Source organism: Salegentibacter salarius, from assembly GCF_900168265.1.
GTDB classification, from domain to species: Bacteria; Bacteroidota; Bacteroidia; order Flavobacteriales; family Flavobacteriaceae; genus Salegentibacter; species Salegentibacter salarius.
Map to the genome: position 1 here is coordinate 1 of NZ_FVZF01000006.1, position 57,671 is coordinate 57,671.

At 35.7% G+C, this 57,671-nt stretch carries 58 protein-coding genes (1 of these 58 running past the window's edge); 43 read left to right on the forward strand and 15 right to left on the reverse strand.

Annotated features, from left to right (window positions below):
* Positions 1-257, reverse strand: a 257-nt coding sequence (locus tag B5440_RS04935; protein WP_079711078.1) for an ISAon1 family transposase N-terminal region protein, incomplete at its 3' end; no start/stop codon positions are given.
* Positions 258-479: 222 nt separating this feature from the next.
* Entirely contained in the window at positions 480-1,532 is a 1,053-nt protein-coding gene (locus B5440_RS04940; protein WP_070055112.1) for a flavin-containing monooxygenase, read from the reverse strand.
* A 94-nt stretch (positions 1,533-1,626) separates the two neighbouring features.
* Here B5440_RS04940 and B5440_RS04945 point away from each other — a divergent pair, with 94 nt between their 5' ends.
* From B5440_RS04945 to B5440_RS04955, 3 genes are read left to right on the forward strand one after another with little or no spacing between them, the layout of a single operon-like run.
* On the forward strand, positions 1,627-2,400 hold the full coding sequence (locus B5440_RS04945) for a creatininase family protein (RefSeq protein ID WP_070055111.1): 774 nt from the start codon (positions 1,627-1,629) through the stop codon (positions 2,398-2,400).
* Between the two features lie 14 nt (positions 2,401-2,414).
* The gene (locus tag B5440_RS04950; protein ID WP_070055110.1) at positions 2,415-2,747 is read left to right on the forward strand and encodes a CidA/LrgA family protein; all 333 of its coding nucleotides are present in this window, start codon (positions 2,415-2,417) and stop codon (positions 2,745-2,747) included.
* Positions 2,747-3,451: an LrgB family protein gene (locus tag B5440_RS04955; RefSeq protein WP_070055109.1), complete on the forward strand. Its 705-nt coding sequence runs from the start codon at positions 2,747-2,749 to the stop codon at positions 3,449-3,451. Before B5440_RS04950 ends, B5440_RS04955 begins: the two co-directional genes overlap by 1 nt.
* Here B5440_RS04955 and B5440_RS04960 read toward each other — a convergent pair.
* Complete coding sequence (locus B5440_RS04960) at positions 3,428-4,699, reverse strand: cation:proton antiporter (protein WP_070055108.1); 1,272 nt, start codon at positions 4,697-4,699, stop codon at positions 3,428-3,430. The two genes, B5440_RS04955 and B5440_RS04960, sit on opposite strands and share 24 nt — an antisense overlap.
* Before the next feature lie 167 nt (positions 4,700-4,866).
* Between B5440_RS04960 and B5440_RS04965 the strand changes: the two genes are divergently transcribed.
* From B5440_RS04965 to B5440_RS04985, 5 genes are all read left to right on the forward strand, one after another.
* Complete coding sequence (locus tag B5440_RS04965; protein WP_070055107.1) at positions 4,867-5,253, forward strand: hypothetical protein; 387 nt, start codon at positions 4,867-4,869, stop codon at positions 5,251-5,253.
* An 11-nt stretch (positions 5,254-5,264) separates the two neighbouring features.
* The gene (ppsA, locus tag B5440_RS04970) at positions 5,265-7,631 is read left to right on the forward strand and encodes a phosphoenolpyruvate synthase (protein ID WP_070055106.1); all 2,367 of its coding nucleotides are present in this window, start codon (positions 5,265-5,267) and stop codon (positions 7,629-7,631) included.
* A gap of 105 nt (positions 7,632-7,736) precedes the next feature.
* Positions 7,737-10,364 (forward strand): cation-translocating P-type ATPase, encoded by a 2,628-nt coding sequence (locus tag B5440_RS04975; protein WP_070055105.1) that lies wholly within the window; start codon positions 7,737-7,739, stop codon positions 10,362-10,364.
* 79 nt (positions 10,365-10,443) lie between these two features.
* Entirely contained in the window at positions 10,444-10,884 is a 441-nt protein-coding gene (locus tag B5440_RS04980; RefSeq protein WP_070055104.1) for a hypothetical protein, read from the forward strand.
* 96 nt (positions 10,885-10,980) lie between these two features.
* A complete protein-coding gene (locus B5440_RS04985) occupies positions 10,981-11,280 on the forward strand; it encodes an HPF/RaiA family ribosome-associated protein (protein WP_070055117.1) in 300 nt (99 codons plus the stop codon).
* A gap of 104 nt (positions 11,281-11,384) precedes the next feature.
* Here the strand turns inward: B5440_RS04985 and B5440_RS04990 are convergent, their stop codons facing one another.
* Positions 11,385-11,882 carry a DUF456 domain-containing protein gene (locus B5440_RS04990; RefSeq protein ID WP_070055103.1) on the reverse strand — a complete coding sequence of 166 codons (498 nt, stop codon included), beginning with the start codon at positions 11,880-11,882 and terminating at the stop codon, positions 11,385-11,387.
* A 340-nt stretch (positions 11,883-12,222) separates the two neighbouring features.
* Between B5440_RS04990 and B5440_RS04995 the strand changes: the two genes are divergently transcribed.
* The 5 genes from B5440_RS04995 to B5440_RS05015 all read left to right on the forward strand — a co-directional run bounded on the left by B5440_RS04995 (position 12,223) and on the right by B5440_RS05015 (position 16,383).
* Complete coding sequence (locus B5440_RS04995; protein ID WP_057482135.1) at positions 12,223-12,585, forward strand: BlaI/MecI/CopY family transcriptional regulator; 363 nt, start codon at positions 12,223-12,225, stop codon at positions 12,583-12,585.
* Positions 12,585-14,060, forward strand: coding sequence for a M56 family metallopeptidase (locus B5440_RS05000; RefSeq protein WP_070055102.1), 1,476 nt, complete (start codon positions 12,585-12,587; stop codon positions 14,058-14,060). Before B5440_RS04995 ends, B5440_RS05000 begins: the two co-directional genes overlap by 1 nt.
* Positions 14,061-14,082: 22 nt before the next feature.
* Entirely contained in the window at positions 14,083-15,201 is a 1,119-nt protein-coding gene (locus B5440_RS05005; RefSeq protein ID WP_070055101.1) for a tetratricopeptide repeat protein, read from the forward strand.
* Between the two features lie 145 nt (positions 15,202-15,346).
* On the forward strand, positions 15,347-15,745 hold the full coding sequence (locus B5440_RS05010; protein ID WP_070055100.1) for an ExbD/TolR family protein: 399 nt from the start codon (positions 15,347-15,349) through the stop codon (positions 15,743-15,745).
* Between the two features lie 68 nt (positions 15,746-15,813).
* Positions 15,814-16,383: a hypothetical protein gene (locus tag B5440_RS05015; RefSeq protein ID WP_232756040.1), complete on the forward strand. Its 570-nt coding sequence runs from the start codon at positions 15,814-15,816 to the stop codon at positions 16,381-16,383.
* Position 16,384: 1 nt separating this feature from the next.
* On the opposite strand, the gene B5440_RS05020 is transcribed toward B5440_RS05015, so the two are convergent.
* Entirely contained in the window at positions 16,385-16,660 is a 276-nt protein-coding gene (locus B5440_RS05020; RefSeq protein ID WP_070055099.1) for a YciI-like protein, read from the reverse strand.
* Positions 16,661-16,662: 2 nt separating this feature from the next.
* Positions 16,663-17,811: a glycosyltransferase family 2 protein gene (locus tag B5440_RS05025; protein ID WP_070055098.1), complete on the reverse strand. Its 1,149-nt coding sequence runs from the start codon at positions 17,809-17,811 to the stop codon at positions 16,663-16,665.
* 186 nt (positions 17,812-17,997) lie between these two features.
* Between B5440_RS05025 and ruvC the strand changes: the two genes are divergently transcribed.
* From ruvC to B5440_RS05075, 10 genes are all read left to right on the forward strand, one after another.
* Positions 17,998-18,597: a crossover junction endodeoxyribonuclease RuvC gene (gene ruvC, locus B5440_RS05030; RefSeq protein ID WP_070055097.1), complete on the forward strand. Its 600-nt coding sequence runs from the start codon at positions 17,998-18,000 to the stop codon at positions 18,595-18,597.
* Positions 18,598-18,686: 89 nt separating this feature from the next.
* On the forward strand, positions 18,687-19,832 hold the full coding sequence (gene hemW / locus B5440_RS05035; protein ID WP_070055115.1) for a radical SAM family heme chaperone HemW: 1,146 nt from the start codon (positions 18,687-18,689) through the stop codon (positions 19,830-19,832).
* A 40-nt stretch (positions 19,833-19,872) separates the two neighbouring features.
* The gene (locus B5440_RS05040) at positions 19,873-20,106 is read left to right on the forward strand and encodes a hypothetical protein (RefSeq protein WP_070055096.1); all 234 of its coding nucleotides are present in this window, start codon (positions 19,873-19,875) and stop codon (positions 20,104-20,106) included.
* Entirely contained in the window at positions 20,090-20,395 is a 306-nt protein-coding gene (locus B5440_RS05045; protein WP_070055095.1) for a type II toxin-antitoxin system RelE/ParE family toxin, read from the forward strand. Before B5440_RS05040 ends, B5440_RS05045 begins: the two co-directional genes overlap by 17 nt.
* Before the next feature lie 5 nt (positions 20,396-20,400).
* Positions 20,401-21,147, forward strand: a complete 747-nt coding sequence (locus tag B5440_RS05050) for a cyclase family protein (RefSeq protein WP_070055094.1) — start codon at positions 20,401-20,403, stop codon at positions 21,145-21,147.
* Positions 21,144-21,494, forward strand: a complete 351-nt coding sequence (locus B5440_RS05055) for a DUF4260 domain-containing protein (RefSeq protein WP_070055093.1) — start codon at positions 21,144-21,146, stop codon at positions 21,492-21,494. Before B5440_RS05050 ends, B5440_RS05055 begins: the two co-directional genes overlap by 4 nt.
* 1 nt (position 21,495) lies before the next feature.
* Positions 21,496-22,110, forward strand: a complete 615-nt coding sequence (locus tag B5440_RS05060) for a DUF4230 domain-containing protein (protein ID WP_070055092.1) — start codon at positions 21,496-21,498, stop codon at positions 22,108-22,110.
* A 110-nt stretch (positions 22,111-22,220) separates the two neighbouring features.
* Positions 22,221-22,586 (forward strand): MmcQ/YjbR family DNA-binding protein, encoded by a 366-nt coding sequence (locus B5440_RS05065; protein ID WP_070055091.1) that lies wholly within the window; start codon positions 22,221-22,223, stop codon positions 22,584-22,586.
* Positions 22,579-24,357, forward strand: a complete 1,779-nt coding sequence (locus B5440_RS05070; protein WP_070055090.1) for a MutS-related protein — start codon at positions 22,579-22,581, stop codon at positions 24,355-24,357. The genes B5440_RS05065 and B5440_RS05070 overlap by 8 nt, the downstream gene beginning before the upstream one ends.
* Before the next feature lie 223 nt (positions 24,358-24,580).
* Positions 24,581-25,588 (forward strand): metal-dependent hydrolase, encoded by a 1,008-nt coding sequence (locus B5440_RS05075; protein ID WP_070055089.1) that lies wholly within the window; start codon positions 24,581-24,583, stop codon positions 25,586-25,588.
* Between the two features lie 313 nt (positions 25,589-25,901).
* Here the strand turns inward: B5440_RS05075 and B5440_RS15595 are convergent, their stop codons facing one another.
* Entirely contained in the window at positions 25,902-26,063 is a 162-nt protein-coding gene (locus B5440_RS15595) for a hypothetical protein (RefSeq protein ID WP_176728220.1), read from the reverse strand.
* Between the two features lie 163 nt (positions 26,064-26,226).
* Between B5440_RS15595 and B5440_RS05080 the strand changes: the two genes are divergently transcribed.
* Positions 26,227-27,936 (forward strand): DUF885 domain-containing protein, encoded by a 1,710-nt coding sequence (locus B5440_RS05080; RefSeq protein ID WP_070055088.1) that lies wholly within the window; start codon positions 26,227-26,229, stop codon positions 27,934-27,936.
* Between the two features lie 139 nt (positions 27,937-28,075).
* Here the strand turns inward: B5440_RS05080 and B5440_RS05085 are convergent, their stop codons facing one another.
* Positions 28,076-29,509 carry a M56 family metallopeptidase gene (locus B5440_RS05085; protein ID WP_070055087.1) on the reverse strand — a complete coding sequence of 478 codons (1,434 nt, stop codon included), beginning with the start codon at positions 29,507-29,509 and terminating at the stop codon, positions 28,076-28,078.
* 2 nt (positions 29,510-29,511) lie between these two features.
* Complete coding sequence (locus tag B5440_RS05090) at positions 29,512-29,877, reverse strand: BlaI/MecI/CopY family transcriptional regulator (RefSeq protein ID WP_057482121.1); 366 nt, start codon at positions 29,875-29,877, stop codon at positions 29,512-29,514.
* A 240-nt stretch (positions 29,878-30,117) separates the two neighbouring features.
* Here B5440_RS05090 and B5440_RS05095 point away from each other — a divergent pair, with 240 nt between their 5' ends.
* Positions 30,118-30,699 carry a PhnA domain-containing protein gene (locus tag B5440_RS05095; protein WP_070055086.1) on the forward strand — a complete coding sequence of 194 codons (582 nt, stop codon included), beginning with the start codon at positions 30,118-30,120 and terminating at the stop codon, positions 30,697-30,699.
* Between the two features lie 257 nt (positions 30,700-30,956).
* Here the strand turns inward: B5440_RS05095 and B5440_RS05100 are convergent, their stop codons facing one another.
* From B5440_RS05100 to B5440_RS05120, 5 genes are all read right to left on the reverse strand, one after another.
* A complete protein-coding gene (locus B5440_RS05100) occupies positions 30,957-33,005 on the reverse strand; it encodes a dipeptidyl-peptidase 3 family protein (protein WP_070055085.1) in 2,049 nt (682 codons plus the stop codon).
* Between the two features lie 229 nt (positions 33,006-33,234).
* Complete coding sequence (locus B5440_RS05105) at positions 33,235-33,933, reverse strand: ABC transporter ATP-binding protein (RefSeq protein ID WP_070055084.1); 699 nt, start codon at positions 33,931-33,933, stop codon at positions 33,235-33,237.
* A 45-nt stretch (positions 33,934-33,978) separates the two neighbouring features.
* On the reverse strand, positions 33,979-34,737 hold the full coding sequence (locus B5440_RS05110) for an O-methyltransferase (RefSeq protein ID WP_232756039.1): 759 nt from the start codon (positions 34,735-34,737) through the stop codon (positions 33,979-33,981).
* Positions 34,738-34,862: 125 nt separating this feature from the next.
* Entirely contained in the window at positions 34,863-35,225 is a 363-nt protein-coding gene (locus B5440_RS05115; protein WP_070055082.1) for a four helix bundle protein, read from the reverse strand.
* Positions 35,226-35,284: 59 nt separating this feature from the next.
* Positions 35,285-37,150, reverse strand: a complete 1,866-nt coding sequence (locus tag B5440_RS05120; RefSeq protein WP_070055081.1) for an ABC-F family ATP-binding cassette domain-containing protein — start codon at positions 37,148-37,150, stop codon at positions 35,285-35,287.
* Between the two features lie 165 nt (positions 37,151-37,315).
* On the opposite strand from B5440_RS05120, the gene B5440_RS05125 reads away from it, so the two are divergent.
* The 8 genes from B5440_RS05125 to B5440_RS05160 all read left to right on the forward strand — a co-directional run bounded on the left by B5440_RS05125 (position 37,316) and on the right by B5440_RS05160 (position 46,717).
* Complete coding sequence (locus B5440_RS05125; protein WP_232756038.1) at positions 37,316-38,113, forward strand: polysaccharide biosynthesis/export family protein; 798 nt, start codon at positions 37,316-37,318, stop codon at positions 38,111-38,113.
* A complete protein-coding gene (locus B5440_RS05130; RefSeq protein WP_070055079.1) occupies positions 38,114-40,585 on the forward strand; it encodes a polysaccharide biosynthesis tyrosine autokinase in 2,472 nt (823 codons plus the stop codon). It begins immediately after the preceding gene.
* A 53-nt stretch (positions 40,586-40,638) separates the two neighbouring features.
* Complete coding sequence (locus B5440_RS05135; protein ID WP_070055078.1) at positions 40,639-41,004, forward strand: four helix bundle protein; 366 nt, start codon at positions 40,639-40,641, stop codon at positions 41,002-41,004.
* Between the two features lie 361 nt (positions 41,005-41,365).
* Positions 41,366-42,223: an ABC transporter permease gene (locus B5440_RS05140; RefSeq protein ID WP_100970650.1), complete on the forward strand. Its 858-nt coding sequence runs from the start codon at positions 41,366-41,368 to the stop codon at positions 42,221-42,223.
* A gap of 57 nt (positions 42,224-42,280) precedes the next feature.
* Complete coding sequence (locus B5440_RS05145) at positions 42,281-43,561, forward strand: ABC transporter ATP-binding protein (protein WP_070055076.1); 1,281 nt, start codon at positions 42,281-42,283, stop codon at positions 43,559-43,561.
* Positions 43,561-44,826 (forward strand): glycosyltransferase family protein, encoded by a 1,266-nt coding sequence (locus B5440_RS05150; RefSeq protein WP_070055075.1) that lies wholly within the window; start codon positions 43,561-43,563, stop codon positions 44,824-44,826. Before B5440_RS05145 ends, B5440_RS05150 begins: the two co-directional genes overlap by 1 nt.
* Positions 44,823-45,776 (forward strand): glycosyltransferase family 2 protein, encoded by a 954-nt coding sequence (locus B5440_RS05155; protein WP_079711079.1) that lies wholly within the window; start codon positions 44,823-44,825, stop codon positions 45,774-45,776. Before B5440_RS05150 ends, B5440_RS05155 begins: the two co-directional genes overlap by 4 nt.
* Positions 45,776-46,717 (forward strand): glycosyltransferase family 2 protein, encoded by a 942-nt coding sequence (locus B5440_RS05160; RefSeq protein WP_070055073.1) that lies wholly within the window; start codon positions 45,776-45,778, stop codon positions 46,715-46,717. Before B5440_RS05155 ends, B5440_RS05160 begins: the two co-directional genes overlap by 1 nt.
* Positions 46,718-46,754: 37 nt before the next feature.
* Here B5440_RS05160 and B5440_RS05165 read toward each other — a convergent pair whose 3' ends face one another.
* Positions 46,755-47,702, reverse strand: coding sequence for a beta-1,6-N-acetylglucosaminyltransferase (locus tag B5440_RS05165; protein WP_070055072.1), 948 nt, complete (start codon positions 47,700-47,702; stop codon positions 46,755-46,757).
* A 164-nt stretch (positions 47,703-47,866) separates the two neighbouring features.
* Here B5440_RS05165 and B5440_RS05170 point away from each other — a divergent pair, with 164 nt between their 5' ends.
* The 10 genes from B5440_RS05170 to B5440_RS05215 form a co-directional block, all read left to right on the forward strand.
* Positions 47,867-49,036: a glycosyltransferase family 4 protein gene (locus B5440_RS05170; RefSeq protein ID WP_070055071.1), complete on the forward strand. Its 1,170-nt coding sequence runs from the start codon at positions 47,867-47,869 to the stop codon at positions 49,034-49,036.
* 4 nt (positions 49,037-49,040) lie between these two features.
* Positions 49,041-50,057 carry a glycosyltransferase family 2 protein gene (locus tag B5440_RS05175; RefSeq protein WP_070055070.1) on the forward strand — a complete coding sequence of 339 codons (1,017 nt, stop codon included), beginning with the start codon at positions 49,041-49,043 and terminating at the stop codon, positions 50,055-50,057.
* The gene (locus B5440_RS05180; protein WP_070055069.1) at positions 50,044-51,006 is read left to right on the forward strand and encodes a glycosyltransferase family 2 protein; all 963 of its coding nucleotides are present in this window, start codon (positions 50,044-50,046) and stop codon (positions 51,004-51,006) included. Before B5440_RS05175 ends, B5440_RS05180 begins: the two co-directional genes overlap by 14 nt.
* 9 nt (positions 51,007-51,015) lie before the next feature.
* Complete coding sequence (locus tag B5440_RS05185; protein ID WP_070055068.1) at positions 51,016-51,876, forward strand: FkbM family methyltransferase; 861 nt, start codon at positions 51,016-51,018, stop codon at positions 51,874-51,876.
* Positions 51,873-52,853 (forward strand): glycosyltransferase family A protein, encoded by a 981-nt coding sequence (locus tag B5440_RS05190; protein WP_070055067.1) that lies wholly within the window; start codon positions 51,873-51,875, stop codon positions 52,851-52,853. Before B5440_RS05185 ends, B5440_RS05190 begins: the two co-directional genes overlap by 4 nt.
* A gap of 52 nt (positions 52,854-52,905) precedes the next feature.
* Entirely contained in the window at positions 52,906-54,027 is a 1,122-nt protein-coding gene (gene wecB / locus B5440_RS05195; protein ID WP_317039384.1) for a non-hydrolyzing UDP-N-acetylglucosamine 2-epimerase, read from the forward strand.
* Positions 54,028-54,104: 77 nt separating this feature from the next.
* Complete coding sequence (locus tag B5440_RS05200; protein ID WP_070055065.1) at positions 54,105-55,361, forward strand: glycosyltransferase family protein; 1,257 nt, start codon at positions 54,105-54,107, stop codon at positions 55,359-55,361.
* 2 nt (positions 55,362-55,363) lie between these two features.
* Positions 55,364-56,254: a glycosyltransferase family 2 protein gene (locus tag B5440_RS05205; RefSeq protein ID WP_070055064.1), complete on the forward strand. Its 891-nt coding sequence runs from the start codon at positions 55,364-55,366 to the stop codon at positions 56,252-56,254.
* Between the two features lie 22 nt (positions 56,255-56,276).
* A complete protein-coding gene (locus B5440_RS05210; protein ID WP_070055063.1) occupies positions 56,277-56,942 on the forward strand; it encodes an acylneuraminate cytidylyltransferase family protein in 666 nt (221 codons plus the stop codon).
* A protein-coding gene (locus B5440_RS05215; RefSeq protein ID WP_070055062.1) for an N-acetylneuraminate synthase family protein crosses the window boundary here: on the forward strand, positions 56,942-57,671 show its 5' portion. It continues 329 nt past the right edge of the window; only the first 730 of its 1,059 coding nucleotides appear in the window; the start codon lies at positions 56,942-56,944; its stop codon lies beyond the right edge, outside the window. The genes B5440_RS05210 and B5440_RS05215 overlap by 1 nt, the downstream gene beginning before the upstream one ends.

Below are 57,671 nucleotides of genomic sequence, written 5' to 3' on the forward strand. Positions count from 1 at the left end.
TCTTGTTTTCCCAGCCAGCGACGGCGTTTTATATGTAGGAATACCTTTTTACCACGCACAGGAAAATCCTGAATTGTTATTTCTTTATGGAATCCGTGGGCTATGACCAGCTGAGAGGAGAACTCTTTAGGAATCTCCGGCTTCTCTTCAAAATACAGGTGTAATATATCTCCTTCTGTTTGATGACCGGTAAGATCAAAATGGGTGATTAATAATTCTGGTAATAATATCTTGAGTAGGTCTATATATGGATCCAATGCTTCCGCTTTTAGAAAACAAAAATCAAACTATAATTTCAATTCACACACAACTTTTGAGAATGATCCGTTTATATACTATTTTCTGAAGCGCTGAATAAATATTATATCGGTTCTACACAGGATATTAAGGATCAAACCTAATTGGTGTGTTTAAGCAAAAATCGTAGTCAAACTATCTTAGAAGAAACCTCACAGGTTTTCAAAACCTGTGAGGTTTTGTTAAGCAAGAGTTTTTTCTTCAGCTTCAATATAATTGGCGAGATATTGTGCATCTTTTTTAATTCCGCCTAAAGTTGCTGAGCCTCTTGTATGCAACCAGGGGAGACCAATAAAATAAAGTCCTTCAATATTGCTAATACCTCGATTATGCTTAGGGTAGCCGTCTTTGGTAAGTTCCAAACCTTCAATCCAGCTAAAATTCGGTCGGTATCCGGTGGCCCAGACGATATTCTTTAACTCTTCAATTTTTCGATTTTCAGTAACGATAATTTCACCTTTTGCATTTTTAGTTTTTCCTACAGGTATTACATTCTCTCTTTTCAGGATCCCCTTTACATCTGTTCCAATAATAGGTTGTTTAGACTGACTCAACTTTTTTCCCAACCAGGTTTTTCGGCTAAAATTTAGGAAACCTATTTTGGTGAACCACCACCATAATGTTTTTCCTAAAATTTCCTGCGGAAGCACACGTACATCGGTAGCTCCAGAAAAATAAGTTGTTCTGTTAGTTTGAGAGATTTCATCTAAGATTTGAAAACCCGAATCTCCGGCTCCCACCACCATAGCAGGCCCTTCCTGCAATTGATTGGGATTTTTATAATAGTTGCTATGAATCTGGAAAACATCTGTTGATATTTTCTTTGAAAAAGATGGTGTGTAAGGAATATGAAACGGCCCTGTAGCGATAACTACATTTTTCGACTTAATCTCGCCTTCCTGATGTTTCAGAATAAAGTAATCCTCTTCTTTGCTAACCTGTTCCACCAATGTATTTAGACGAACTTCTATATTGAATTCAGTTACATAGTTTTTAAAGTATTCAGCTACATCTTCTTTAGTAGGATAATAACCTTTTTTCGCCGGAAAATCCATTCCCGGTAAATTATTGAATTCTGAAGGAGTAAAGAGCTTTAGGGAATCCCAGCGATTTAACCAGGAAGCGCCTACTTCTTTCTCCTTATCTACCACAACATAACTTTTGCCAAGTTCATTAAGATAATAAGCCATAGAAAGTCCGGCTTGAGCTCCGCCAACAATTACAAAATCTAACATTTATTCGGGTTTTTTGTAAAGGTAAGTTTTAATTTCTATCCGTTAAATCTGTTGAAAAGCTTCAGATTTGCTAATTTTAAATCAAATTTAGCTTATGGAAAGAAAAATCAGGCCTTATGTTCTGGCTGAAACAAACTGGAAGCACATAAAAGATGAAGATTTTAGCGTAGCGGTTTTGCCCTGGGGTGCAACCGAAGCACACAACTACCATTTGCCGTATGCTACAGATAATATTCTTGCTGAAGAAACTGCAATAAAAGCAGCTGAAAAAGCCTGGGAAAAGAAAGCTAAGGCAGTGGTCTTACCTACAATACCTTTTGGAGTTAATACCGGCCAAATGGACGTGAAGCTATGTATGAATCTTAATCCCAGCACTCAGTATGCTATTTTAAAAGATATAGCGCAGGTATTGCAGAAGCAAGAGATCAATAAGCTGGTGATTTTAAATGCTCACGGCGGAAATAATTTTAAGCAAATGATTAGGGAACTAAGTCTCGAATATCCTAAGCTTTTTGCCTGTTCTGTAAATTGGTGGCAAACTACAGATGCAACTCCTTATTTTGATGAACCCGGCGATCACGCTGGAGAACTGGAAACCGCTGCGGTTATGCATTTGCGCCCCGAATTGGTTTTACCACTTGAAGAAGCCGGAGATGGCAGCGCCAAAACTTTTAAAATAAAGGCTTTAAAAGAAGGTTGGGCAAGTGCACAGCGAGAATGGACCAGCGTAACAAAAGATACAGGGGTAGGGAATCCAAAAGCTGCAACTGCTGAGAAAGGAAAGATCTTTATTGAAAAAACCACCGATATGATCGCCGATTTCTTTGTAGAATTACATTCGACAGACCTTAAAGATATGTATCATTAACTATAGGAAAACCAATGCTTAAGGCCTTAGCGTATATATTTGGATTTTTACTTTTAGGTGAGTTAATTACCTATTTTTTTGAAATTCCAATTGCTGGGAATATCCTCGGAATGTTTTTAATTTTCCTGGCATTACGGCTTAAACTTATAAAGCTTCAGGATGTAAAACCGGCTTCAGATAAACTCATAAAATACCTGGTATTGTTCTTTATTCCGTATGGTGTAGGATTAATGGTTTATTTTGAAATTATCGCCGCTTACTGGATGCCAATTTCAGTAGCAGTAATTGCCAGCACCGTGATCACACTTTATATTTCAGCAATAATTATTGAAAAACTAGAAAAATAATGCAGGAGTTTTTTCAATTGCCGGTTTTTGGAGTTTTCATAAGCATTATTGCTTTTGCGGGCGGTCGCGAACTTCGCAAAAAGTTTAATTATGTTCTGCTGAACCCGGTATTGTTAGCTATTTTATTTATTATTTCATTTTTATTGATCTTCAATATTGATTTTGAAGATTATAATCGCGGCGGTAAGTTTATTAGTTTCTTCCTGGGACCGTCGGTGGTGGCACTCGGGGTTTTCTTTTATGAGAAATATGAAGAAGTAAAACAGAATTTAAAAGTGTTTTTACTTTCTGTGGCGGTTGGTGGAATAAGCGGAATTTTGACCGTGATTATTTTCCTTCTGCTTTTAAAAGTTCCCGATTTTATTATTGAATCGCTGGCTTCAAAATCGGTTACTACACCTATTGCTATTGAAATCACGAAACTTACCGGTGGAATTCCTGAAATTACGGCCGGAATTGTAATTGCAGTTGGGATTTTTGGAAATGCTTTTGGCCCTTTTATCTTGAAGAAATTAGGCATTAAAAGTAAAATTGCCATTGGCACGGCGCTAGGAACCGCGGCTCATGGAATAGGAACTGCCCGCGCTTTTGAGGAAAGCAAACTGGCAGGAGTTTACAGCGGACTTGCAATGTGCGTAAACGGTATCATCACAGCACTTCTTACTCCATATTTGCTTCAGTTATTCCTTGGGAGTTTCACCTGATTCGTTTTCGTTTTGTTCTGTTTTTCGCTTAAAATATTGAATAATTGATGGTGCAGTTAGCCCGTGGAGAACAATAGAAATTAAAATAATATAAGCGGTGATAGCATAGAGTTCATTCTTACGCTCAAAACCTTCAAATTCTACAAAAGCCCAGGAAAGATAGAAAACCGAACCAATTCCCTTGATTCCCAGGAAACTAATTGCAAGCTTATTTTTAAAACTATCTTTTATCCCAATCATACTTATTATTCCGGCAACGGGTCTAATAATTAATACAAAAGCGAAAGCGAAAACAATTCCCTTCCAGTCGGTAAGGCTAAGCATTCCATTCATAATAGAAGCTCCAAAGAGAATAATCCAAACAACCAAAAGCAAACGCTCTACTTCGTGAATAAAATCGTGCATTTTCGTTTTATAATCTCCACTAACTTTCTCGTAGTGTCGCAGGCTTAATCCTGTAAAGAAGACCGCCAGGAAGCCGTAGCCGTGTATAAGCTCTGTGGCTCCATAACTAAATAGCGTAATGGAAAGAGCAAGAAAACCGTCAAAAGTTTTAATGCCGGTGTATTTATGAACTCTATCCAGTAAAAATCCTATAGATTGCCCAATTGCAAAACCGGCTATAGTGCCAATTATAATTTTTAAAAAGAATTTATCCAGCATCCAGTCAGTAAAATCGAATGCGGCCCAACTCCCGGCCTGGGCTACCAAAACCGCCATATAAGTAAAAGGGAAAGCAAGCCCATCATTTAAACCCGCTTCTGCCGTAAGCGCAAATCTTATTTTTCCTTTGTATTCTTTTTCTCGTTCTGGATCGTCAAGTTGAGTTTCAGCAGCCAGAACAGGATCGGTGGGAGCAAGAACGGCGGCAAGTAACAAAGAGGATGGAACACTTAAATATAGAAAATTTTGCCCCAGGAAATATGCCGAAATTATACAAAGCGGCATAGTTAGAAAAACCAGTAAAAAAGGTCTTTTCCAGGCTTTAAAGCTGTAATTATTACCAATTTTTAAACCGGCGCCCATCAGGGAAATAATTACGATCATTTCAGAAAAATACATAAGACCTTTATCGGCCCATAGAGGATCTGGCCAGACAATTGGTAAGCCCAGTGCGAATATTAAAAAACCAATAAGTAGTAAAATTATAGGTCCGCTGATTTTAATTCGCTTTGAAATTGATGGCAGCCAGGCCATAATAAGTGTTGTGAAACCAATTCCCGCTAAGATCCAGTAATGTTCTTTCATATATTTAAAATTAACTTTTTTAATTTATCTTGCTTAAAACACCTGGTTTTTTTACAAAAGTCTAACAGTTTAAATAAGGTAGATTATTAGTTATTCAGCTGATATTTATCATATTAAAATCTTTTTATACAGGTTAACTTTGAGAGAATAACCAAGGCCTGTAAAAGATGGATACTTCCTTATTTCTCGCTAAATTCTGGGGTTGGTATCTCCTTATTTTCTTTTTTGTACTGAGTTTTAATCCCAGGAGAATACAACAGATCTTTGAAGATTTGAAAGATCAAAAGTTCCTGATATTGGCTGCTTTTGCCGCTATAATCATGGGCTTGCTTAATATTCTTTTTCATAATATCTGGGAGCTAAGCTGGAAATTTATAATCACTATCCTGGGATGGGCGTCACTTTTTATAGGTCTCGGCCTCTTTGTTTTCCCTGAATCTACTACGCGCAAACTTGTTGTTCTAAACCTCAAATTTGTACAAACAATTTATGTATTGCTTTTCCTTCTTGGAATTTTCCTGCTAAATATGGGTTATGAACTCGTGTTACAATAAAAATTAAGCTTATGAAATTCATTAAAAAATTTAGAGAGATATCTATAAAAGATGTCACAAAGGTTGGCGGGAAAAATGCTTCTCTGGGCGAAATGTATAACGAATTATCTTCTGAAGGTGTTTTGGTGCCAGATGGTTTCGCTACCGCTTCTGAAGGTTTTTGGGCTTTTTTAAAGTCGAATAATATTGAAGAAGACTTAAAAAGTTTATTGAAAAAACTTGACAGGGAGGATTACGAGAACCTTAGCAATATTGGTTCTGAAGCCAGAAAACTAATTTTAGGAGGAGAATTTTCCAAAGAATTTTCCGAAGAAATTGTTGCGGCATATAGCGATTTGGGAAAAGGAGAAAATATTCAGGTTGCGGTGAGAAGTAGTGCCACGGCCGAAGATTTACCGGGTGCGAGTTTTGCCGGCCAGCATGATACCTTTCTAAATATTAAAGGAAACGAAGCTTTGCTTGAGGCGGTTAAAAAATGTTTTGCTTCTCTTTATACCAATAGGGCCATTAAATACCGGGAAGATCAGGGCTTTTTGCATCACGAAATAGCACTTTCGGTGGGGGTGCAGAAGATGGTGCGGTCTGATATTAGTTGCTCGGGGATTGGTTTTAGTCTTGAACCCGAATCTGGTTTCAGGAATATTATTCATTTATCGGGTGTTTGGGGATTAGGTGAAAATATAGTGCAGGGATTGGTGAACCCAGATGAGTTTGATGTATTTAAACCAACTATTGATAAAGCCGAAAATCCTATTATTCAGAAGAAACTGGGACATAAAGAACTTTCTATGGTTTATGCCGAGTCCAGCGGTCACTCTTCAACCGTAAACATTGAAACGCCGTTGGAGAAACAGGATAGCTTTGTTTTAAATGACGATGAGGTAATTAAACTCTCCCGTTGGATTTTACTAATAGAAAATCATTACAATTGCCCAATGGACGTAGAGTGGGCAAAAGATGGCCTAACCAACGAACTTTTTATTACCCAGGCCCGCCCTGAAACAGTACATAAAGACGAAGATAAACGTTTTTATATCGAATATCACTTAAAGCAAAAAGGCGAAATTTTAACCAGCGGAAGCGCCATTGGTTCCAGCATCGCTACTGGGAAAGCACGATTTTTAATGTCACCTGAAGAAGGACATAAATTAAATCCCGGAGAAATTCTTATTACCAATAACACCAGCCCAGATTGGGATCCTCTTTTAAAGCTGGCAGCTGCAGTTGTAACCGATAGAGGCGGTAGAACCAGCCATGCGGCAATTGTAGCCCGCGAACTTGGTGTACCTGCAATAGTGGGAACAAACGATGCGACCACAAAAATTAAAGATGGCGAAATGATTACTGTTTCCTGTGAAGGAAAAACCGGCTTTGTTTATAAAGGTGCCCTGGAATTTGATACTAAGGAAATTGATTTTGGAAAAATTTCTCTTCCAAAAACCGAAGCTAAATTTATTCTATCAGATCCAGACAGGGCTTTTCAACTCTCTTTTTATCCTAATACGGGAATTGGATTATTACGAATGGAATTTATAATTACCCATAAAATAAAAATCCACCCAATGGCTTTGGTGAAATATGAGGAGGTTAAAGAAAAAGCCGCAAAAAAGGCCATAGAAGAACTTACCTGGCAATATAAAGATAAACGTGATTTTTTTGTTGAAGAATTATCGCGGGGAATAGCCGTAATGGCTTCCGCATTTCACCCAAAAGAGGTAATTGTTAGGCTTAGCGATTTTAAAAGTAACGAATATGCAAACCTAATTGGAGGCCGCCAATTTGAACCTTTAGAAGAAAATCCTATGCTTGGTTTTAGGGGCGCTGCGCGTTATCCTCATCCTAATTACAAAGAGGCTTTTGAACTTGAATGTAAAGCAATAAAAAGAGTTAGGGAAGAGATGGGTCTCGATAATTTAAAAGTGATGATCCCTTTTTGCAGAACGATAAAAGAAGCAAAAACCGTGATCGATCTTATGAAAGAATTCGGATTGGAACGCGGAAAGAATTCTCTGGAAATCTATATGATGGTTGAAATCCCCTCTAATGTAATTCTCCTCGAAGAATTTGCAGAATATTTTGACGGATTTTCCATAGGATCTAACGATCTCACACAACTTACTTTGGGTGTTGATCGCGATTCAGAACTAATGGTAAGTATTTTTGATGAAAATAATGCTGCTGCAAAAGAAATGGTTGCCACAGCGATACAAAAAGCCAGGAAAATCGGGAAAAAAATAGGACTCTGCGGGCAGGCACCAAGTGATTTCCCCGAGTTCGCTTCATTTCTGGTAAAAGAACAAATAAATAGTATTTCGTTTAATCCTGATGCACTTTTAAAAGGAATAGAGAATATTAATAAGGCCGAGGCCGTGCAGTAAACAACTTGGAGTAAGTTCACGAAGCATTGATATTGGAAAATATAATCTGATTTCGAGGCAAGCTCCGGAACATTTAATCTAGATTATCGCGTAAAATACTAAGAAATGTCTAAAGATCTGCACACGCTCTCTGTTGAAAAAATCCTGTCGGAATTTAATGTAGATCCCAATAAAGGATTAACTGGTTCTGAGGTTAAATCAAGATTAGAAAAGCACGGCTATAATCGTTTAAAAAAGAGAAAATCTAAGAATATAGGGCTCATATTTTTAGAGCAATTTCTTGATCCCATAATTTATATTTTGGCTGCTGCCATGGCATTGGCTTATTTCTTTGGCGAATGGTTAGAAGGTACTGCTGTTTTAATAGTTATTCTTATTACCGCCTTAATAGGCTTTTTTATGGAGTGGCAAGCGCTTCGCTCGGTAGAAGCTCTGCAGAAAATGGTAGAAACCCAGGCCAATGTTTTGCGCAGTGGTAAGGAAGAACAAATCAAAGCAGCAGGATTGGTTCCCGGTGATATTGTAATTCTGGAGAGTGGCGATGTTATTCCCGCCGATTGCCGAATGCTGGAAACTGAAAGTTTCGCGGTAAAAGAAGCCATTCTTACGGGTGAGAGCAATCAAATTGAAAAAAGTATAGAAGAACTTTCTGGCCAGGTTGCCCTTGCCGATCGTAAAAATATGCTTTATAAAGGTACTATTGCGGTTAGGGGAAATGCGAAAGCAATTGTTGGGGCAACAGGCCTCAAAACCGAAATAGGGCGCATTAGTGAACTAACCAGTGGTGCAAAAAAAGAAAGTACACCTTTAGAGAAAAAACTTAAAAAATTAAGCAGGTGGCTTATTTGGCTTACCTTAATTCTTGCCCTGCTTATTATTGTTACCGGCTATTTTCAAGGGAAAGATCTAATGTTGATGATAGAAACCGGGATCGCTTTGGCAGTGGCTGCGATTCCAGAGGGTTTGCCTATTGTGGCAACTATCGCATTGGCTAGAGGAATGCTTCGACTTTCCAAAAAGAACGTGGTTATTAAAAAACTGGAAGCGGTTCAAACTTTAGGTGAAACCGGAATAATTTGCACAGATAAGACCGGTACACTTACCGAAAACAAAATGAGCGTTCATCATTTAATGCTTGGTTCTACAGCATTTCCTGCTACCGAAGCTGAAAATTTCAAAAAAGATCCAGCTTTTGAAAGGTTGATAGATATTGGTTGCCTCTGCAATAATTCAAAAATGAAAAATGGCGAAATGGCAGGAGACGCCATAGAGATCGCTCTGGTAGAATTCGCTGCTGAAATGGGTTTTGATTGTAAAGAAATTCAGCAAAAATATCCCAGGATAAAGGAAGTTCCTTTTGATGCTGAAATTAAAAAAATGGCCACGCTTAATCGCGTTGAAGATAATTTCCTGGTATGTGTTAAAGGCGCCCTGGAAGCTTTGCTGGAATCTTGCGATTTAGTTTTAACTAAAGAAGGGCCAAAAGAATTTCAGGATAAAGAAAAATGGGAAAAACAGGCGGAATTAATCGCTGCCGAAGGTATGCGGGTTTTGGCTTTCGCCTATAAAGAAAGTAAAGAAGAGCCAGACAAGGAAAGCTTAATGGAGAATCTAACTTTTGTTGGTATTCTTGGGTTTTTAGATCCACCGCGAAAGGATATTAAACAAGCTATTGAAACCTATAAGAACGCCGGAATTAGAGTGGTAATGATTACCGGAGATCACCCAGATACCGCAAGAAAAATAGGAGAGGAAGTAGCGCTTATTCCTGAAGATGCCCCTGCCGAGATGGTGATAAAAGGCTCTGAGCTGGAAGAAATAAAAACTTTAACAGAAGACCGGCAAAAAACTTTATTGGAAGCTGTAATTTTTGCCAGGATGGTTCCGGGGCAAAAACTGGATTTGGTAGAATTCTATCAAAAAAATAAAGCCATTGTAGGTATGCTTGGCGATGGGGTAAATGACGCACCCGCTCTTAAAAAGGCCGATATTGGGATAGCGATGGGAATTAGAGGAACAGAAGCTGCCAAAGAAGTCGCCGATGTTATTTTAATGGACGATAAGTTTACTTCTACAGAACTTGCCATAAGGCAGGGCCGCACCATTTTTGAAAATATCAGGCAATTTGTAATCTTTTTACTTTCCTGTAATCTCGCAGAGATAATTTCGGTAGCGCTGGCGTCTTTGAGTAATTTACCTATGCCTTTGCTGCCGCTACAAATTCTTTTTCTAAATCTTATTTCCGATGTTTTTCCTGCTTTGGCACTTGGCGTGGGGAAAGGAGATCCAAATATTATGAAAGATCCTCCCCGGGATCCGCAAGAGCCTATTTTAACCAAAAAACTCTGGAGAGCCACAGTTCTTTATGGTTTAAGTATTACCGCTGCTGTGATTGGCGTGGTGGCTTATACCCATTTTGAGATGGGCTTAAGTGGAATCCTGGTAAATAATATTGCTTTTTATACGCTAATTTTAGCTCAATTACTCAATGTTTTTAATCTCCCAAGGAGAAAAATATCTTTTTTAAAGAACGAGGTGACCACCAATCCCTGGGTTTGGGCAGCCTCAGCTTTTTCCATTTTAGTGATGGTAATAGTTTACCATATTCCTTTGATGGCTGAAGCATTATCCCTGGTGCCTCTTTCTTTAAACCACCTATTAGTGGTAATTGTTTTTGGTACCGCTTCACTGGTGATTTCACAAATACTGAAACATTTAAAATTAACGAATTGATCTTATTAGGGACTGACGAAAATCATACTTTTTTAGTTCGGTTTATATTAATTTCAATAGAACTTAAAATTTTAAAAAGATGGAAAGCATAAGGAAAAGGCCAAAGGGCGATTTTATTGCTGAGGCCAATATGGAGCAGCTCTATGCGCTTACCAAACACTGGAATTCAGATCTACATTTCTTTAAAGACGACCTCAATTTTCTGCATAAACTCTTAGATAGCTACTTTATTTGGATAGATAAAGACGAGAATTACAAAGTGGCTTCAAAAATGAAAAATGAATTATTAAAACTCAGGGAGCGTTGCGAAGACCTTTTAGATAAAACCGATAAGCATAGAGAGCAAATAGGAAAAATGATTCTGGAAAAAATTAGTGATTCCAGGGTTTTTAGATTAGAGCACGAACATTTGGAAGATGAGATTGCAAGTTTTGTAAAAGCTTTCAGGTTGAACCGTTTAGAACTCTTTAAAGTAACTGAATATATTAAGGATACCGATAAGCTTCCCGAGACCTACTAAGGGAGGGGAAGAAATTAAAGCAGGCAAAGTGACCGTTGTCATATTTTAGAAACTGCCTTCAACTTATCTTTGATTAAACTTAAAACTACTACTATTATGCTCATCAATATTCAATTTATAAAAACAAAAGGAAGTCAGGATTTAACTCAATTTGTATCAGAACACTTAGATAAATTATCAGAAAAATATGAGTGGCTTATTAGAGCCGAAGTTTATTTTAAAGAAGAAAATGATCCTACTGGAAAGTCAAAAATTTGTGAGATCGAGCTCAGTGCTCCCGGACCAAGAATTTTTGCTTCCTCTACAGAAGAAAGTTTTGAATTAGCCATCAAAAAGACCATCTTCGAACTGGAACAGCAACTCAAAAAACGTAAAGCTGTTTTCGCAGCATATTAGGATGCTTGCAGAGACTGTTTAAAAATCACAGGGTTTACAATCCATTGCGGTTAAGCTCAATTTACCCGACTTTGGTAAAACCTATTTTTTAAACAGTCTCTTTTTTAAAATATCAATCCCCGAAATTCCCAGGCTTTATAGCTAAATAAGATTAAGAACCCTACCGCTACCACCAATTCCATAAAGGTAGAAGCAAGCAAGCCGATAAAAGATCCATAGGCGGCTCGCAAAGCCGATTTAGAATCTGATTTATTAATTATTTCTCCAATAAAGGCTCCTGCAAAAGCTCCTATTATTATTCCTAGCGGAATTGGAACAAAAATGCCGATTACCAATCCAATAGTAGCGCCCCACATTCCGGCTTTACTGCCCCCGTATTTTTTTGTTCCCATTGCAGGAATCACAAGTTGTAAAGCATAAATTATAGCAGCTAGAATAAAAGCGATTCCCAAAACCCAGTAATTTATTGGCACTGATGGTGCTAAATAGAGTAGAAGTAATCCTACCCAACTAAGCGGTACACCCGGCAAAACCGGTAAAAAACTCCCCAGAATTCCAAGGATCATTAAAACCGCTCCAACTCCAAATAATATTAGATCCATAGACTTTTAAATGTTTTGATTATCAAATATAATTTAATTCCGAAGAAGTTTTTAACTAAATTATTAGGTTAAACTAAAATGTTAGTTTATATTAGCAGTGTTGAATTTGAATTTCACGGCATTTTGATTTTGTCACTTCGAGTGGAGTCAAGAATATGTTCTGGTCTAAATAAAACGTCATCCTGAATTTATTTCAGGATCTAGTACCAGTTAAACTTAGAATCCCGAAGTTAATTCGGGATAAAGTCTGAAATAAATTCAGCTTGAAGAATTAGACGTTTAATATTCAAAGTAAATTAATAAGAGATTTCCGCCTTCGCGGAAATGACAAAAATTAATTATGAAACAACTAACCAAAGCCGAGGAAGAGATCATGCAGATTCTCTGGAAACTGGAGAAAGCCAATGTAGCTTCAATTATCGAAGAAATGCCAGAGCCTAAACCTGCTTACAACACGGTTTCTACCATTGTAAGAATCCTGGAAGATAAAGGTTTTGTAGATCACGAAAAGAAAGGGAAGGGCTATTTATATTTTCCGCTTTTGGCTCGTGAGACTTATAGCAATCAAAGCATCAATAAATTGATGAACAATTATTTTAACGGCTCCTTTAAAAGTATGGTTTCCTTTTTTATGAAAAAGAACGATATGGACACTAAAGACCTGGAAGCGATTTTAAAGGAAATCAATAAAAAAGAAAAGTAATGTTAGATTATATACTTCAGGTAGTTGTGTTTCAACTCGGTTTTTTGCTGATGTATGAACTGCTGCTAAAAAAGGAGACGTTTTTTACGATAAACAGGCTGTATTTATTAATAACACCGCTTGTTTCCCTGTTACTGCCTTTATTGAAAATAGAAAGTTTATCGACCTTGGTTCCGGCAGAATCCATCTCGGCGCTTTCGCAGGTTTGGCTTCCGGAAGTTTATATTGGCGGTCAACCGGAGAATATTCAGCAATTACCGGCTGTAAATGTAGTGCAGGAACAGGGAATGCAAATAAACTGGTGGCTGGTTACCTATGTTGCGGGTGTGATACTTAGCCTAATTTTATTGCTGAAAAAATATCAAAATCTCAATCATTTATTTCGTTTCCGAAGAATTTCAGAAGATAAAGAGCTGCGAATTATTGAAGTTCCTAACTCGAAAATTGCCTGCACTTTTTATAAAACCGTGTTTTTAGGCGATAAATTATCTGAAGCAGAAAAGCAACAAATTTTGTCTCACGAGTTGGTTCACGTAAAACAAAAACATAGCCTGGACCTGGTGTTTTTTGAAGCTTTAAAGATCATATTTTGGTTTAATCCGCTGGTGTATATCTACCAAAGCAGGATTGCCACTTTGCACGAGTTCATCGCCGATGCAAATGTGGTAAAAACCACAACCAGGCGCAGCTATTATGAACAGTTGCTTAATACCGCGTTTAGCACGCAAAATATTTCCTTCATCAATCAATTTTTTAATCATTCATTAATCAAAAAACGAATTATTATGTTACAAAAATCAAGATCAAAAACAATTGCTAAATTCAAGTACTTATTTGTGCTGCCTTTACTTTTTATGATGCTCACTTATGTGTCATGTTCGGAAGATAAAGAAGGAATTAGCGAAAAACAGTCCCTTTCAAAACAAATAGATGAATTGGATATTAAAATTCAGGAAAATGATGGTATAACTGAAGAAGAGAGTAAAATGCTTATGGAGTTGGCTTTAAAAACTTATAATGATGTTCAAGAGAGGAAGGGTTTATCAACTCCAACTCCACCGCCATTGCCACCTTTTGAAAAATCGGCAGCTTCAAAAGACAACTCAAACGCTATTCCGTTTGCAGTAATCGAAGAGGTGCCTGTATTTGAGGGTTGTGAAGACTTAAGTTCTAATGAAGAGAGAAAAGAATGTATGAGTCGCCAGATTACCAGATTTGTAAATATGAATTTTAATACTAATCTAGGGGAAGAATTAAATCTAAAAGGAGTTAATCGTGTAATTACTCAATTTAGGATAGATGAAACCGGCGAAGTTGTAGATGTAAAAGCGAGAGCTACACATCCGGCCTTACAGGAAGAAGCCATAAGAGTAATTTCTGAACTTCCACAGATGCAACCCGGGAAACAAGATGGTAAAAACATAAGTGTGATGTATTCGCTTCCAATAGTTTTTCAAGTAGGTAGCAGTGAATAGAGTTAGTCTAATAATTATTTTAATGTTAGTAGCCTTTAAAGCCGAAGCTCAAACTTCGGCTTTGGCTGTTTCAGACAGTTTGTATGCCGTGGGCGAATATGCCGGGGCCATAAATAAACTTCAGGAGATAGATCCGCAAACAGAGAAGACCTACTTAAAACTTGCTAAAAATTATGCGGCCAACAGGCAACCTGAAATCGCACTGGAAAATTATAAAAAGGTTTTAAGTAAAAATCCCGATCGCGTTTTAACCGCGGTAGATTATGGCGAATTACTGCTAAAAACCGGAAAATTAAATAGCGCCGACAGCCTGTTTAAGATTTTAGCCGAAAAATATCCTAAAAATGCCAATTTTAAATTTCAGCAGGGTTTAATTAAGGAGAAATTAAAAGACAGTACTGCGTTAGGATACTTTATGCATACTATGATCCTGGACACTACACATCAAGGAGCGCTGTATAAACTGGCAAAAGATAAATTAAGAAATCGTCAGTACACAATGGCCGAACATTACAGCAAACAAGGGCTTCGGGCTAATTCAAATAATGCTTCTTTGCTATCTATCCTGGCGCAAACTTATTCTTCCCTAAAACTTTACGAAGAAGCCATTCCTCATTATGAAAAATTGATCCAGCTGGGAGAGGATACTGAGTTCATCTATAATAAACTCGGGTTTGCTTATTACAGACTTGGCGATTATAAAAAAGCCGTGAAGATGTATAACGAAGCTTTGAATTTTGAAGACCGAAATTCGGCCACGCATTATACACTCGGGAAATTATATGCTTTAATCGGCGATCTAGATAAGTCTGAAACCCATTTATTGATGTCAATTCTTATTAAAAAGCAACCAGTTGATGCCGAATTTTTTAGCCTGGGACTCACTTACAAAATGCAGGAAAAATATAAAAGCGCACTGGAGTATTTCAATAAAGCTTTGGAAGAAAACCCCGATCACGAAAGAGCTTTATATGAGCGTGCAGTAGCTGCAGATAACTATATGGCCGATGACGAAACCGTAATTGGCTATTATCAGATGTATTTTGACAAATATGAGAGTATAGGAAACGATGGAATGCTTTATAGGGCAAAAACCAGGATTAGTGATCTAAAACAAAAAATACACTTAGCTGAGAATTAATTTAATTTTCCGATATCGAGAATTTGGAATTATTTCTTACAGCCTTATTCAAACTCTTTCAATTTGGATATCTCGCTCGATTTCAACGTCACTACGAACGAATTGAAATAATCTCTTTATTTGAAAAAGCTTTAAATTAACACCTATGAAATTTAAAACTACTTTGCTCTTCTTCAGTCTTTTTCTCATTGCTAATACAGGGCTTTCCCAGGAAGCTTTTGAAATCAATGTTTTTGTAGACGCCAATAAAAATATCTTTTTAGAAGAGCAAAAGCTGAGCCTGAGCGAAATTTTAGAAGAAACAAAAGCTTTGGTCTATAAGCAGCCGGCGGTCAAATTTAATCGGATTGTTTACAATATCTATGCAGATAAGAACCTGAAACACGGTTTTATTATGGATGTAAATCATCAACTTTTACGAGCCGTGGAAGGTTTAAAATCAAAGACGAATAAATATCTTTTGGAGTATAAAAATCTTGATCTTGATGAGGCTGCATGGCAGTTAGAAATAAAGTCTTTGAAACTGGACGCCATAGAAGATTAGCTTTTTATTTTACCCAGGCTTTCTTTTAATTTTCCTTACTTTTGCTTAAAGTCCAAGTGCGTTTGCCAATGAAAAAAGCTTTACTCGATACTCGAGATTTAAATGCTCTGAAACCTGCTTCAAGTTTTAAGTCTTATTTCTTCAATAATTGTTTATTAGTCTTCTTTCGGCGTGGATTATTTGTAATTGTACTTTTAGTAATTTCCTCATGTAATTTTGAGACCAAAAAAATTTCTTCAGAGGAAGTGCTGGAACTGGAATCCAAAACGCTTAATTGGAAAGAAGTAGACGAATATCCGGCTTTTGAAGACTGCCAGAACGAAACCGAACTACTTGCGGCCCGGGAATGTTTTGAGCGGGAAGTAGCCGAAAATATTTATGCTTACCTGTCTAAACAACAACCGGTAGTTACAGAATCTATAGACGATACGCTTTATCTTTACCTGGAAATAAACAGTGCGGGCCGTCCCGAGATAGATTCGGTTAAAATAGATTCTACCTTAAACAATCAACTGCCAGAATTGCGAATGTGGTTAGACCAAAGCATAGATTCTCTTCCAAAAATTTATCCGGCCAGTAAGCGCGGTGTACCTGTTTCTACCGTTTTTAAAATGCCTATTGTTATTAAAGCGGAATAGATTATTCCCCAATAACCACATTCCATTTTTTTACAGACCAGCTTTTAATAAGCCCGTTTTTTACGTAGGGATCGTTTTGAGCAAAAGCTTCCACGATTTTATCACTGTCTGCTTTAAAAACCAATACTGCTTCGTTTGCCGCATCTATTGCTCCACCAAGTATAAGATAACCTTCATTAAAATATTCGGTGGCGTGATTTAAATGTTCTTTTCGGTATTTTACCCTTTCCTCCAGGTAATTGCCAGAGGTTATATAATCTAAAATATAATAATTCATCTTTAGTTTTTAAATTGTCTTCCTTTCCAGGAAAAGTCCGAAAATAGGGATTTCACTGCGACATAAGTGCTAAAGAAAGGATAAAAGATACTGCTCCAAAAATAACTTCTTAATACTGTTTCTCGTTGAAAAAAATTAGCTGAGCTGTAGATTAGTATAAAATCAAGATTAAATTTTACCAGGAAAATGATCAAAATAGGTTGGTAGGCTAGGATTTGTAAGAAGACTAAAAAAACAGCAATCACAAGACATAAGTTCATTAAAAGCACGCTTACTCCGGTGAATTTTGCAAATAAGCTTTTGTAAGCCGGCGCTTTAGAAGCCCAACGAATTCGCTGTGAAACCAGATCACCAAAACTTTGTTGAGGTTTAGTACATACAATGACTTCCTTACTTTTTAAAAACCCGATTTTATAATTTTCCTGTAGAAATTTTTGAAGCAAAAAGACATCATCACCGCTTGCAATGTTATCATTTCCGGTGAACCCAGAAACAGTTAAAAAGGCTTCCTTCTCATAGCATAAATTGGCGCCATTGCACATAAAAGCTTTCCCGATTCCAAAAGCTCCGGCAGTTGATGCCTGAAGACTTAAAACATCTAGCTCCTCAAAATTCCTTAAAATGTTTTTGCGCTTATTATTGGTGTTTTCTGTTGAAGTAGAGATTAAGGCAACCGGTCCCGCAATAAGCTTATTTCCGGTTTTAAGAATAAAATCATTATAGCTTTTTAACCAGTTTTCGGGAACCTGGCAGTCTGCATCGGTAGTAATTAGATATTCAAATTTAGCAGAATCAATCGCAGTATTAATCGCATCTTTTTTTGGCGAATTTGAACTTCGTTGGTTTTCTAAAACTTTTAAATTGAAACCTAGAGGAGTTTTCTGAAATTCCTCGATGATTTCCATCGAATTATCTTCAGATTCATCATTCACCAGGATAATTTCAAATTTTGAATGTGGGTAATTTATTTCAGCTAAGGAATTCAATAAATCCGGTAAATTTTCAACTTCATTTCTAAAAGGGATAATAATAGAAAACCGAATTTCTGCAGGTGAATTTTCCAAAGAGAATTCTGGGATCTTTTTCCAGCCGTAAAGCAGCATTAGCATTAAAACCGAATAAAAAATACAGATTATAATAAAGATGAACATATTCGGTTTTTAAATTCTTAATTCGCCTGTAAAGTAAACAAATCACTGCAAATTCAAGAACAGGAGAAAGAGAAAATATCTAAGCTATTGTGTATTTGAAATCTCGCTTAGCGAGTAAGGAAATGAAATTGCTTAGCTTTGCGAAGCTACGTGAAATTTGGTAGGTTTTAAATTGAAACAGGTATTTTGAAAAGCGAAAGAATCATTTTAGGAATTGATCCCGGTACCACGATTATGGGCTTCGGACTTATAAAAGTGGAAAATAAGCAGATGAAATTTATGCAGCTAAACGAGTTGCAGCTTAGTAAATACAGCGATCCTTACGTTAAACTTAAATTGATTTTTGAACGTACTATAGAGTTGATAGATACTTATCACCCCGATGAAATTGCGATTGAAGCCCCGTTTTTTGGTAAAAACGTACAATCTATGCTTAAGCTGGGAAGGGCACAGGGCGTGGCGATGGCCGCAGGACTTTCAAGAGAAATACCAATTACTGAATATTTACCCAAGAAAATTAAAATGGCAATCACCGGTAATGGAAATGCCAGTAAAGAGCAGGTGGCAAAAATGCTGCAAAGTTTGCTTGGTTTGAAATCATTGCCAAAGAATCTCGACTCAACCGATGGGCTCGCAGCTGCGGTTTGTCATTTTTACAATTCAGGTAGAACCGAAGTCGGTAAAAGTTATTCCGGTTGGGCTGCTTTTGTAAAGCAAAATAGCCCCCCAGCCCCCAAAGGGGGAGTTAGCTCAGTAAATTTACGAGGAAAGAAAAACAAGAAATAGTCTACGATCCTCTAGAGATTATTATTAATAATTAAGAATAGGTTGTGATAGAAAGTCCTATACAGAGTGAAGATGAAAACTCCTCCCCATTGGGGAGGCGGGGAGGGGCTGCTGGTATTTACATTCACATTCCTTTCTGTAAGCAGGCTTGTCACTATTGTGATTTTCATTTCTCTACCTCTTTAAAAAAGAAAGGTAAACTTGTGGAAATGTTATGTAAAGAATTAGTGCTTCGGAAAAATGAGCTCAATTCTCCTAAAATCAAGACGATCTATTTTGGCGGCGGAACTCCCAGTTTGTTAGAAGCAGAGGAACTTCAGCAAATTTTTGAGACCATTTACTCGAATTATAAGATTGCCGAAAATCCTGAAATTACCCTGGAAGCAAATCCCGACGATCTAACCGAAGAAAAGTTGAAAATGCTGAAGGCTTCTAAAATAAACCGCTTGAGTATTGGGGTGCAATCTTTTTTTGAAGAAGATCTTAAATTGATGAATCGCGCGCATAACTCAGAGGAAGCTTTAAAAAGCATAAAACTGGCTAGATCATATTTCGATAATATTTCTATAGATCTTATCTACGGCATTCCGGGAATGAGTTTAGAACAATGGCAGCGAAATGTAGAAATTTCGTTAGAACTTGGTGTGCCGCATATTTCCAGTTATGCGCTTACCGTAGAACCAAATACCGCGCTTCAGAAATTTATTGAAAGAGGGAAAATAAAACCGGTAGATGATGAAGCTGCTAAACTTCATTTCGAAATTTTGGTGGAAACCCTTACTAATAATGGTTTTGAGCATTACGAATTCTCGAACTTTGGCAAGCCGGGCTATTTTTCAGAAAATAATACCGCTTATTGGCTGGGAAAATCTTATTTGGGTATTGGACCTGCCGCACATTCTTACGATGGGAATTCCCGAAAATGGAATATTTCGAATAATCCTTTATATATAAAAGCCTTGGAAAATAATAAGATTCCGCAGGAAACGGAAGATTTATCGCTTTCAGATAAGTACAACGAATATGTGATGACCCGGCTGCGGACAAAATTTGGGGTAGAGCTTGCTGAGATTTCCGGGAAATTTGGAGAAGATTATAAAAATCACTTTTTGGAGCTTGCTAAGCCATTGCAAAAGGAAGATTTACTTCAGGAGAAAAATGGGATCATTCATATTACTTCCAAAGGAAAATTTTTAAGTGATGGTATTGCTGCAGATTTGTTTTTCCTGGATTAATAAATATCGAAATTAAAGTCAAAAATCGTAAATTTGAGTTATGGCTATAGATCTTCAAAACAAGAAAATAGAATTAATTCAATGGTTATCCACTCTGGATAATGAAATCATTATAGATAAATTAATGAAATTAAGAGAGAGTGAGAAGGCTGATTGGTGGAATGAAATAACTGAAGAAGAAAAAAAATCTATAGAGAAAGGAATTGAAGATGCTGATTCCGGAAACTTAACACCTCAATCTGAAGTTAGAAAACTCTATGAAAAATGGTTATAAGATCTTTTGGACTATTCACGCCCTTTCTGAACTTGAAGAAACAATAGCTTATTTAGAAGAAAACTGGACCGCACAGGAATTAGAAAAATTCGCCAAAGAACTTGATCATACGCTAGAATTAATATCTAAAAACCCCAAGATATTTCAAATTTCATTTAAAAGAAAAAATATTCGAAGAGCTGTGGTTGCAAAGTTCAACAGCCTCTATTATAGAATACAAAATGATTCTATTGAGATATTATCTTTCTTTTCAAACAGGCAGGATCCTTCCAAAATTAAAATCGATTAGATTTTATGCGAACCACTATTAATTTTAAAGCTAAAGATTATATTGTTGATCTCTCCAAACCCCTGGATATTTCTATTGGTCTACGAGGTGATGCTAAAAATCCGGTGGCGTGGTATTTAGATGCTCCTAAAATTAATCCGGTGAAAGACGGAGACTTTATTGGGAAAGTATCAGAAGGATCTTCGGTTAATTTTAACAATATTCAGTTTAATCCGCACGCTCACGGTACGCATACCGAATGCGTGGGGCATATTTCCAGGGAATTTTATAGCATCAATCAAACGCTGAAAACCTTCTTCTTTTTTTCTAAATTGATTTCAGTAGAACCTGAAACAAGAGGAGAGGATAAAGTGATTTCCGAAGCAATTTTAAAAGAAAAATTAAAGCCTAAAGATACTGAAGCTTTAATTATTCGAACGCTGCCTAACTTCAGGGAAAAGCAAACTAAAAAGTATTCGCATACCAATTGGCCTTATCTTAGTGAAGAAGCCGCTGTTTTTCTTAGAAATTCAGGTGTAAAGCATTTACTTATAGATTTACCTTCGGTAGATAAGGAAAAGGATGGCGGGAAGTTATTGGCGCATAAAGCCTTTTGGAATTACCCAAAAAATACCCGGTTTGAGGCTACAATAACCGAATTGATTTATGTTCCTAACTCTATAGAGGATGGAGATTACTTGCTCAATCTTCAAATTGCATCCTTTGAAAACGATGCCAGCCCTTCAAAACCTGTTTTATATAAATTCTTATGAAAATAACCCTCGCACTTGAAGAACTCCCAATGTTACTATTGGGAATCTTCGTTTTTAGCCGGTTAGACTTTGCCTGGTGGTGGTTTTTAGTCTTATTTTTTACACCAGATTTTGGAATGTTGGGGTATATCTTCAATAATAAAACAGGAGCTTTTATTTATAATCTTTTTCATCATAAAGGCCTTGCGCTTTTAATATGGTTCCTGGGATTTTATCTGCAAAGTGAAGTATTTCAATTAATAGGTGTAATTTTGTTTTCACACGCGGCTTTTGATCGTATTTTAGGCTACGGGCTTAAGTATGAAAAAGGCTTCAAGTTCACTCATTTGGGAGAAATAGGAAATTAATATGGAATTTTTATTTATCGGATTGGCCGTGGGAGCCGTCGTGGCTTATTTTATTTTCGCCAGGTTTAATAAGGAGAAATCAAAGCTTAAAACAAACGAGCAGTCGTTGGTGATTATGGATAAAATAAGGAGTGTTTGTAAATTTATAACCGTTGAAGGCGATTTTTCTGAAGTCTATCATTACGAGAATTTAAAGGAAAAATATCTGAGTTTACTTCTGGGGAAGAAAAAGGCTATTGTTTTGGTTAATGCCAAAGCGCACGTAGGTTTTGATCTTAGTAAAGTGAGAATGAATAGCGAAAATGAAAAGAGAACCATTGTGCTTACCAATTTTCCGCAGCCCGAATTGCTTACTGTAGAAACCGATTTTAAATATTACGATAAGCGCGAAGGATGGGCAAATCCGTTCACTACTTCTGATCTTACCGATATTAACCGTGATGCAAAAAACTATATAGTTGACAAAATTCCGCAAAGCGGACTTCTAGATCAGGCGAGAAAAGAAGCGCTGGATACTATTTTGTTGATGGAAAAAATAGTGGAAACCATAGGCTGGAAACTCGATTATACCGCACTGACTTTAGAAGATAGAAATCAGAAGAAAATTGAGAAATAGACGGTGACGTCATCCTGAACTCGTCACTTCGAGCGGAGTCGAGAAGTCAGGATCTAGCATATTGATTATTAGATAGATTTCCGCCTGCGCGGAAATGACACAAGTTTATTATGGACATCGAAACTTTTAGATACTACTGCATTAGCAAAAAAGGCGTAACCGAGGAACTTCCTTTTGGTCCAGATACCCTGGTTTTTAAAGTTATGGGCAAAATGTTTGCTTTGGCCGGGCTTGATGCAATTCCACTTAGTGTAAATTTAAAATGTGATCCTGAAAAAGCCATAATTTTACGGGATGAATACGAGAATAATATTTTGCCCGGTTACCATATGAATAAACAACATTGGAATACCGTAATCCTGGATGGTCACTTAAAGCCCGACTTTATTTTTCAATTAGTAGACGATTCTTACAATTTGGTGAAAGCAGGATTAACTAAAAAGCAACAACAAGAACTTAAAGATTTAGATGAATAACCCATTAGGATTTTATACAAAGCAGAAAGAAATACATCAGCAAGAACTGGCCAAAATTTCTAAAAAATTACTGATTTCCAGTTTAATCAGGCTTTTCATTTTTCTCATAATATGTTTCGTGATTTATTATTTCTTCGGAAATATGAATGTGATCGTACCCGTAATTTTTGGTGGAATTGCACTTTTTTTATTCCTGGTTTCCAGGCACAGCAATCTTAAAGATAAGAGCGATAAGCAAAAGGAAATTATCAAGCTGAACGAACTGGAAATTGATATTTTAAAAACCCGGAATTTTCAGGAATTACCCGAAGGCATTGAATTTGAAAATCCCACACATCCTTACAGTCAGGATATCGACTTATTTGGGCGGGGCTCTTTTTTTCAATATTCCAACCGAACCGCGCTTTATGAAGGTGCCAAAAAACTGGCGGACATTTTTACTGAAAATAGTATAGAGAATATTCCGCAGAAACAGGAAGCCGTTAAAGAACTGGCAACAAAAGCAGAATGGAGACAGGAATTTACTGCATTGGCCAGATTGGTAAAAACTGAAACGCCGTCTAAAACCGTAATTAAATGGTTTAAGAATTATAAGAATTTTGTTCCGAATTATATTAAGTGGTTACCCACTGTCTTTTCGGTGATTTCTATTTTAGTGATCGCGGGTTACGCCTTTGATTACTTAAAAGGAATTCACCTTTTTCTATGGTTTTTAGCCGGCTTACTTTTTACAGGAATATACCTGAAGAAGATCAATTTACTTTCAGGTAGTGTGAGTAAGATTCAGGATACTTTTCATCAATATCATTTGCTGTTGGAACTTCTTGAAAAAGAAGATTTTTCTTCAGAAATTTTAAAGAAAAATCAGTCGCTTATTCATTCAGAAAAGAAAAAAGCTTCTGCTATTTTTAAAGAATTTTCTAAAGCAATTGACGCTTTAGACCAGCGGAATAATATAATTTTGGCCATTTTTGGGAATGGTTTTTTGCTATGGGATCTTCGACAGAGTTATAAATTAGAAAAATGGATTTCAGCTTACCGCCAACACGTAAAGAACTGGTTTGAGGTAATTGAATTTACTGATGCTTATAATTCCCTGGGGAATTTTGTTTTTAACCATCCAAACTATGTTTTTCCTGAAATTATAAACGAAAAAAGAGGTATTTCAGCTACAAAATTGGCACATCCGCTTTTAGATCCTAAAAAGAGGATTGCTAACGATTTTACGATTGGAGACGAAGAATTCTTTATTATTACCGGCGCGAATATGGCCGGGAAAAGTACTTTTTTGAGAACGGTTTCCCTTCAAATTCTAATGAGTAATATTGGGCTTCCGGTTTGTGCTGAAGCTTGCAAGTATTCGCCAATTAAACTCATTACCAGTATGCGCACCAGCGATTCGTTAAGTGACGACGAATCTTACTTCTTTTCAGAATTAAAGCGCTTAAAGTTTATCGTGGACGAAATTAAAACCGATCGATATTTTATTATTCTTGATGAAATTTTGAAAGGAACCAATAGTAGCGATAAAGCTATAGGTTCTAAAAAGTTTATCAGGAAATTGGTGAACTCTAATTCAACCGGAATCATCGCTACGCACGATCTGAGTTTATGCGAAATTACTTCAGAATTAAGTCAGGTGAAAAACCATTATTTTGATGCGGAGATTATCAATGATGAGCTGCATTTTGATTATAAATTTAAAGACGGAATTTGCCAGAATATGAATGCGTCTTTTCTTCTCCGAAAAATGGAGATTGTAGATGATTAAATAGTAGAATTAAAGATTTTGGAACCTCTTCTAAGCTTTAGTTGAGATTATATGAAATGTCTTATTTTCGTCAAGCTGAACTTGTTTCATCTTCTAACATGATCTTATCAACGTATTAGATCCTGAAACAAGTTCAGAATGACGCGATTGAAAACTTTATTACTATCTAACTTTTCTTTTCGAAAAGTAGAAGTTACAAATCGGTAAAGAAAGGAAATCATAAATGGATTCATTAACACAAATAGTATTAGGCGCAGCGGTTGGCGAAGCAGTTCTCCGCAAAAAAGTGGGGAACAAAGCCATGCTTTACGGAGCCATTGCGGGTACAATTCCAGATCTGGATACTTTTGCCAGCGCTTTTACCGATACTATTACCGCTATTGAAATTCATCGTGGCTTTACACACTCAATCGTATTTTCCATACTTTTTGCACCTGTTTTTGGTTGGCTCATTTCCAAGATTGAAAAGAAATCTATCGCTACCTGGCAAAACTGGTCGTGGTTGATGTTTTGGGGCTTTTTTACACATCCACTGCTAGACTCTCATACAACCTGGGGAACACAACTATTCTGGCCTTTAGAAGTGCGTTTGGCGTATAAGAATATTTTTGTGATAGATCCTTTATACACTTTGCCATTTTTGGTGTTTTTAATCCTCGCGATGCGACAGGAACGAAGAACTAAAAAAAGGAGAAAACTAAATAATCTTGGCCTCTTAATAAGTAGCATTTATTTGTTGGTTATTACCCCGGCATTAAAACTTTACACGTTTGATAAATTTACTGAAGCTTTAGAGGATCAGGATATTGCCTATTATAAAATTGAAACCAAACCGTCCCCGCTAAATGCTGTTTTATGGTCGGCTAATGTGGAGGTTGATGATGCATATTTAATTGGAAATTATTCAATTTTTGATACACAACCAATAGAGTTTATAGAACATCCTAAAAACCATCATTTGCTAGGAGACTGGATTGAGAGACGAAATGTAAAACGGCTTATTGATATTTCGGAGGGGTGGTATACCATTTCAGAAAGAGATGGAGAAATTTATTTTAATGATCTTCGTTTTGGAACTTTAAGTCCAATAGCCAGGGTAGATGCCGACTTTGCATTCAGCTATAAACTGATCGAGGAAAATGGTGAAATTAAAGCCATAGAAACTGAAAAAACCCGAGGGGATGCAAAGGAACTTTTGTCGCAGTTGGGGAATAGGGTTTTGGGTAATTAAGAGATTTATATTTTCTGTCACAAAGCCACAAATTCACTAATTCTTTTAGAAAAAATACTAGAGGGTATGGTTTTGTTTCACTCCGCTGGAGCTCGTCGGAATTTTGAGCATTTTTTTCTATAAACATACCGCCCCTGCGGAGCTTTTGAATTCCTCATAAACCTTATCAACTAAGTTATGAGCCTCATAGAGACGTAATATTTATAGAAGGTTTTTAGGCATTAATGTATTAAGCTCCATCGGAGTGAAATATTTCAAGGGCTTATTTATAGAAATTCGTGTATTCGTGGCTAATTTAAATGCTTTTTTCTAATCATTTTTCCAATTCGTCCTCAGAAATAACCTCTCCTTTCTCTGACTGACTTATACCATTTTCTACTTTTTCAATAAAGATCAGGCGTTCTACCAACTCATCAATAGAAAATGTCTCTGGTAGTTTTTCAATTTCTTCCTTTAATTTACTTTTTGTAAGCATTTTTTTTCATCAATTTGAATCCAATAACAAGATACAATTTTAAACTGAGTTTAAATTTAAAGAGAGGATCTACCGAATAAAAAATATTCCTGTATTCGTGGCAAGCCAAATTCCATATAAACTTCTTCAGAAACCTTATCTTTATCAAAACTTCAATTTTTCTATGAAACAAATACTTACTCTTACCCTCGCTTTTTTATGTATCTCTTTTTTATCTGCCCAGAAAGCTTCAGAAAATTTAAAAACTATTATTCAGGAAATAGATGATCATAAATCCTACGATCGCGAAGAATTTCCTTTGGGATTATTTACAGAGAATTATTATAAAGAAGAATCAGAATTTGCTGAAAAACAATTGAAGCAACTCCAGGAAATAAAGTCCGATTCTTTAAGTGAAACCGAACAGATTTCGCTGGAAATGCTAAAGTTTAAGCTTCAGGAAACCATAGATCACTATGAGTATGAAGCCTATTTGAATCCTTTGCTTTCTGATTCTGGTTTTCATTTAAGCCTGGCTTACCAGGTGCGTGATTTAAATAATTATGCACAGGTGAAAGCTTATTTAAATAAACTGAATGCGATTCCCACTTATGTAGATCAGCATTTCGCTTTATTGCGTGAAGGTTTACAGAAAGGAAATACCCAGCCACGAATAATTTTTGAAGGTTATGAATCTACTTATAACGACCAGATCGTGGAAGATCCAAAAGAAAGCTATTTCTATGAACCTTTTGAAAATCTACCAGGGATACTTTCCGAAGCGCAAAAGGATTCGGTTTTAACGGCTGCAGAAAATGCGATTGCCAATAATGTGATTCCGCAGTTTATAAGAATTAAAGAATTTTTTGAAACCGAATATTTGCCAGGAACCCGAACAAGTTTAGGGGTTTCCGAAATTCCGAACGGTCGTGAATATTATCAAAATCGCTTGGATTATTATACCACTTTAGACCTGAGTGCAGAAGAAATTCACCAGATTGGTTTAGAAGAAGTAGCGCGGATTAATTCAGAAATGAAGAAGATTATCGCCGAGGTTGAATTTGACGGGAGTTTCGAGGAATTTATCCATTATTTAAGAACCGATGAGCAGTTTTATGCAAAAACCGGGAAAGAATTATTAAAGGAAGCCCGCGACATCGCCAAGCGAATTGATGCTAAACTTCCGGCATATTTTAAAACCTTACCAAGAAAACCTTATGGAGTGACTAAAGTGCCTGATGCTATCGCTCCAAAGTATACGACGGGACGTTATATCGGCGCTTCAAATGAAACCCAGCCGGGCTATTATTGGGTGAATACTTATAATTTATCTAATCGTCCGCTATATGTTTTACCTTCTTTAACTGCCCACGAAGCGGTGCCGGGACATCATTTGCAGAATGCGCTGAATGCCGAGTTGGGCGACAGTATTCCAAAATTCCGAAGAAATATGTACTTATCGGCTTACGGTGAAGGCTGGGGTTTGTATTCTGAGTTCTTAGCTGAAGATATGGGAATTTATACCACGCCTTATGAGCTGTTTGGTAAACTTACCTATGAGCAATGGCGTGCTTGCCGGTTAGTTATCGATACAGGAATTCACGCAATGGGTTGGAGCAGGGAAGAAGCGGTAGCATACTTCGAGAAGAATACCGCGCTTTCTATGCATAATATCAATACAGAAGTAGATCGTTATATTTCCTGGCCGGGCCAGGCGGTGTCGTATAAGATTGGAGAAATCAAAATCAGGGAATTACGAAAAAAGGCTGAAGAAGCCCTTGGTTCAGATTTCAATATTCGGGATTTCCACGAAGTGATTTTAGAGCAGGGGGTGGTTACGCTGCCGATTTTAGAAGAAAGGGTGAATGCTTTTATTGAAAGTAATAACGATTGATAGGGTACTAAAAATTAAATAAAAAACCTCTTCCATCTAATATCGAAGAGGTTTTTTATTTTTAATCAGTTTTTCTAATTCTCTTTGTCGGTTAATTCTACGATTGGTTTTTCCTTATTGTTATAAGTAATTTGAACATTTACCTTTTTTGATCTTCAACCAATTTCCGAGCTTTTTGTGGCTCAATTGTTTTTCCCTTGTAATAAAAGATTGCGTCATCCGCTAATAGTTTTTGAAAACTTGGTGGCGCTGGAGGTGCAGGGGGAGTTTCAGGAGCCGGTGGAGGTGGCGGAAGAATTTCAAATCTTATTTTTTCAGCTTTCTTTCTTTGCGCTGCGGTCATTAAACTTCTTATATACATAATTCTATTGGCGTGTTCCTGAGTCATTTTAAAGTCTTCTTCAGGAATAGAATTATAATGTTTAACCAGCCTGTTGTGTTCTGAAATCATTTCAGGAGTGGCTTTTTCCTGATCTTTATTGTTAGTAGTACAGGTAGCCACACTTCCTTTCAATTTATTTTCAGCCATTAGTTGAATTAGGTCTTTTAAAATAGTCGGTGAAGAATTTTCGACAACTTCAACATGGTATGAAGTAAAACTATTCTCTTTTATGTGCTTATTCAATTCTTCTATGGTAATTTTATTCTCGTGCAGCAGGAGTTGCCCGATCCTATCTACTTCAAGAATAAGAGTGGTGGAATTTAGATCATTTTCTACTTTTTCCTTATTAATGAAGCTAAAAAATAGAATAGAAATTAAAGGCAAGATCAATAGACTTTTTACTAAAATGGTTGATTTCGATGTTTGTGTTTTCATAACTGTAAAACGTTTTTTGATTGATGAATAATTAATAGGATTTACAAAATCACTATGTAAATGTCCCGATGAAAATGATAATAATGTGGTTTGATATTCGGCTTTCTGAATTCCTTTTTTAAGCACCTCGCGGTCGGCCAGGAACTCGTGGTTGAGTTTGATAAAATCTTTTAAGAAAAATATAAGCGGATTTATCCAGAAAATAATCTGCAGAAATTCTACGAAAAGAATATCTAAACTGTGTTTTTGATTAGCGTGTGCTTCTTCATGAATAATTACTTCTTTTGGAATTTGTTTCTGCTCATACTTCTTTTTGTTTAGAAAGATATAGTTCAAAAAAGTATGCGGATCAATTTCCTCTTGCAGCAATATTCGCAAGAAACCTTTCTTCTTCACCTTGGGATTTTTTCTAACCTTTAGTAATAATTCTCTTAGATTTCTTATGAATTTTATACTGAAGAAAATCACTCCCAATGCATAGATGGTCCAAAGAATGAACGGCAGGTAATCCATAAAGGATAGATCTTCTGCTATTGAGGTTTTCTTGGAAGATTTAAGCAATGCAGGGTCAATATTTTGAGAAGTAGGATCAATATAGGTAGTAATGGTAATAAGCGGGATTCCAATAGATGCTATTACCGCAACGAGTAAGTAAAAACGTTTAAACGTATGCATGTCTTCTTTCTCAAGAAGCAACTTGTAAAAAAGAAGTAAAGTGGCCAGGATTGTCACAGATTTTAAAATATACCATTCCATAACTACTTATTTTTTATTTCGTTATCTATTAACTTCTTTAAATCCTCCAATTCTTCTTTGGTTAAATTGGTCTCTTTGGTGAAAAATGAAGCAAACTGGGAAGCAGAATCATTGAAAAAATTCTTAATAATTCCATTAAACTGCTTAGAGAAGTAGTCTTTCTTTTTTACCAGCGGGAAATATTCCCTGGATCGGCCATATTGTTTATAGTCCACAAAACTTTTGTCCTGCATCCTTTTTAAGAGTGTGGCAATAGTTGTAGGTGCGGGTTTAGGTTCCGGATAGGCTTCTATAAGGTCTTTCATAAAAGCCTTTTCCTGTTTCCAGAGGATTTGCATTAATTGTTCTTCAGATTTTGAAAGACTCATTTTCTACAAGTTTAGATTATTCTCTACAAATGTAGAATAATTATTTAATTCTACAAACATAGAATTAAATAATTTTGCCTTAAGCAGCTGAGTACTATTGAAATGTTGTTTTCAAAAAGAGGAATGGAATTGGAAAATGAAGATTATTTAACTAGTGATTAGGATAACTACGAAATTGCGAAATGCCTAAACAAGTAATTTCTTCTTTAATACCTATCTTCGCGACTTCAAAAATCAATAATGAATTTAGAAAAAGAATTAAGGGAACGCAGCGATAGTACCTGCGAACTTTGCAGTGCTACAGATAATTTACAGGTTTATAGCCTTGAGAATTTCCCGGGAGAAGTTACCGATGGAAGCTTTATGGCTTGCCAGGTTTGCACCGAACAACTGGAAGATTTTGATAAAGTTGAGGTAAATCACTGGCGTTGTTTAAACGATAGTATGTGGAGCACGGTTCCTGCTGTTCAGGTAACGGCTTTCCAAATGCTGACAAAACTAAAAGCCGAAGGCTGGCCTCAGGATTTACTTGATATGATGTATATGGAAGACGAGCTGAAAACTTTTGCTAAATCCAAGTTGGTTTCCGAAGAAAATACTACGCCGGAAGTCACTCATAAAGATAGCAAGGGTGCAGTAATCGAAGCCGGTGACACCGTGGTGCTTACTAAAGATTTAAATGTAAAAGGCAGTAGTTTAACCGCTAAACGCGGAACGGCTGTGCGCCGGGTTTCTCTGGTTCACGATAATGCAGAACAAATTGAGGGAAAGGTAGAAGGACAGCAAATTGTTATTTTAACCAAGTTTGTAAAGAAAGTATAAGTTGAATTTTTAGAACAGCTATTTCCAATAAACGCTGTTCGATATTTTTCAAATAAAAAAAGCCACGAAAACATATTGTATTCGTGGCTTTAGATTTTACAGAAAAATTGAAGAAGGAAATTCAATAATTTTCGCTTCTTAATAATTTTTATGATAACTCAATTACTCGATAATCGAGATTCAATGCTCCGAAGCTTGTCTCGAAATCAAATTATATTTTTCAATAATAATGCTTCGTGACCTAGCTTCGAAGTTGTTTATTCCGCTCCGGCGTCTTCTTTTAAAAAGTTATATTTTTTTGAATAATCCAGCATTTGACCTTCAAAGCTTTCCGGCTGAGTAACCTTGATAGTCGTAATTTCACCATTTTCGTCCGTTTCGGTTACTAGCTCAGGATTTACAAAACCGCTATAAGGCGCCGACTTAAATACAGCATTTCGTTCTAAAACTTCTTTGTGAATTTCCTGATCTACTTTTACACCATAATTTTCTACCAGGTTTTTGGCAGCTTCGTAATCACCTTCAGATTTAATTCTTTGAGTTTCACGTAATAACTCTCCAAAAAGTTCTCGAAGTTTCTCGTAATCCTTAATGTCGTAATAAGTTTTTCCGTCTTTTTGAACTTTTTCGATCACTCCATCTTCTTTCCCTTTTTCAATAACCCAGGAACTTACCCACATCCTGTTTCTCATGTGAGCTTCCTCAATGTCTTCGCCAATCTCGATCCTGGTTAATTGGCCCAGCATTCCGTTTCTGATATAATCGTTGTAAGCCGCTTTACCAAGCTTCGTATGATCATCAGTTAATCCTAATTCTTCTAATTTTGGATCCATTAAGTAATAAAGTCCCACTAGATCAGCACGACCTTCTTCCATAGTAGAGGCATAGCTTTTTAAGGTTTCTTTGGTCTGGCCAACTCCCTGGTTGATTTTACCAGATGCGTGGCCTACTACTTCGTGAAGTGCAGTATGCAATTTATCGGCCTGTTCGCCGTACTGCCCACTTAATTCAATCTCTTCCTCATCGTGAGAAAACTCTTTAAGTTTCTCGCTTCCTCCGGCTTTGCTATAGGCGTTATTAATATTACCCAGAGAAACAGATTTACTTCCGTGCTCCTGTCTTATCCAGTTTGCATTAGGAAGATTTACACCAATGGGCGTGCTGGGTGAAGCATCTCCGGCTTCCCCTGCAACAATAACGGTTTTGTAGGTTACGCCAACTACTTCTTCTTTTTTGTGCTCATCCATGATAGGGGCGTTGTCTTCGAACCATTGTACATTATCTTCCAAAACTTTCATTTTTTGAGACATATCGAAATCTTTTATCTGCACAATATTCTCATAAGAACCACGGTAGCCTAATGGATCATTATAGACTTCGATAAATCCATTGATATAATCGATATTTCCCTCTGTGGCTTCTACCCAGGCAACATTATAATCGTCCCAAACTTCAAGATCTCCGGTTTTATAATATTCTATGAGAAGTCCTAAAGCATTAGCTTGTTTTTCGTTTTCGGCAACCGCTTCAGCTTTTTCTAACCACTTGATAATTTCAGAAATTGCATCGCCATATAGGCCATCGACTTTGTAAACCTGTTCCTTTAATTGGCCGTTTTCCTTGACAAGTTTAGAATTGAGACCAAAAGAAAGCGGCTTATCGGGATTAGGGGATTTTTTATTTGCATAAAATTCTTCAACTTCAGCAGCGGTAACATCCGCTCCATAAAAATTGGTGGCAGATCCAGAAAGTAAACCTTCGGCTTCATCTAAGTTGACTTTTTTAGCGTCCTTGTCGTTAAAAATAACTTCTAAAGGCTCACCACTAAGTTCAGTATTGGTTTCTGATAATAATGATTGCAGATATGCTTTATCAAAATCTGGTTTGATCTTATTATTAGAGTAATGATGATGAATGCCATTAGAAAACCAAATTCGTTTTAGGTAGGTTTCAAAAGCTTTCCAATCTTCAGAGTCTTTGTCGCCTTCGTAATTGGCATACACATTCTCTAAAGCTTTTCTAATCTTTAGATTGTGTTTGTAGTTTTGAGCCCAAATAATATCTCGTCCGGCAAGGCCTGCGTGGGTTAGATAATAAACTAATTTTTGCTCTTTGAGGTCTAGATTTTCCCATCCCGGTATTTCGTACCTAAGAATCTTAATATCTGCGAATTCATCTACCTTAACAGAACTATTCTCTGTGGTTTCAGTTTGTTCCTGGTTAGTATTCGCTTCTTTTTCCTGGTCGTTACAGGAAATAAAAATGCTTGCAAGTGCAAGCAGCAAAATTCCAAATTTATGCTTCATTTTGATGATTATTTAGATCTCAAAGTTAAGAATAATCCTCTTTATGTGAAGCTTCCAGATATGGAAATCAGGCTTTATTCCAATTCTAGAAAATACTTTGATAATTTCTGAAAAATGCAGAAGTCTGACTTTTATGACACCTTTTTTGAGTCAGATGAAAAAAATTGATTTAGGGAACAAACTAAACTAAGTGAGGTTGAATTTGGCAAGATATTTTTCGGATAACCGCTTATTGGCTCATTACCTCTTTTCGCTCGTCGCTTTCTACCATTCCATCCCGAAGGCGAATAATCCGGTGTGCATGGTGGGCAACTTCTTCTTCGTGAGTAACCAAAATCACTGTATTTCCCGCGGCGTGAATTTCATCAAAAAGATTCATAATTTCCAACGAAGTTTTTGAATCCAGGTTTCCGGTTGGTTCATCGGCAAGAATTATAGAGGGTTTGTTCACCAAAGCTCTCCCAACGGCTACCCTTTGACGCTGTCCACCCGAGAGTTGATTGGGTTTATGATCCATTCTATCTCCAAGTCCAACATTGGTTAAAACCTCTTCTGCACGTTTTTTTCGGTCGGTTTTATTGTAACCGGCATAGATCATTGGTAAAGCAACATTTTCTAAAGCCGTAGTTCTGGGAAGCAGGTTGAAGGTTTGAAAAACAAAACCGATCTCTTTATTTCTGATTTCAGCAAGTTCATCGTCTCCCATTTGGCTGGCATCTTTTCCATTTAAAATATAAGTTCCGGAAGTTGGCGTATCCAGGCAACCCAATAAGTTCATTAAGGTAGATTTTCCCGAACCGGATGGCCCCATAATCGCTACATATTCACCTCTATCAATATCCAGGTCTATCCCTTTTAAAACTTTAACCACTTCATTTCCCAGTGGAAAATCCCTGGTAATTTGCCTAATCTCAATGACTTTACTCATTCCAAAATAATTTTGTGTTTATAGGACGCTGCTTTGACCTTTTTGTTACAACCTTATTGTAAAATGCTGCTTGGCCTGCTCTTTTCTAAAAAAAACAAGTCCGAGGAAAAATGTGTCTATAGTTACTCTTACTTCAGGATGCGCTTTGATCTCTTCCCAGGCAGCTTCCATTCCGGGAGACCAGTGGATATCATCAAAAATAAATACGGTATCATTATGAGCTGTTGGCAGCAACTGCTTAAAATATTTTAAAGTCGCTTCTTTTGTATGGTGGCCATCGAAGTAAATTAAATCGTATTGGGTTTGTGGTTCGTTATGTATAGTTCTCTGAGGACTGCTGTCTTTAGAAAATAGCACAAATTTTGAAAGAATTTCTTCAAACTCGCCAACTTTCAGTTCCACATTGCTTAAGCCGAATTTCTCTAACTGATTTCTGGCCACATCGGCAGTTTGGGGGCAACCTTCGATACTCGTTACTACGCTTTTACTATTGGTTGCAAGTGCAGAAGTACCAATTCCCAGGGAAGTGCCCAGCTCTAAAATATTCTTGCAGTTTAGATAATTGGCTAATCGGAATAAAAACCTGGCTCTTTTCTTCGGAATCCCCACGTTTTTAGCAATCGCTGAAATTGTGCGTTCGTTCGAAGTAAAGACCCTGCTTCCGGCACCAAAATCGGTCACCTGAATGGTTTTATGATTCTTTAAAAGATCTTTTCGGTATTCGTTTAGAAGGTTGTATTCTTCATATTTCCTTTTATCATAAAAGCAATTCGTTACCAAATCGTACACAAACGGCGAATGCAATCCGTGCTGATTTTGGGATTTTAGAAGGAATTTTATGTAGGATTTTAGAAGCAAGCTATCGGTTGTCAGTTATGAGTTGTCAGTTTTCGGTTATGGGTTTCGATTTAATATTCAGTTATAAATTATTAAGTCTTCCAATTTTTTTCCACGTATTGTAAAAACGAATAAATCTTTCCCCCTAAAAGATCGTATTTTGTTCTTAGCGTCTTTATTTCTTTGATTTCATATAGCTCGTCTATCATTTCCAATTGTGATAAACATTCTAAAAGTGAGGCGTGTGCGTATACCAGGAATTTTATAAAATCTTGTTTGTAAGCTCTTCTTCCATATCCTTCAACGATATTGTCTTTGATACTTTTAGAGGACCTTCTTATCTGACTACCCTGCTCATACAATTCAAATTTCGGAAGTTTGAGTGAAACTTTGTGAACTTCAAGAGCGTATTCAAAAGAAAGATTGTAGATATCTAAATCTCTATAACTTTTCATATGTTGATTTTTAAAATTAATTGTGACTCACAACTCACAACTCACAACTCACAAATGAATCACTCCGCCTTCGCACCAAGCTCGAACCAGCGTTCAGTTTTGGTTTCTATGGCGTCATCTATTTCCTGGAGTTTTATTGAGTTTTCTTTAATTTCATCGGGATCCAGATCTTCTAAGAATTTTTGCTGAAGTTTCTCTTTTTTCAGCTCCAGTTTTGCGATTTCTTTTTCAAGTTTTCCAAACTCTTTTTGTTCGTTATAACTTAGTTTAGTGCCGGAGCTGGTCTTCTTCCAGTCTTTCTTATTATTATCGCTTTCTGAAGTTTCTTCCCTGGCTTCTATAGTAGCGCTATCTTCGTATGCGCGATATTCGGTGTAATTTCCTGGAAAATCCTGAACTTCTGCATTTCCCTGAAACACGAAAAGGTGATCAACGATCTTATCCATAAAATATCTGTCGTGGGACACCACTAATAAACAACCCGGGAAATCTAGCAGAAAGCTTTCCAGGACGTTTAGCGTAACGATATCAAGATCGTTTGTAGGTTCATCAAGAATCAGGAAGTTAGGGTTTTGAATAAGTACTGTACATAGGTAAAGTCGTTTTCGCTCACCTCCACTTAATTTTTCAACAAAATCATATTGTTTTTTTCTGTCGAATAAAAAGCGCTCTAAAAGTTGCTGTGCCGAAATTTGCCGACCCTTTTTCAATGGGATATAATCGCCAAACTCCCGAATCACTTCAATAACTTTTTGGCCGGGTTTAATATTAATTCCTGATTGAGTGTAGTAACCGAATTTTATGGTTTCCCCAATAACTACTTTGCCATTATCGGGTTTAATCCCTCCGGTTAGGATATTTAGGAAAGTTGATTTTCCGGTACCGTTTTTTCCTATAATACCAATGCGTTCTCCACGCTTAAAATTATAGCTGAAATTCTCTAGCAGTTGTTTATCCTGGAAAGACTTGCCAATATTATGAAGTTCCACAATTTTGCTTCCCAGGCGCTCCATATTTAACTCCAGCTGCACTTCGTGATCCTGGCGGCGTTTATGAGCACGGTCTTTAATATCCTGAAAATCGTCTATCCTGGATTTGGATTTTGTGGTACGCGCTTTAGGTTGGCGACGCATCCATTCCAGTTCTTTTTTGTAAAGCTGTTTGGCTTTCTCGGTGTTGGTGGCTTCCTGGGCCATCCTTGCATCTTTTTTATCCAGGTAATAGCCGTAATTTCCTTTGTAGGTGTAAAGATTACCGTGATCAAGCTCAACGATTTCGTTACAAACCCGTTCCAGGAAATACCTGTCGTGAGTAACCATAAAAATGGTAAAGTTCTCTTTCTTAAAATATTCTTCCAGCCACTCGATCATATCCAGATCCAAATGGTTGGTAGGCTCATCCATTATGATGAAGTTTGGTTTCTGCAGTAACATCACCGTTAATGCCAGACGCTTTTTTTGTCCGCCCGAAAGATATTTCACTTCTTTAGAAAGATCGTCCAGTTTTAGTTTAAACAAAATTTGTTTGTACTGGGTTTCAAAATCCCAGGCTTGAGCAGCGTCCATTTCTTCAAAAGCCTTTTGATAAGCTTCAGCATCATCAGGATTTTTAAGCGCTTTTTCGTAGCGGTTTATTATATTCAGGATTTCATTATCTGAAGAAAATATAGTTTCTTCAACCGTTAAATTCGGATCTAAATTGGGTTCCTGCGGAAGAAAGGCAGTAGTAATATCCTTCCTGTACACCACTTTACCGGCATCTGGCGCATCGAAACCGGCCAGTATATCCAGAAGCGAAGTTTTTCCGGTTCCGTTTTTAGCTATAAATCCTACCTTCTGACCTTCATTGATTCCGAAGGAAATATCTTCAAATAACACGCGTTCCCCGTAGGCTTTAGCAATATTCTCTACACTTAAATAATTCACAGACTTGAGTTTTGTGCAAAATAAAAGGAAAATTGCGACTTAATTTTATTATTAGCCTACAAAAACTATATTTGTTAAAACTATCTAAATTAAGATGCTGGCTCGCTGTGAAAATGTGCGTTGGTCGATTTAAATCATCTTGATATCCCGAATCAATAGCAAAATATGCTGAAAAGATACTATCTCATTTTAATCTTAATGGCGGGAGTTTTAAGTTTCTCGTCTTGTATTTCTACTAAAAAAATAACTTACCTGCAGGGTAAAGACCGGGAAATGGATAGTATTATCCAAATTCAGCAGTTAAAAAAACCATATCGCATCCAAACCGGCGACCTTTTAAGTATTCGGGTTAAAGCCCTGGACCAGGAACTGGTGGGAATGTTTAATCCCGTAGGAGAAGCAAATCCGAATGCTACTACGGAAGAAGCTGTTTATTTTGATGGTTTTACGGTAGATGATCACGGGAATATTCGTGTACCTACCCTGGGAGAAGTAAATGTTTTAGGTTATACCGAAAGAGAAATAAGAGAGAAAATAGAAAACTTATTGTTAGAAAATTACTTTAAAGAGGAAGCCAATCTTTTTGTTACGGTAAAGCTGGCAGGGATACGATATACCACACTGGGCGAAATAGGGACAGGCAGCCAGGTAATTTATAAAGAAAAAGTGACCATAATGGAGGCGGTGGCTAACGCCGGGGGAATTTCCGAATATGGCGATATGGAAAATGTAAAGATTATAAGGCAATATCCATACGGGGAAGAAGTTCATAAAATAGATCTAACCGATATTGACGCGACCCAAAGTGAATATTATTATATACAACCCAACGATCTTATTTTGGTAAATGCTTTACCGCAAAAGGCGCTGGGATTGGGCACCACCGGATTGGAAATATTTAGAACAGGAGTTACCATATTATCATTTGTAACCACAACCATCTTATTATTTAGCAGGATTTAAATGGCGCACGAAGACGATCACATATCAGATGTTGGCTCAACCTTCGATTTTAAAGGTTTTGTACTTAAAGTTATAAGTTACTGGAAGCTTATTTTACTTTCGGTAGGGATTAGTTTGGCGGTTGCCTACTACAATAATGTCCGGAAATTACCGGTTTATAACCTGGGAAATTCCATTTCTATAAAAGACGATCAGAATCCTTTTTTTACCAGCAATACTAGTCTAACTTTTAACTGGGGAGGAACTTCAGATAAGGTAAATACGGCTATGACCATCTTGCGATCGCGGTCCCATAACGAAGAGGTGGTAGAGGAACTTCAGTTTTATACCCAATATTTAAAGGAAGGTGAATATCAACGTATAGATGCTTATGGTAGCACCCCGTTCACAGTGGTGGCAGATACGGCGAAAGCCCAGGCTATAAATGTAACGATGACGATCACATTTATAGATTCCCTCACCTACAATTTAAAAGCGAATGTACCGGCAAGTTTGAGCCTTCAGAATTATAAAACTAAAGAAAAAACTTACAGGGAGGTAGATGCTAAAGAGTTTAGTAAAAATTACAAATCGGGAGAGCAGGTTCGACTTCCTTTTTTCCATGGAACTATACTTAGGGTAGATCAGCCTTTACAAGCCGGCACCCCTTTCTATGTGAGTTTTATGAATTTTGACTCCGCCGTTGGGAAATATCGAAATGTAAATGTAAGTCCTGAATCTCAAGGTTCTTCTGTGTTAAAAATGAATCAAACCGGAGGAAATAAAGACCGAATTGTAGATTATCTCAATGGAACTGTTCGTGTGCTTAGTGAAAATATGCTGGCGCGGAAAAACCTTTTTGCCACTAAAACCATTCGATTTATAGATTCCAGTTTAGCAGTTCAATCTGAAGCTTTAAAATTAGTTGAAGCAGAGCTGAATCAATTCAGGAATGATAAGGCAATAATGGATATTTCTGCGGAAAGTTCTCAGCTTTCTAATAAACTTTCATCTTTAGATCTTAGAAAAGAAGACATCAGGCGACAACTTTCTTATTACGAAACCTTAAGAAATTACCTGGAAACCCGAAATGATTATTCTAATGTTCCCGCTCCTTCTGTAGCCGGAATTTCAGAAGGAAGTATTGCGAGTGGTGTATCCCGAATTATTGCCTTAGCAGAAGAAAGAAGTAATTACCAATATTCTCTAAAAGAAAATTCCCCGGTTTTTGACGATATAGACCGACAAATAAATTCGGTTAAATCCATTTTGCTGGAGAATATCAGTTCTTCAAGAGGTTTATTGAGGGAGGAGCAACAGGATATTAACCGGCAAATTGCGCAACTGGAATCTGAAATCAGTAAACTTCCACAGGAAGAACAGGATCTGCTTAAAATTCAACGTCGTTACAGCCTTAACGAGAAATCTTATAATATGTTCCTTGAAAAGAGGAGCGAAGCCGGGCTAATTAAGGCGGCAAATGTAAGTGATGTGATGGTGATCGATTCGGCTAAAGATACCGGCGGGGGACAAATTGGCCCCAATACCCAGCTTAATTATGTGATGGCTGTATTGGTTGGGGGCGTAATTCCCTTAACTTTTGTATTCCTGTTAGTTTTTATGAATACCAATATTCATAACGCACAGGAAGTTACGCGATTGTCGCCAATTCCAATTTTAGGGATGATTGGAAAAAGTAAAATGGATTCCAATTTGGTCGTTTTTAGTAATCCGAAATCATCTATTGCTGAAGGTTTTCGAGGTTTGCGTTCTAGTCTTCAGTTTATGTACAAAAAACAAGGCGTTACCGGTTCTAAAACTTTATTGATTACGTCTTCGGTATCGGGAGAGGGAAAGACTTTTTGCGCGATGAACCTGGCGACCGTTTTTGCTCTAAGTGAACGAAAAACGGTATTGGTAGGTGTCGATTTAAGAAAACCGAAGATCTTTGATGATTTTCAGCTGAATAACGATCTGGGAGTGGTGAATTATTTGATAGACCAGGCGAGCAGTGATGAGATTATACAGCAAAGTAAGATTCCTTATTTGGACGTGATCACCGCCGGGCCAGTGCCTCCAAATCCATCAGAGTTGCTTATCAACGAGCAAATGGATAAGCTGATGGAGGAATTAAAACAGAAATACGATTATATTATCCTGGATACCCCACCAATTGGGATGGTTGCCGATGCTCTAAACCTCGTAAAACACGCCGATGCTACAATTTACCTGGTGCGACAGGATTATACGAAGCGTGGAATGCTGGAGTCTATTAACGAGAAATACGGTAAAGGGGAAATCAAGAACATCAGTTTTGTATTAAACCACTTTGTGCACCGCGCCAAATACGGTTATGGTTATGGCTATGGTTATGGTTACGGCTATGGCTATGGTTACGGGTATAACCGATATTCTAAAGGCTACGTTGAAAAATCTGATCCCACCCGAAAGTTTAAACGCTGGTGGAAGAAGGCGATGAGGAATTTTGAGTGATTAGTAGTCGTTAGTTTTTAGACGTTAGACTTTAGAAAAATGAAGGAAATATAATGGAAAACATCCCTGTTTTTAAGTTTGAAGATTTAAAAGTTTATCAAAAGGCATTGGATTTTGTGGATTTGGCTTATGATGTATCCAAGAGTTTTCCTCAGTCAGAATTATATAATTTAACCTCTCAATTTAAGCGAGCGGCTGTATCAATTCCTTTAAACATCGCTGAAGGCGCTGGAGATACCAATGCTCAATTTAATCGGTTTTTAGAAATTGCCAGCGGATCCGTAAAGGAATGCGTTGTTTGTTCTACAATCGCAAGACGACAGAACTTTATTAGTGAAGAAAAGAATTTGGAAAACCGGAGAAAACTAGCCGAACTTTCCAAAATGATGAGTAGTTTTAAGCGATATTTGAAGAAATAATAGTTGTTAGACTGTAGTGATTAGTCGTTAGAACCATAAGAACTACCGTCTAAAGACTAAAGTCTACCGACTTTTTTTACGCCACGAATCCACGGATTTTTTAATGTTTTTGAGGCTTGTTCCGAGATCATGAATAAAGCTCCTTCCCTTTTTTCAAGGGAAGGTGGCACATCTTCGATGTGACGGAAGGGTTTCTTTAGTAGTCAGGATGATTCTTGCACCACTAAAGCTAATGCAGGATCTCATTCTGTATTATATGTTAGATGTTAAAAAACGTATCGATTAAAGTCTAAGGCCTCCCGACTAATAACTAATTAAAAATCCTTAATTTCGTTGCTTAAAAAATATCTCCGAAAATACCTTGACTAAAAACGACGACTGGTTATACGAAATCACCCCGAAGCGCAAGCTTGTAGACCTTAATTTTAAGGAGATCTGGCGGTATCGTGATCTGTTGATCCTTTTTGTGAAAAGGGATATAGTCACAGTTTATAAGCAAACCATTTTAGGGCCGCTTTGGTATTTTATCCAGCCGCTTTTTACCTCTATAATCTTCACCCTTGTTTTTAATAATATAGCGAGTATTCCTACGGGGAATGTGCCTTCTTTTCTTTTTAACCTAACTGGCATCACCGCCTGGAATTATTTTAACCAATGCCTTACTGGGACCTCTAATACTTTTACTGCCAATGCAGGTATTTTTGGAAAGGTCTATTTTCCACGGGTGATTATGCCTTTAAAAACAGTTATTAGCAACTTATTTAAATTTGGAATTCAATTACTGATATTGATTGTTTTTTATTTTTATTTTCTGTTAAGAGGTTATGAAATAAGTCCTAACTCAAATTTACTCTTATTCCCGGTTTATGTATTAATGATGGCATTATTAGGTCTAGGAGCGGGAATGACGATTTCTGCACTAACTACCAAATACCGTGATTTAACTGTGTTAGTAGGTTTTGCCACTACTTTATTAATGTATATTTCGGCTGTACCTTATCCTTTAAGTGAAGTTTCCGAAAAAATGCCGGATTGGGCCTGGCTGGTGAAATACAACCCCTTAACGCAAATTATAGAAGGCTTTAGATATATGGTATTAGATACCGGTACTTTTACCTGGCCTGGGTTTTTCTATACTTTAGGAGTGTCAGTGGTGCTTTTTCTGTTGGGTTTAATTATTTTTAACCGAACGGAGAAGAATTTTATTGATACGGTGTAAGAGTGAAGAGTGAGAAGTGAATAGTAAAGACCTAATGTTGAGCTGAGAAAAGGAAGAATGAGTGTAATATTAAAAGCAGAAAATATTTCCAAACAATACCGCTTAGGTACCGTTGGCACCGGTAGTTTACAGCATGATATAAACCGATGGTGGCACCAGATTCGTGGAAAAGAAGATCCTTATTTAAAAGTTGGGGGTGTAAACGATAGAAGTGCTAAAGCTACCGAAGATTATGTATGGGCGCTACGTGATATTAATTTTGAAGTAAAACGTGGCGAGGTTTTAGGAATTATAGGGAAAAACGGGGCTGGGAAATCTACTCTATTAAAAATTCTTTCAAGGGTTACTGCGCCTACTACCGGGAGTATAAAAACCAAAGGGAGAATAGCTTCTTTACTGGAAGTAGGAACCGGTTTTCACGGCGAGCTTACCGGCAGAGAAAACATTTTTATGAACGGCGCGGTGCTGGGAATGAACAAAGTTGAAATTAAATCTAAACTAGACGAGATTATCGCGTTTTCCGGTTGTGAAAAATATATAGACACCCCGGTAAAGCGTTACAGCAGTGGGATGACTGTACGTTTGGGCTTTGCAGTAGCGGCACATCTAGAACCTGAGATACTTGTGGTAGATGAGGTTTTGGCCGTGGGTGATGCAGAATTTCAAAAAAAAGCCATTGGGAAAATGCAGGATCTTTCTACTGGGGAGGGAAGAACGGTGCTTTTTGTAAGTCATAATATGGCTAGTGTGAGAAATTTGTGTGATAGAGGAATTGTTTTAGAAAATGGTATGATAAATTATTACGGGGATATTTCAGACTCTATAGAATATTACTTGAAACCGAAAGAAACTATCGAAAGCTCTTTGAAAACTCGTACTGATAGATTAGGAAGTGGTAAAATTAAAGTAGTAGAAGTAGAATTGTATAATAAAGACAATAATAATATTAGCGAAATAATTTCTGGGGATGAGCTATTAGTGAAGATCCATATTGAGAGAAATAGAGAGATTGATTTCTCGAAATTAAAAGTAGGAATTAATTTTGTTGATAGAAATGATAATTTTATAGTTTCTTACATCAATGATGAAATGGGGGTGGATTTTGCTATGCTTGCAGAGCAGGATTATTTCTTTTTAAGAGTACCTAATCTTTTACTCCGGGCAGATAAATATAATATCAGAGTTTTCTTATCTGAAATCGATACGAGAAAAGAAAATTTTTTGGATGTTGTTGAAAATGTATATTCTTTAAGGATATTACCCGGGGATATATGGAAAACGGGAAAAATAAATAGAGCAGGGAATTCTGCCATAATACCAGGTAAATTTTATTTCTAATGAAAAATGAGACTAAAGTTTTAATTTTAGGTATTAATCAGTCCAATTTTCTGGATCCATTATATAGCTCGATTGCTAAAAAAAATTCAAATCTTAACTTCTCTTTAAATTCCTATCGCCAAATAAAGAATGGGACTGCGAAATTTAATTATGCGAAGGTTTATAACACGGAACTAATAAAACTTTCTAATTTTAGTTTTTTTAAAGCAGTTATGAGATTTTCATTTACTAAATTATTTTGGCAGATTCTTCTATTCGAATTATCTCGTAGGTCATCATTTTCCAAAATGAAAAAGCAAATTAAGGATTTTTCAATTTGCAAATTCAAAGTAGATAAATATTTAATACCAAATAATTTTGATATTTATCACTTTCATTTTTGTATTCCAGAGAATTTAATACCCATTTATTTTTTGCCGAAGGAAGCTAAAATAATCTGTTCTTTTTGGGGATCTGATCTTTTGAGGAGGACTGGTTTGTCTAACGTATTCTATGTTTCAAAGGCCTTGAAAAGAGCAAAAAGTATTACAACACAGACTGTAGATTTATCCCAAATTTTACTAGCAAAATATGGAAGGGAGTTTGAAAAGAAAATAAATGTGGTCCCCTTCATACTTGATAGGAGCATTTTTGACCAGATTGATATTATTAAAGAAAAAAAAGCTCAAATAAATACTTTTAAGAGCTCTTATGGAATTGATCTCGAAAAAATTGTGATTGCTATAGGTCATAATGGTTTTGAAGAAAATAATCATTTGAGAATAATTGATGAATTAGAGAAATTACCCGAAGGCCTTTTAGTTAATTGCACATTTGTACTTCACATTTCTTACGGTGGTAATAGTTATTATCATGAAAAATTAAATGCAAAAACTAAAGAAAGTCATTTAAATTTCATTCTTATTGAGAAATTTTTTGAAGTTAAAGAAATGGCAATATTGAGATTAGCTACAGATGTGCTTATTCAAGCACCTATAACCGATGCTTTAAGCGCCGCAATGACTGAAGTGCTCTATTCAGAAAATACCGTTATTACAGGTGGCTGGCTTCCTTATGATATTCTTTTTAGGAATGATATAAATATTTACAGCTTTGATTTTTTTCATCAATTAGGGCCAAGATTATCTGAAATATTGAAAGGTTTTGAAAAATTAAAATCTAAAAATACAGATAACCCTAGAAAGATCAGGAAGTTATTGTTAAGTGAATCAATTACTGATGAATGGGGTCATTTGTTTAATGATAATTCTAAAGAAGAAGTTTGACAAAGTTAATAACAATAATAATTCCTTCATTTAATCGAAGTCATTTACTTGGCGCAACTTTAGATTCCATTTTAGCCCAAACATATCGCCATTGGGAATGTATCGTCGTTGATGACGGATCCTTTGATTACACTTTTGAATTGATGGAATTTTATTGCGCCAAAGATTCCAGGATAAAGTTCTTTTTAAGGCCAGATAATCGTAGAAAAGGAGCTAACGCCTGTAGGAATTATGGTTTTGAAAAGAGTAGAGGAGAATATATACAATGGTTTGATAGTGATGATCTGATGGTGTCAAATTTTCTGGACACTAAGATCAGAGCACTCAATGAATACAATGTTGATTATATAATTTCGAAGACTGCTAATTTTCTTGATAGTAAATTTAAAAAAATCATTTCAAAAAATGAGAATTATTATACTTTTCTAGATTATCCGATTACGGCTTTCAATTATATCACTCAAAAAGTAAACTGGCTTACTCCTGATTTTATGGGATGCCGGGAACTTTGTGAAAAAATTAAATTTCATGAAAGTTTAAATTCTGCACAGGAGCGTAATTTTTTCAGTAAACTTACTTGTTACTCAGTAAATGTAAGAGTTCTTAATGAGTATCTTACTTTACGAAGAATCCATAAAAACTCTATACAATCTAAAGTGAACAGGCAAAATAATTATCGAGTCAAAGAACGTTTTAATTTTTTATACTTCACTTGGCTAGATATCTCAGCGATTAAACCGGGAACAGAGGAGGAGTTCTATTTCTTGGTTCGGTTACTGGAATTGGATGAAAGGAAAATTTTATTTCCTGAAAATTCTCAAAAAATATTTTGTTTGCTTCTAAAACAAAGAAGAATAAAAAAACTTTTTTATTTGATCTTATATATATATACGTATTTCTTAACAGGTGGCGGTTTGATTATAAGGAGAAGATTAAAATATTGTAAGTGATGAATTCGTTAGTTTCTATTATTATTCCAACCTATAATCGAGGTGATTTGATAGTTCAGACTATCCATTCCATTCAGCAGCAAAATTATTCCTTTTGGGAATGTATTGTGGTAGATGATGGTTCAACAGACGATACTTGGAAGATTCTAAAAAAATATACTGAGAAAGACAGCAGGTTCAAATGTTATTTATGTCCTGATTATCGTCCCAAAGGCGCAAATTCCTGTAGAAATTTCGGTTTTGAAAAGTCTACTGGCGATTATATAATCTGGTTTGATAGTGATGATTTGATGACGCCAAATCATATTGAAAATAAGTTACGTCATATAAAACAAAGCGATGTGGATTTCGTGGTAGCCCAAACACAGAATTTTGAAAACGATAAATTGCTTGAGCCTTATGTGTATGATAAGAAAGATTACGGTATTAAAGCTTCTGACTTTATCTTATTAAAAATTCATTGGTACACTTATGATGTATTACTTAAAAGAAAGATTGCCGAAGAAATTAAATGGAATGAACAAATGAAATCCTGGCAGGATTATAATTATTTCTGTAAAATGCTTTTAATAACGGAGAATGGAGATTACCTGGATAAAATTTTGACCCAACGCCGCATTCATTCAGAGTCTATTCAAAAGTCCCTTACAAAAGATGCTAAAAGCTTTAATACAGAGCTGCTGGAGAACCGTTTATTGACTTATAAAGATATTTCAGAAAGAATTGATACCGGAACAAGAAAAGAATTGGTTTTTGGAATGATGAATCTTTGTTTTGAATTGGCGAAAATGAGAATAGCATCTCCATATATAAAAGAGATTGAGCAGATGGTGAAAGATCAATTAGGAGTTGCTTCCAAAGCGTACTTTAAAATGGCGGTAATAACTGCCAGCTTAAGCAAAAAAGGGCATTATTTTTTAAATAAAGCTAAAGGAAAATAACCGGTTAAAACTTCGACAGGCTCAGTTTGACGCTAATTCAGTTTAAAAGCTCCTTATCAATTTCATCTAAAATTTCAGTATCTCGCTCAATATCAAACTTCCTTGCGAACAAATGATTTTTAGAAGCTTCTTTTAGTTCATCAAAATCTTCTTTTAGAAAAGTTATCGGAAGAGGTCCTGAAGGTCTTTCCCAGTTAACATAAGTTAGGGATCTTTTTATATCAAAATGTTTCTCCTTTTGAAGAAAGGCAATTATACTGTGAAAAAAAATTTCATCTGGAGCCAGAGTATATTTATGGTATTTTAAATATTCAGGATGGGTATTATGAAAACTCAAGATTCTATTTACAATTTCTATAGGAAGGGCCCACCACTGGCCGCCGCCAAAAGGTTCTAACAGGTCAGGAAATTTCCTTTTCTTAAAAATATTAAAAACTTTACGCCATCTACCAGTTTTCCTTAAGAAATTTATCTTTCCAAAGGTTTCCCAAGAATAGAATTCTCTATCGAATATTGAAGGAAGCATTAGAAAGTGTTTGCGTTGTGACGATTTATTTATTTTATATTTGTTTAACCGGGGCAATCCACCATTTTCCCAACCAGGATGTGGAATTTTGAATAGACTGATAAAACTTTTTCCATAATTTCTTTTCAAAAAATCATAAATGTATTGATTGCTTGTTATTGGATAATCCTGAGCACTTAAAAGGATGCTGTATCCGTTTCTTTGATCTTCAGAAACTTGATTCATGAGTTCTAAAGTTGCGGTTACCATACTAACATCTCCCCAATGTATTTTTTTTCTCTTCCTAAGAGGAACAAATTTCAGATTTTGATAGCTCATTAATATTTTCTCAAATAATAATTGATTTGCTTTCTTATCGATATGGATGTAAAAATAAACATCAGGTTCATTCAGGTGTCTAACCAATCGCAATAATTGTTTTGGATTATTATGGGCTAAAATAAGATAGTTGATATTCATGATGTGTAAAAATTTAAAAAAGCTATTATCTCCTTTCAGTAAATGATGCTTTTTAGCCTAACTATTGTTATAATTGTAGAAGAGAATTATCACGTCATTATTCTATTTCAAGTGCTAATTTTATAGATTAAAGAAACATAAAAGCCTTAAAATAATTTGCAAAAATGGATTTCAAAAACAAAAGTATACTATTAATTCTACATGCGGGTGTTCTTGGCGGTGCTGAAAGACAAGGTTTAGGGCTTGGAAGAATTTTAGTTGAACAGTATAATTGTGAGGTCTATTTATTATTGACTCATTCAGAGAAAACTTCTGCTGAATTTAGAGATTTCGCAAAAAAGTGTCATATAAAAGCTGTTTTTCATTTTGGTGAACCCTATATTGTTTTTAAGAAGGAGTTTAATATTAAAAATTTGAAGCGATTAGTTTGGTCTTCAAAATATTTACTAAGAATGAGAAAAGGCTTAATGCCGTATAGAATAGATTTCATTTTTCCTTTTCTTAATTTTCCTAGTAAAATAGCCTTTTATCTATATAAACTGCTCCCCACTGTTAAATTTACTTTCTGGCATCAATTAGGATTGGATGTATTTAAAGATGATGTTTTTGAGAAGTTGGCTGCAAGATATACTCCCTGTGTTATAGCTAATGCTCCAAACGGGATTGAACTTTTTCGCGAGGCGCATAGGCTGGAGAATAAAAGAGCTTTTGTTTTACCTCAATTTCTAACAATGAATTATCAAAATTTTTCAAAAGAGGAAATAAGACAAAAGTATGACATATCGCAAGATAGTGTTGTTATAGGCATGGTTTCACATTATCGACCGGACAAGAAGCATCATTTATTATTAGAAGCATTTTTTGAACTAAGTGAAAAATTTCAGAATGTAACTTTAGTTTTTCTCGGCTATAGAGGGGCTAATCCGGTCACTCAAGAAAAATTTGATAAAATTGTAAATAAGGTTAATAGGAAAAATGTACATAATAAGGTGCTCGTTTTATCAGAAAAGCCTGTAGAAGAAATACTCTCTATGATGGATATAGGCGTTTTGGTTTCAGAAGTTGAAGGTACACCCAATGTGGTAATGGAATACATGTTGTACAAATTGCCGGTTGTTGCATCCAGACATCCTGGATGTGTCGGACTACTTGAAAACTCTTCTTTTTTAATAAAGAATGATATTAATGAACTGAAAAGTGCTTTAACAAGTTTAATTGATTCTGAAGATTTAAGGATAAAGGAGGGCTTAAAAAATAGAAAAATTATAGATGGTTTTACCCCAGAAAATTATATGATAAAGCTTAATGGAATTATGAATAAAATGATCAATTAATTTAATGGATTGTATTCCAAATATCTCTGTAATTCTACCTGTATTTAATGGAGAAACTTTTTTAGAAGAAGCTATTGAAAGCTGTTTGAAACAAACTTGGAAAAATTTTGAGTTGATAATTGTTGATGATTGTTCAAGTGATAATAGTCTGAAAATTGCAACATACTACGCAAATTTCGATCAAAGAATAAAAATCATATCCAATAGCACTAATAAAAAACTTCCTGCAAGTCTTAATATTGGGCATCATTCTGCCACCGGAAAATACTTAACTTGGACTTCAGATGACAATATATTGAAGGGTAATATGTTGGAAGTATTATTGGATAATATGATTAAAAATAAGGCTGATTTAGTTTTTTCGGATTATGATATTATTGAAGAAGACGGGAGATATAGGCGAACCCAGGAATTAGGCCCTGTTAGTGGGTTGCTTTTTGGAAATACTATAGGTGCAAGTTTTTTATACAAGAAAAAAGTTTTTGAAAACCTGAGCGGTTTTGATGAAGATTTATATACTTTAGAAGATTATGATTTCTGGCTACGAGCTTCAATTAAATTTAAACTTCATCATATAAGGGAGTCGTTATATTTATATCGAATACATAGAAATAACCTAACCTCTATTGTTGATGAAGATCCAGAAATAAAGAGGATTTTTGGGAATAAGCATAAGATCGTTTACGAAAAAATTTCTAATATCTTAGGCTGGTCAGAATCTACAATAAGATTCTTATATATGAGTAGGGGGTTTGAAAGCTGGGATATGGAGTTTTTTAAAAATAATTTTAGTACGATTAAAAATGATTTGGGGAAATTTCAAGCAAGAGTTAATGCAAATGATAAAGGAAAAATTTTTCAAAAAATGGATATGCTTTTAAGACATGTCATATTAAATAATCCTTTAGATAAGAAATACATAGCCTGGCTTTTATTCAGAAGGCCCGGAATTCTTTTTGATCCACATTATAGTAAAAAGACTAGTCTAAAAATTTTAAAGAAATACGTTGATTACAACTAATTATAAAGTTACTATACTTCTCGCTGCTCATAACCGGGCTCATTTAATAGAAGAGACTTTAGATTCTATAGTTGCCCAAACCTATAAGAATTGGGAATGTATAATCGTAGATGATCATTCTGAAGATAATACGAGGGAAGTTGTTCGGGATTATGAAAAAAAAGATTCAAGATTTTCTTACTATTTAAAAACTGAAAAATATAAAAAGGGTCTTTCCGGAACTAGAAATTGTAGTTTAGATCTTGCCAAGGAGCGAGGAGCAGAGTATGTCCAGTTTTTTGATGACGATGATATAATGCATCCAGAAAAAATAGAAATTCAAATATTACCTTTTCAGGATAATTCTTCCTTGGGTTTTACTGTTTGCCAATATTTAGGTTTTTCAGATCGTAAAGAGATTGATTTTAATAGTATGATTTCAGATATACCTATAAATTCAAATAATCTTGCCAATGATTTTTTATTCTCTAGAATTAGAATCAATTCTGCAGGCCCCCTATTTAAATTAAAATTGTTTAAATCAGAAATTTTTGACGAAGAACTCAGATATGGAGAAGAATGGGAGTTGTTCAATAGGATATTTTTTAAATATCAGCCGGAATTTGTGTCTATTAATAAATGTTTATTTTATTATCGTAGTCATAATAATTCAATAACTGGAAAGACTGAAACACAACCTGAGAAGATAGGAACTCAAATAATAATAATACAAAAATTATGGAATTTTTTAAAGAAAAATGATTTGCTTACTGATGTAAATATTACTTATTTTCTAAACCATTTTCTTTTTCAGTATAATAACAGGGAATCCATAATCGATATTAAATGTTACCTCAAGAAGGAAGGAAAATTGCCAGTTATAGAAAAATATAAATATGAATTACTAATTTTTGTGCATAATTTTTATTTGCGAGTAATGAAATTTTTACTGTTCAGAATAAAATTTTAATAACGATTTATGCATAAAATTAATAAACTTTCATTGTGTTTGTTACTTAAAGTATATGATAGCACTAAAAGCTACAAAATTCGGAAAATCATAAAGCAGTATTTAGAAGGGAAAGACGTTGAAATTAAGTATAAGAACGTCCGATTCAAGGTTAGGACTGCTTCCTCTATTGAATTCCTTCTAATTTTCAAAGAATACAATGAAACTAATATTATAGCAATTATTCAATATTTAGCACGCAGGTCGTATTCTTTTATTGATATAGGAGCAAACATTGGAATTCATTCCCTTATGGCTTCTAAAGCCAATCCTGATATCAAAATTTATTCTTTTGAACCAGAACCCTCTAATTATAATCGCTTCACTGAAAACATTAGGCTTAATTCTTTTGCTAATAATGTAACCACTTTTAATCTTGGACTGAGAGATGAAATTGGATCAAAAATTCTTAATATTAATGGTGCTAATAATAAAGGAAAACATTCCTTAAAAAGAAATTTTGGATCTGAAAACACTCAAATGCCAATTTCCATTGAAAGGCTAGACTCCTTCAAAAATCTCATTTTACCAGTTAACTCGTTGTTGATAAAAATTGATGTCGAAGGATTTGAAATGGAAGTATTAGATGGTGCAGTAAAATTTCTAAAACCGGTAGATGAAATAGTTATAATAATTGAATTACTTGAAGAAATAAATACACTGCAAGGTTGTCGACAAATTTACGATCGATTAAAATTCGAAAACTTTGATGTTTGCTATAAAGTTACTGAAAATGGAATTCATTCTGTGACAGAATATTCTTCTTCGGGAGATTATTTATTTCTGAAAGAAAATGAATCCAAAAGAATTTTTAATGAATTTCTAGTATGAGAGAAGGGGTTAATCCGGAAAAATTTAAGGATGAAAGAAATGTTCAGAAATTTCATCGAATAATTGTACCAATATTTATTCCTAATAGCCAAGAAGAATATTATAAAGGAAGTTTTGAAGTCGTTAAGACCTGTCTTACGTCCCTTTCTAAAACAATTAATTACGAAACAACAGCAATAACTATTATTAATAATGCATCTTCACCTATAGTTACAGAATTCTTGACATCTTGCCTTAACTTAGGTTTAATTGATAAGCTGATTTCTTATTCGGAAAATCGAGGAAAGGTATATACGGTATTCGCAGAGGCCAGAGGATCTTATGAATCATTTATTACTATTGCTGATGCAGATGTTCTGTTTTTCGAAGGCTGGGAAAGTGCGGTTTTCGATATTTATAAGACTTTTCCGAAAAGTGGGGTAGTTTCGCCACTTCCATTACAAAATTTGGCGTTTAATAAAAATAATTCTGTTTTTTTTGATAATTTTCTATCAAATAAAATCAGATATGAAAAGGTTGTTTCTGATAAGGACTGTGAGTTATTTTTAAAGGGTATGGGTAATACTGCCTTATTAAAAAGAAATAATCGCACTTACTCCTGGAAGGAAAAACAGTATTTTTTAAAGAAGAAAGTAAATGCCGTACTGGGAGCAGGACATTTTGTGGCAACTTATAGAAAGGAAGTGTTTAAGGCAAATCTTCCTTTCCCAGTTTGGAAATTTAAAAATGGCTTCGAAGATCTTTATCTTGACGAACCCACAGACAAATTCGGTTGGTATCGTTTGTCTACTTCAAAATCATTTGCATATCATCTTGGCAATAGGGTGGATAATATTTCTGAAAACATGACCTTTGAAGGAATACGTAAATTAGATAAAAATATATTTGCTGAAATTGATACTCCTCAAAAATCTAAAGTGCCCTATTCAATAAAAAAATATTTTTTCAGAGTATTAAAAAAGTTCTGGAAACTTTAATCCAAAAAATTAATTCTTATCCTATTTTGAAAACTTCTTTTAGTAAATCATTTTGAAACTCCTCCTTTGTTTTGGTACCCGTCCCGAAGCCATAAAAATGGCTCCTATTATTCATGAGTGCAAGAGAAGAAATATTTCTTTTAAAGTTTGTGTTACCGCACAACATCGCGAAATGCTGGATCAGGTACTGGATTTTTTTGAAATTCAGCCTGATTATGATCTCAATCTTATGAAGGCTGGGCAATCTTTAAATAGTTTAAGTGCAGCTATTTTTAATAAATTCGATCAAGTATTGGAATTGGAGCAACCAGATCTGTTGCTTGTGCACGGAGATACGACCACAGCTTCTATGATTTCCCAGGTTGCCTTTCATAGGCAGATAAAAATAGGACATGTGGAAGCAGGTTTACGCACTTATAATAAAAGTTCCCCCTTTCCCGAAGAGATAAACCGTCAAATTATAGGGAAAATAGCCGATTTTCATTTTGTTCCTACGATTAATGCAAAAAATAATTTGTTAAGTGAACAGGTTCCGTTAGAACAAATTATACTTACGGGGAATAGTGTTGTAGATGCTTTGGAGTGGGCAGGTGTGAAAATAGAAAGAATAGGTTTGCCTCAGGAAATTCATAACATTCAGACCTGCCTTGATCCCAAAAAGAAATTAATTCTTATTACAGGCCATCGCAGGGAGAACTTCGGGAAGGGCTTGGAAGAAATTTGTGAAGCACTATTAGAACTATCCCAGAATACTGATATTGAGTTGGTATTTCCAATGCATCTTAATCCAAAAGTAACATCCACAGTAGAGAAAACCTTAAAAGATAAACCTAATATTCATCTTATCGCTCCTGTTTCTTATCCATCTCTACTATGGTTAATGAAGAAATCAATATTTATAATTTCCGATTCGGGTGGTATTCAGGAGGAAGCTCCTGCATTTGGAAAGCCGGTTATAGTAACAAGAAATGTCTCAGAGAGAATGGAAGGGGTAGAGGCAGGATTTTCTTTTTTAACAGGAACTAGTAAAACCAAAATCTTAAAAGAAGCAAACCAAATTATTGGTCAACCACCAAATTTTGAAGGAAAGAAAAATCCTTATGGAGATGGAAAGGCTGCTCAAAGAATAGTAGCATTTCTGGCGAGTCTGGCAAGAAGTTCTTCTAATGAATGATAATAATTATGGTATGGTCTATTTGGCTTGTTGCGGTCTCGGCAAATACATATCTTTATCCCAAATTTTTACACTAGTTGAAACCATCTTCCTTAAAAAAAATTTTAGTAGTCGCCGAATCTATAGATGTAGAAGATAGTAGTGGTTCTAAAGCTAACGTAGCACTGATTAAAAACTTAAAAAGTTCAGGATTTGAGGTATTGGTTTATCATTATACCAGGAAAGTAATAAGTCTGGGGTCTATTCCCTGTAGGGCCATTAAAGAAAATAGGAAAAGTTTGCTTTTTTATTTAAGCCGGTTACAACGAAAACTTCAGCATACTTTTAATTGGAACCTGGCAAAATATTTAGAACCGCGGTTTGGATTCTCTTTTACTTTTTTTAATGATAGCAAAAGTATAACAGAAGCTCTAAGAAAAGATAAAAACTTTCAACCTGACCTAGTGATAACTTTAAGTAAAGGGGCTAGCTTTAGGCCTCACCATGCTTTATTAGCAATTCCTGAATTACATGATATGTGGTTTGCATATATTCACGATCCTTATCCTTTTCATTATTATCCGGAACCTTATAACTGGAGCGAGCCGGGTTATCAAAAGAAAATTGAATTTTTTAAGGAAGTAGCAGATAAGTGTCAATGGGCAGGATATCCTTCTTTACATTTAGCCACATGGATGGAAGATCATTTTCCGGTTTTTAAAGGGAAAAGAATGATTATACCGCATCAGTTAAATAATGAAAATGATCTTACTGTAACTTTACCTTCGTGGTTTGATCCTGAAAAATTTAATCTTTTGCACGCTGGAAATTTAATGAAACAAAGAGATCCTTTTCCACTAATTGATGGGTTTCGAAAATTCTTGGAAGGAAATCCACAGGCCAGAAAAGACGCTCGTTTATTATTAGTAGGAAGTGCTTCTCATCATTTATCCCGATTGATTAAAACGGAGAAGGAAATTCAAGAATTATTTATTAGCAAAGGCTACGTGCCTTACGATCTTGTGCTTAAATTACAAAAGGAGACTGTTGTAAATATAATTTTGGAATCAATTGCTGAGCAAAGTCCTTTTTTACCGGGAAAATTCCCGCATTGTATAGAAGCTAATAAGCCTATTCTACATCTGGGACCTGAGAAAAGCGAAGTGAGAAGATTGTTGGGTCCAGATTACGAACTTTGTGCTGAAGCAGATGATATAAATGGAATTACAAAAAGAATTGAAGAACTATATTTCAAGTGGAAGGATAATCTGGAAACTATGGCCTTAGGTAGGAATGATATCCAGCTTCACTTATCTGCTGAAAATCTAAAGATTCAAATAGATAAAATAATTTAAGAATGGAGGCTTCTGTATTAATTGTTTCTAAAGATAGATTTTCAGAACTTCAGAAGACCTTAAAAATCCTGCACGATTATTTAAATTTGAAGGATCAAGAAATCTTAGTTTTTTTGGATGGATGTATAGATGAGTCTGAAAAGCTAATTAAACTTTTCCCATTTGTAAAGTGGGAGATTTCCCCTGAAACTTTGGGGGCATCCAGGGCGAGAAATATTCTTTATAAAAAGGCAAAGGGCAAGATATTATTTGGACTTGATGACGATGCTCATCCATTGCATAAAGATTTTATCAGGATTTCAAATGAAATTTTCACCAATAATACGAAAGTTGGAATTATAGCATTTAAAGAGATAAGAGGCATTTTTGCGACAGATGATGATATTCCTGATTCTTTAAAGCAAAAGAAAGTGGATTATCTTGTCAAAGATTTTTTAGGTTGCGGTTTTGCTATTAGAAGTGAAGTTTATAATAAAACACGAGGTTTTCCAGTGTGGATTGATATTTACGGCGAAGAAGTTTGTGTAGCATTAGAAACACTGGAATTAGGTTATGATATTTTATTTACACATCAAATTGTGGTAAATCACCGTACTCAAAAGCAGAAAAAGAATATTAATGGAGCCAATTACTTCAGGTTTGGGAAACAATTAAAAAATACAGCTTCTTTCTACCTGGTTTATTATCCTTTTCCACTATTATTGAAAAAAGTTCTAAGATTATACGTTTTGAATTTTCGGAAGTATGCCTTGAAAGATTTACAATTTTTTAAAAAATATTTATTCTCTTTAATTGAATTGATTTGGAATCTTCCGCAAATACTCAAAAATAGAAAACCAGTAGGTAGGTCTGTTATAGTTAAATTTAATGGTCTTAGAAACCCAGAATATTAAACGGATTTTATCATCTTAAAAAATGAAAACTATAGCGATAATCCCGGCTCGTTCCGGTTCTAAAAGATTACCGGGGAAAAACAAAAAGTTATTGGGCAGAGTGCCATTGATTGTGCATAGTATAAAATATGCAAAACAGCACGGGAGTATTATTGATAAAATTATAGTCTCTACTGATGATACTGATATAAAAGCTATAGCACTTTCTGAAGGAGTTGAAGTAATTGATCGTCCTGCGGAAATTGCAGGGGATGAGGCTACTACACTTTCCGCTTTACAACACGTATTAGCGAATACAAAAGAGGATGTAGAAAATATATTTTTATTACAGCCTACTAACCCATTAAGACCGGAAAATCTATTGGAAAATGCTTTTAAGGAGTTTTCCAAGGGTAAATACGAAAGTCTTATGACGGTAAGCAGAAGCTATCAGAAATTTGGGAGAATTAGAAACAACCAATTTGTTCCTTTTAATTATAAGATGGGACAGAGAAGTCAGGATCTAGAACCGCTCTATTTTGAAAATGGTTTGCTTTATATCATAAAAGCCTCTTTAATAAGACAGGATAAATTATTAGGAGAAAATAACTTTCCGTTTATTGTAGATCATCTATTTTCCAAAGTTGATATAGATGAAAAAGAAGATTTTGAATATGCAGAATTCTTACTAAACAGAACAGAGAATTAATGAATCCATTTTTAGAAATAGCCGGCCGTAAAATAGGACTTGATTATCCGCCTCTTGTAATTGCCGAAATAGGTATTAATCACGAAGGCTCACTTCAAGTAGCTAAAGAAATGGTAGATGCTGCCCAGAGAGCAGGTGTGGAAATGATAAAGCATCAAACTCATATTGTTGAAGATGAGATGAGCAGTGAGGCAAAAAAAGTAATACCGGGGAACGCCGATATTTCTATTTATGAAATTATGGAACGTTGTTCTTTAAACGAAAAAGATGAGCTGGCACTAAAAAACTATGTGGAAAATAAAGGCATGATTTTTATTTCCACTCCATTTTCCAGGGCTGCAGCCAATAGACTTGAAAATTTTAATGTACCGGCATATAAAATAGGTAGTGGGGAATGCAATAACTATCCATTACTTGAGCATATTGCTGGTTTTGGAAAACCTGTAATTTTAAGTACAGGGATGAATAGTTTAAAAAGTATAGAAAAAGCCGTTCGGATATTTGATGATAAAAAAGTGCCGGTAGCTTTACTACATACCACCAATCTTTATCCTACTCCTGCTCATTTAGTGAGATTTGGAGCGTTTCAGCAACTAAAAGAAGCATTTCCGGAAAAAGTTGTGGGACTTTCAGATCATACTTTAAATAACAATGCCTGCCTTGGAGCAGTAGCTTTAGGAGCATCCATCCTTGAAAGACATTTTACCGACCATATGAACAGAACGGGCC

What these genes read in the sequence shown, in the direction of transcription:
- B5440_RS04940 (WP_070055112.1), bottom strand. Translation starts at nt 1,532, where the DNA reads ATGTTAGATTTTGTAATTGTTGGCGGAGCTCAAGCCGGACTTTCTATG.
- B5440_RS04945 (WP_070055111.1), top strand. Translation starts at nt 1,627, where the DNA reads ATGGAAAGAAAAATCAGGCCTTATGTTCTGGCTGAAACAAACTGGAAG.
- B5440_RS04950 (WP_070055110.1), top strand. Translation starts at nt 2,415, where the DNA reads ATGCTTAAGGCCTTAGCGTATATATTTGGATTTTTACTTTTAGGTGAG.
- B5440_RS04955 (WP_070055109.1), top strand. Translation starts at nt 2,747, where the DNA reads ATGCAGGAGTTTTTTCAATTGCCGGTTTTTGGAGTTTTCATAAGCATT.
- B5440_RS04960 (WP_070055108.1), bottom strand. Translation starts at nt 4,699, where the DNA reads ATGAAAGAACATTACTGGATCTTAGCGGGAATTGGTTTCACAACACTT.
- B5440_RS04965 (WP_070055107.1), top strand. Translation starts at nt 4,867, where the DNA reads ATGGATACTTCCTTATTTCTCGCTAAATTCTGGGGTTGGTATCTCCTT.
- ppsA (WP_070055106.1), top strand. Translation starts at nt 5,265, where the DNA reads ATGAAATTCATTAAAAAATTTAGAGAGATATCTATAAAAGATGTCACA.
- B5440_RS04975 (WP_070055105.1), top strand. Translation starts at nt 7,737, where the DNA reads ATGTCTAAAGATCTGCACACGCTCTCTGTTGAAAAAATCCTGTCGGAA.
- B5440_RS04980 (WP_070055104.1), top strand. Translation starts at nt 10,444, where the DNA reads ATGGAAAGCATAAGGAAAAGGCCAAAGGGCGATTTTATTGCTGAGGCC.
- B5440_RS04985 (WP_070055117.1), top strand. Translation starts at nt 10,981, where the DNA reads ATGCTCATCAATATTCAATTTATAAAAACAAAAGGAAGTCAGGATTTA.
- B5440_RS04990 (WP_070055103.1), bottom strand. Translation starts at nt 11,882, where the DNA reads ATGGATCTAATATTATTTGGAGTTGGAGCGGTTTTAATGATCCTTGGA.
- B5440_RS04995 (WP_057482135.1), top strand. Translation starts at nt 12,223, where the DNA reads ATGAAACAACTAACCAAAGCCGAGGAAGAGATCATGCAGATTCTCTGG.
- B5440_RS05000 (WP_070055102.1), top strand. Translation starts at nt 12,585, where the DNA reads ATGTTAGATTATATACTTCAGGTAGTTGTGTTTCAACTCGGTTTTTTG.
- B5440_RS05005 (WP_070055101.1), top strand. Translation starts at nt 14,083, where the DNA reads ATGTTAGTAGCCTTTAAAGCCGAAGCTCAAACTTCGGCTTTGGCTGTT.
- B5440_RS05010 (WP_070055100.1), top strand. Translation starts at nt 15,347, where the DNA reads ATGAAATTTAAAACTACTTTGCTCTTCTTCAGTCTTTTTCTCATTGCT.
- B5440_RS05015 (WP_232756040.1), top strand. Translation starts at nt 15,814, where the DNA reads ATGAAAAAAGCTTTACTCGATACTCGAGATTTAAATGCTCTGAAACCT.
- B5440_RS05020 (WP_070055099.1), bottom strand. Translation starts at nt 16,660, where the DNA reads ATGAATTATTATATTTTAGATTATATAACCTCTGGCAATTACCTGGAG.
- B5440_RS05025 (WP_070055098.1), bottom strand. Translation starts at nt 17,811, where the DNA reads ATGTTCATCTTTATTATAATCTGTATTTTTTATTCGGTTTTAATGCTA.
- B5440_RS05040 (WP_070055096.1), top strand. Translation starts at nt 19,873, where the DNA reads ATGGCTATAGATCTTCAAAACAAGAAAATAGAATTAATTCAATGGTTA.
- B5440_RS05045 (WP_070055095.1), top strand. Translation starts at nt 20,090, where the DNA reads ATGAAAAATGGTTATAAGATCTTTTGGACTATTCACGCCCTTTCTGAA.
- B5440_RS05050 (WP_070055094.1), top strand. Translation starts at nt 20,401, where the DNA reads ATGCGAACCACTATTAATTTTAAAGCTAAAGATTATATTGTTGATCTC.
- B5440_RS05055 (WP_070055093.1), top strand. Translation starts at nt 21,144, where the DNA reads ATGAAAATAACCCTCGCACTTGAAGAACTCCCAATGTTACTATTGGGA.
- B5440_RS05060 (WP_070055092.1), top strand. Translation starts at nt 21,496, where the DNA reads ATGGAATTTTTATTTATCGGATTGGCCGTGGGAGCCGTCGTGGCTTAT.
- B5440_RS05065 (WP_070055091.1), top strand. Translation starts at nt 22,221, where the DNA reads ATGGACATCGAAACTTTTAGATACTACTGCATTAGCAAAAAAGGCGTA.
- B5440_RS05070 (WP_070055090.1), top strand. Translation starts at nt 22,579, where the DNA reads ATGAATAACCCATTAGGATTTTATACAAAGCAGAAAGAAATACATCAG.
- B5440_RS05075 (WP_070055089.1), top strand. Translation starts at nt 24,581, where the DNA reads ATGGATTCATTAACACAAATAGTATTAGGCGCAGCGGTTGGCGAAGCA.
- B5440_RS15595 (WP_176728220.1), bottom strand. Translation starts at nt 26,063, where the DNA reads ATGCTTACAAAAAGTAAATTAAAGGAAGAAATTGAAAAACTACCAGAG.
- B5440_RS05080 (WP_070055088.1), top strand. Translation starts at nt 26,227, where the DNA reads ATGAAACAAATACTTACTCTTACCCTCGCTTTTTTATGTATCTCTTTT.
- B5440_RS05085 (WP_070055087.1), bottom strand. Translation starts at nt 29,509, where the DNA reads ATGGAATGGTATATTTTAAAATCTGTGACAATCCTGGCCACTTTACTT.
- B5440_RS05090 (WP_057482121.1), bottom strand. Translation starts at nt 29,877, where the DNA reads ATGAGTCTTTCAAAATCTGAAGAACAATTAATGCAAATCCTCTGGAAA.
- B5440_RS05095 (WP_070055086.1), top strand. Translation starts at nt 30,118, where the DNA reads ATGAATTTAGAAAAAGAATTAAGGGAACGCAGCGATAGTACCTGCGAA.
- B5440_RS05100 (WP_070055085.1), bottom strand. Translation starts at nt 33,005, where the DNA reads ATGAAGCATAAATTTGGAATTTTGCTGCTTGCACTTGCAAGCATTTTT.
- B5440_RS05105 (WP_070055084.1), bottom strand. Translation starts at nt 33,933, where the DNA reads ATGAGTAAAGTCATTGAGATTAGGCAAATTACCAGGGATTTTCCACTG.
- B5440_RS05115 (WP_070055082.1), bottom strand. Translation starts at nt 35,225, where the DNA reads ATGAAAAGTTATAGAGATTTAGATATCTACAATCTTTCTTTTGAATAC.
- B5440_RS05125 (WP_232756038.1), top strand. Translation starts at nt 37,316, where the DNA reads ATGCTGAAAAGATACTATCTCATTTTAATCTTAATGGCGGGAGTTTTA.
- B5440_RS05130 (WP_070055079.1), top strand. Translation starts at nt 38,114, where the DNA reads ATGGCGCACGAAGACGATCACATATCAGATGTTGGCTCAACCTTCGAT.
- B5440_RS05135 (WP_070055078.1), top strand. Translation starts at nt 40,639, where the DNA reads ATGGAAAACATCCCTGTTTTTAAGTTTGAAGATTTAAAAGTTTATCAA.
- B5440_RS05145 (WP_070055076.1), top strand. Translation starts at nt 42,281, where the DNA reads ATGAGTGTAATATTAAAAGCAGAAAATATTTCCAAACAATACCGCTTA.
- B5440_RS05150 (WP_070055075.1), top strand. Translation starts at nt 43,561, where the DNA reads ATGAAAAATGAGACTAAAGTTTTAATTTTAGGTATTAATCAGTCCAAT.
- B5440_RS05160 (WP_070055073.1), top strand. Translation starts at nt 45,776, where the DNA reads ATGAATTCGTTAGTTTCTATTATTATTCCAACCTATAATCGAGGTGAT.
- B5440_RS05165 (WP_070055072.1), bottom strand. Translation starts at nt 47,702, where the DNA reads ATGAATATCAACTATCTTATTTTAGCCCATAATAATCCAAAACAATTA.
- B5440_RS05170 (WP_070055071.1), top strand. Translation starts at nt 47,867, where the DNA reads ATGGATTTCAAAAACAAAAGTATACTATTAATTCTACATGCGGGTGTT.
- B5440_RS05175 (WP_070055070.1), top strand. Translation starts at nt 49,041, where the DNA reads ATGGATTGTATTCCAAATATCTCTGTAATTCTACCTGTATTTAATGGA.
- B5440_RS05185 (WP_070055068.1), top strand. Translation starts at nt 51,016, where the DNA reads ATGCATAAAATTAATAAACTTTCATTGTGTTTGTTACTTAAAGTATAT.
- B5440_RS05190 (WP_070055067.1), top strand. Translation starts at nt 51,873, where the DNA reads ATGAGAGAAGGGGTTAATCCGGAAAAATTTAAGGATGAAAGAAATGTT.
- B5440_RS05205 (WP_070055064.1), top strand. Translation starts at nt 55,364, where the DNA reads ATGGAGGCTTCTGTATTAATTGTTTCTAAAGATAGATTTTCAGAACTT.
- B5440_RS05210 (WP_070055063.1), top strand. Translation starts at nt 56,277, where the DNA reads ATGAAAACTATAGCGATAATCCCGGCTCGTTCCGGTTCTAAAAGATTA.